We start from the raw sequence: 55,355 nt of genomic DNA on the forward strand, positions 1-55,355 counted from the left end.
TGTCAACGGCGGAGTAAAACCCGACCAAAGGGCGGCGCAAAAGTAGGCCACTTTGGGGTTGGGCGTGAAGGGCGCATAGAGCGCTGGCGGCCAGTCGACCGCGCTCCCCAAATAGCTGGCGGTTGACTGGCCGCCTTGGCCCGTGAGGGCCAAGTCATGGATTGTCGGTCAGGAGGTTTTGGTGGCTTTTCGCGCCTGGCTTTGGGCCAGGCGATAACTTTCGCCGTTCATCTCGAGGATGTTGACGTGGTGGGTCAGCCGGTCGAGGAGCGCCCCGGTCAGGCGCTCGGTTCCGAAGGTCTCCGTCCATTCATCGAAGGGCAAGTTGCTCGTGATCAGCGTAGCCCCGCGCTCGTAGCGCTGCGAGATCAATTCAAAGAGCAGCTCGGCCCCGGTTTTGGAGAGAGGGACGAAGCCCAATTCGTCGATGATCAGCAGCTTGGCGTTGGCCATCTGTTTTTGGACCCGCAGCAGGCGACGCTCGTCGCGCGCCTCCATCAGTTCGTTGACCAAGGCCGCGGCGGTGGTGAAGCTGACCGTCATCCCTTTCTGGCAAGCAGCGAGCCCCAGGCCGAGGGCGACGTGGGTTTTGCCGGTGCCGCTTGGGCCGAGGGCGATCACGTTCTCGCGCCGTTCGATCCAGTCGCAGCGCGCCAGTTCCAGCACCTGCATCTTGTTGAGCTTGGGGATTGCCTTGAAGTCGAAGCTGTCGAGGCTTTTGGTGGCCGGGAACTTGGCCGCCTTGATGCGGCGCTCGACCATCCGTCGCTCGCGATCGATCAGCTCCAGTTCGACCAGGCGCGTCAGGAACTGGACATGGTCCAAGCCCTCGGCGGCGCATTGGCGCGCCACCTTCTGATACTCACGCAGGAATGTCGGAAGCTTCAGCCTCTTGAGGTGATGCTCCAGCAGGATTTCGGGGGCATGGGTCATTCCGCAGCCTCCGACATCAGGGACATGTAGCTGGCCGCTGAGGTCGTCTCGACCCGCGCCCGTGGCAGGTAGGGGTACACGTCGAGGTCGAGCCGTGGTGGCCGCTTCTCGACCTGACACAGAACCAGATGCTTCACAGCATCAAAGCCGACCGCGCCCATCTTCAGGGCCTGCTTTACGGCGGCGTGTAGCTCCTCCATGCCGAAGGTCTCCAGAAGACGCAGCACCTGGACATACTCGCGGCGCCCTATCTTCAGCATGCGCGCTTCCATCAGGCGGCGCAGCGTGTCGAACTCTTTTGGCAAGTCCCACTCCGCAAGGGGCGCAGCCTGATCCAAAGCATTGATCTTGCGTTCGATCAGCGGGAGGTAGTGGATCGGATCGAACACCATGTCCTCGCGCGCGTAGCACCGCGGATGGCGTGCGATCACGTCCCCACGGCAGCCAATCACCACCTGATCGACATAGGCCCGCACCCACACATCCTGATGGCCATAGGCCACGGGGACCGAGTAATCGTTGGTGTTGTAGCGGACCAAAGACTGGGAGCTCACCCGGCCGCTGGCCTGTGCGCAGGCCTCAAAGGGGGCGGCTGGCAAGGGGCGCATCTCGGCCAGATCCCGCTGCAGGCGCGCGCCGATCATCTCCGTGTGCCCACGCAAGGTGTCGCCCTGACGGGCACGGCACTGCTCTTCAAGGTAGGCGTTGAAGCTCTCCCAATCCGGGAAGTGGGGGATCGGCACCATGTGGTTGCGGCGCACGTAGCCCACCATCCCCTCGACATTGCCCTTGTCATTCCCTTTGCCCGGCCGCCCGTAGCGGTCTCGGAACAGGTAGTGCGACAGCAATCCGCTGAACTGCGTCGCGCGGACCCGTGTCCCATCCGGCTGGATCTTCGAGACCAGGCAACGGTCGTTGTCATAGAGAACCGACAGAGGCACCCCGCCAAAGAAGGCAAAGGCATGCACATGCCCGTCCATCCAGGCCTCCGCCGTCGCCGCCGGATAGGCCCGCACGAAGTAGGCATCGCTGTGCGGCAAATCCAGGACGAAGAAGTGGGCCTTTTGTTCGACACCCCCGATCACAACCAACGCTTCGCCAAAATCGGCTTGCGCATGGCCCGGCGGATGCGCCAGCGGCACGAACATCTCACGGGTGCGTCGTTCACGCTGCCGAACGTAGTCCTTGATAATCGTATAGCCGCCGGTGAACTCGTGTTCCGCCTTGAGCCGCTCGTGGATCCGCTTCGCTGTGTGGCGCTGCTTGCGAGGCAACTTCTTGTCCTCTTCAAGCCAGCCGTCGATGATCTCGCTGAACCCATCAAGCTTGGGACGCTTGATCTCCTTCGTGCGCCGGTATCCCGGCGGCGATGAGAACGCCAACATCTTGCGAACGCTGTCGCGCGATATGTTGAAATGGCGCGCCAGATCCCGCTGGCTCATCCCCTCGCTGCGCGCCAGCCTGACCTTCAGATAAAGTTCCACGGTGTAAATCTCCTCGCCCTCCCTGCTGCCGCAAGAAGGGAAAAAGTGGACGACTTTTACGCCGCCCGCACCGCCAATACGACGGCGCTACCGTGGTCTAATTTTGCACCGCCGTTCTCAGATGTCACCACATGGGACCCGGAGCACGGCCAGATGACGACCGGTGTCGATACAACCGGCAACGTCGAGAGTTCCGACCGGCCCGAAGAGGCGACCGCCGCCCTGCTTGCCTGGGACCCGGTCAAACAGGAGCGGGTCTGGCGCGTCCAGGCCGACCGTATGGTGCCGGCCGGCGTCATGGCGACAGGCGGGGGGCTGGTCTTCCAGGGCGCGGTGGATGGCTATTTCAGCGCCTATGATGCGGCAACCGGCGAAGAGGTCTGGTCCTACGACATGAAGGCCCCTGCCGTTATTGCCCCTGTGACCTATGCCGTCGATGGCAAGCAATATGTCACCATCCTGACCGGCACGAGCGGCGTCCCGTCAGCCTGGGGCCATATGGTACAGAGCCTGGGGCTGGACTATCGCAGCATGGACCGCCGGGTCCTGACCTTCGCCCTCGATGGTGAGGCCACCCTGCCGCCGCGCACCGTGGTCGACCTGCAGAAGCCGGAAGACCCAGACTATGAGCCGAACCCAGAGCTCGAGCAACTTGGTGCCAAGCAATACGCCGGAATGTGCTCGGTCTGCCATGGCTATAACGCCGTCTCTGGCGGCCGCGCTCCGGACCTGCGCTACTCATCCATGATCGTGAATCCCGAGACGTTCAATGCCGTGGTGCGCGAGGGTGCGCTTCTTCCCGCTGGAATGCCGAAATTTGCGGCGCTGAGTGACAATGATCTCAACGCCTTGCGACAATACATCCGCGCTCAGGCCAAGGACCCGGAGCTCGATGAGGAGAAGAACATCACAGGCATGTCCATCGTCCGGTGAAGGTGCCCTAATCAACGGCGCTTATGCGCCTTGAACGCCTCAGGTCAGGCTGCCGGGCTTTGACAAATGTGCGCGTTCAGACGAAGTCGCGCGGAATGTGCCGGTCCCAGCTCTTGCAGGCGACCCGCTTGTCGCCTTCGAATGCATCGAGATCGGCCTGGATATGGAAGCCGGTTTCCGAGGCTGTGAGAACGGTACGCGTCTTGGTTCGAACGTGCCAGTCACCACGCTGAAGTGAGCGCACAGATGTCACCTCCCCGCGTAGTGAGGTGAAGTCATCAGCCTGTGAGGAATAGGTCTCTCGCGTGCTGTGACCGACCGTCAGGTCAATGGCCTCGATATGAAACACGCCGTGATCATTGGTCACTTCCAGCGTCGACTCGTCTTTTGCCAGATCCCGATGGACCAGCCAGTTATGATGGCCAGCCTCGACCACTTCGCGGGCCTCAGCCGTCGCCCCTATCGGCGGTCCGAAAGCCGGCAAATCCAAATCCTCCGGTCTTGGTTTCCGCGCGGGGAGAACAAAAGAACTGGCACCCGCAATGACCGTCAGCCGCGCCGGTTTCGGCGGCGCCCAGGCGAGCGGCCAGTAGGAGGTCGACAGGGAAAGCCGTATCCGATGGCCTTCCGGGAAAGCATGGGCGGCATCATTGAGTTTGACGCGAACACGATAGCGCTTGCCCGGCTCCAGCGGGGCAGGATGCTCGCTATCATCACGGTGGGTGAGATTGAGCAGGCCATAGGTGACGCGCGTCGCCTTGTCGTCTGGCGCGACATCGGACAGGCGCGCCGCCACCATTGCGACGGGCTGGTCACATGTCAGCTCCAGCTCGAGGAAAGGCGCGCCAAGGATTTCAAGCGGCGTGTCGAGCGGGTCTGACTCGAAGACGAGTGCCCCGCCATCCTCCTCGCGCTGATCATGCGCGAGGTCGGGTCCGGAAGCATAGGAACACCATTTGCCGGCAAACAGGCCGACCGTCAGCGGAGACTGAATCGTAAGCGCCGTTTCGACGAGGACGTCCACGTCTTCCGCGAGACGCCATGGCGTCAGCGTGTAACGCCGATCCTCGATATCGGGGGACGGCCATGAGGATTCGCCCACCCAACGGCCAGGCCGTATCGTGTAACTCGTGGTGGGCGGCACGCTGTCCTGCATCCAGGCGCGCAACATCGGCTCGTCCATCACCCCGGTCTCCACGCCCTTCAGCCACTTGTCCCACCAGCGCAGCGCTTCCTGCAGGAAGCCAATGGCGGGGCCGGGCTCCCCCAGATGAGGATATTTATGGCTCCAGGGCCCGATCAGCCCCTTACGCGGCCCCTCCAGATTGGCCAGCAGCCGAAAGACTGCATTGGAATAGCCGTCCGCCCAGCCACTGACGGCAAAGACCGGGCATTTCACAGCGGAGAAGTCCTCGCAGATCGAGCCATGTTTCCAGTAGGCGTCCCGGCGCTGATGGCGCAGCCACTGGCCAAGCCACAAGCCACTGCCCTCCAAACGCTGATGCCACATCTCGCGCCAACGCTCGCCTACGACGTCCGGATCGGGCGGCAGCGAATTGTAGGCAAACATCACCGCGGCCCAGGACAAATTATCGCCCAGCAGGCAGCCCCCCATATGGTGGATATCGTCTGCATAGCGGTCATCGGTCGAACAGACGGTGATAACAGCCTTGAGTTCGGGCGGTTGCAGGGCCGCGATCTGCAGTCCGTTGAAGCCACCCCAGGAAATCCCGATCATGCCAACATCGCCGCTACACCAGGGTTGGGCCGCCAGCCAGCGGATAACCTCGACCCCGTCCTCCAGCTCCTGCTGGAGGTATTCGTCGCGCAGGATGCCATCGGAATCGCCGCTGCCGCGCAGGTCCACCCGTACACAGGCATAGCCGTGGCCGGCAATATAAGGATGCATGATGGAGTCACGCAGGCGGGTGAAATCGCGCCGGCGGTAGGGAATATATTCCAGGATTGCCGGGACCGGCTTGTCTATGGCGTCGACCGGCCGCCAGATACGGGCAGCCAGCCGGGTCCCGTCGGAAAGTGGGATCCAGACCGTTTCATGGACCTCCACTTCGCGCGGGGTATCGGTAACCTCTTGCAATGCCGGGCTCATGGCAGGTCCGAGATCTTGATGTTCAGCGCGTCGACGATCTCATGATAGGTGTGCATCAAGGTATGATGGCTCTGTGCGCCGACAAAGATGTCGGCCAGTTCAGTGCTGTAACTGTCGCGCATGTGGGAGTCCTGCAGATGCATGCCTTCACTGACATGCGGACTGATCTCGCAGCCCGGAAACTGCCGCTCGATCTCGCTTACTTCCTCTGAGCCCGGCGCTCGGGTGACGAGACCGTCCCGGCCCCGGTCATAGTGGCGCAGCATGAACTTCGCGGCATGCCGGTACGCGCCCTCCCCCAGCGGGTATTCCGGTTTCCGCCCAAGCGCGACATCGACCATCACCTCCTTGTGCGGCACGCCTTCGACCTTCTCGAACATCGGGCTGTGAGACTTGGAAATGCGCGCATTGGTCTCCAGAAGCCAGATGTGGTCGGTGCGGCTATTCCAGTAGAACTCCATATTGAAGGGAGTGTTATCCAGGCCGACATGGGTGACGAGGCGCTTGGCGGCCTCGATCATTCGCTCGCGAACTGTCACAGGCAGGATCGATGGATATTCGTAACGCTCGAAGCTTGAGCGGTTGGGCCCGCGCACGGAGTCGACCGTGCCATACACTTCCGGCGTGCCCTGATAGACATAGCCCTCCAGCGTACACTGACGCCCCGCAGAGATGATGCTCTCCGCGATACACTTCCAGCCATCCATTCCCGCAAACTCGTCCGGAATCTCTGCATGCCCCATGATCTGGGTCATGCTTTTCGCAAAGATATGAATACCCTTGCGGTTTGCCTCCAGGGCGTGGCGATAGTCCTCGATATCGTTCACACGGAATCCCAAAAGCGAAGAATGGGCCTTCACCGGCTTGATCCAGAAGGGATAGGGTAAGGGCGGCTGATCAGCTGCCGCCTCATCGAAAGGGTCAACCAGCGCGAAGGATGGTACGCACTCCGGCAACACCTCTGCCTGTTTCTGACGCGCCCAGTATTTGTGCTCGCACTTGAGGACACTTTCCAGGCTCGGTCCCGGCAAGCCGTAGCGTTTCCGTATGATCGGCATCATCAGGACAGTGGGAAAATCCCAATAGCCGACAATTGCATCGACTGTGCCCGGAAAGGCGTCGAGCTGTTCGAAAGCGTGTTCGAGCAACGTCTCGGCATCCATATCCGGATCAAATGTAACGGAGTCATAGTCGAGAAGGCCGTGGAACTCATACGTCTCGGCATGATGGACCTTCTGCAACAGACGCAGATTGAACGGCTCCAGACCGATCACGAAGATGTTCTTTTTCATGCCTCTCCAGTCTTCCGGAAGCGCAGCCCCACATCAGAGGCTCTTCCATCGCAAAGTGTTTGGAGAGGAGTCGCACATGCGACAGCCTGCATGTTTGAGATCGCTCAAGAGCCAAGCGAGGCAGTGTGATTTATGGGGTGCTGCTTTGCCCTGTCATAAGGCCGCCCAGCTGATAGCGACCGACATTGATCGCCCAGTTCGTGCAGAGGGCGAAGACCACGAGACCGGCCAGCGCGAGGAAAAGGCGCCGCCCTCTGACCTCAGCGACCACGACTCCCGCAATGATCCCGATCAGGGAGGCCGACACATCGCTCATGCTCGCCGTACGCGAAGGAGAAAAAAGTTGCTGCATGGCCTCGATGCCCAGGGCCCCGAAGACCATGAAGGGCAGGAGAATGGCCGGGCGCGCCAGAAACGTCCTGGAGCGCAGGCACAGGAACGTCATCACGGCAAAGGCCAGTATGTGTTCGGTCTTGTCTCCAAACGGATGGGTCCAGCCTGGCACAAGCGCAAACGCCAAAACGATGAGCGCAACACCCGCCAGCCCTGCCAGACGAAAAAGGCTCGTCCGGCTTACAGACACTTGATGGCCGGCGACAGGCCGAGGGCCTTCAGGTCGGCTGTGATCTCGTCCTCATAAATCCGGTTCATGATGATGACGAGGTCCGGCTTGATCTCTGCGAGTTCGGCCGGCGGCACGATGCGCTGGCCGGTGCCCGGCATGTAATGATTGTGCCGGTTTGGATTGATGTCGGTAACGTGATCCACCTTGTCGCCAAGACCGAGCGACGTCAGGAAGGATACCGCCTTCGAGCCTGAGCCCCAGAGCAGGACGGTTTCGCCGCGAGCCTTGGCGGCGTCGACAACGCTCTGCCAGTCCTGCTTGGCTGCTTCGACCCGATCCGGGAAGGTAGCCACGAGGGATGCAATTTCGTCGAGGTCATCCTCGATATCGAGCGTCTCGCCACCAGACCCGGGCACGGCCTCGATCGTCAGATACTGGTCGTCATACTCCGTCGAGATATCCATTACGCGGAAATCGCAGCTGCGGAACAGCCGGCCCAGCGAGCCCGGCGTGAAATAGGAGCAGTGCTCGTAATAAATGTCCTCAAAGGCGCAATGGCGCAGGATGCGCAGCGATTCCGGGATCTGGAAGAAGACGGTCGTACCGCCCTCTTCGGTAAGGCCGTCGCGGATCTGCCGGATGAACTGGGCGGTATTGGTGATGTGCTCCAGCGTCATCTTGCAGCACAGGAAATCCGGTTCTGTCTCGCAATGGGCCGGGTCGAAATATTCCGGGATGAGCGTCACGCGCTCGGCACCAGCGACACCTTCAAGACGCTCAGGAATGGCGCTTGGATCGATCCCCGTTCCGGTATTCTCGCCGAGCTGCGAGAGCAGCACCAGGAATTCCCCCTTGCCGCACCCGATTTCCATGACGCGGCGCTCATGGATGTCGTGGCGCGCGATCAGGCGTTTGGCGAGATTGGTATGGAATTTCGAAAAGGTCGGCGAGAAGCCCTGCGTCTCTTCATACCGCCCGGAATATTCCGTCAGGGCCTGGGTGAAGGCGGCATTGAAGATGAAGCCGCACTCCGGACAATGGCACAGACGGATCTCGCCAGTCTTGCAGGCAAGTGCCTCCTCCTTCGTGGAGAAGAGGATGCAGGAATTGGTCGGCACATCATCGAGGGCGTAGAACAGATTGGTCTCGCCGGATCCACAGCTCGGGCAAGCAGCCTGGCTGGCCGTTTCGGAGATCTGTTGAAGCGGAGCAGTATCAGCAGCCACGGCGGGGTATCCTTCTAGACAATTCTTGGGGTCGGGACCGGAATAATGAACCGTCCACCAGCGGCCCGGTAGTCGGCCTGCTGCTCAAGGATCTCGTCAGCGAAATTCCAGGCCAGCATCAGCACGAAGTCGGGTTGCTCGGCGACCAGCGCTTCGGGCTCGCGGATCGGCAGGTGCGCGCCGGGCATCAGCCAGCCCTGCTTGTTGACGTTGCGGTCGACCACGAAATCAATCTGGCTGGCATCCAGGCCGCAGAAATTCAGCATGGTGGCCCCCTTCGCCGCCGCGCCATAGGCGGCAACCGAGTGACCCTTGGCCCGCAGGTCCTTGATCATGCCGGTGAGGTCGGTGCGAAGCTGCTCGACGCGTTTCGAAAACCCTTCGAAAAAGGCCGGGGTGTCGAGACCAATCGTTTTCTCCTCGGCAAGCATCGTCTTCACGCTGTCCTCGACCGCTTCGAAGGGCTGGACGAAGATGCGCAACGACCCGCCATGGATGGTCAATTGTTCGACCCGGTTCAGATAGAGCCCGTGGCGACGGAAGAGATTGTCGAGCGCCGTCAGCGAAAAGTAGCAGAGATGCTCGTGATAAATCGTGTCGAACTCGACATGCTCCATCAGCGGACGCAGATAGGGCATCTCGATGACGGCGACGCCATCCGGCTTGAGAATGGTGCGGATGCCCGCCACGAAGCCGTTCGTATCGGCAACGTGGGCGAGGACATTATTGCCGTGAACGATGTCGGCAGCGCCGTATTCCTCGACGACCTTGCTGGCCAGATCGCGAGTGAAGAAGTCGTTCAGCGTGCGCACACCGGCCTTTTCGGCCACCGCCGCCGGGCCATCGGCCGGGTCGATGCCGAGGACAGGCACGCCGGCCTCGACATAATTGCGCAGCAGATAGCCGTCATTACTGGCCAGCTCGACCACAAGACTGTCGGCGCCAAGCGGCTTTTCCTCGAGACGCGCCAGAACATTGGCATGCGAATGCGCCATCAGCGCCGGCAGGAAAGAGGAATAATAGGGATACTCATCAGCAAACAGGACTTCAGGGTCCACCGTCTCGGTGATCTGCACGAGCGAACAGTCCGGGCAGACAGCGACGACGAGCGGGAAGGTCAGTTCTTCCTTGCCCTTGTCGGAAGGACGAATGAGCCGGTCAGCCAGCGGCGTGACGCCAAGGTCCAGAAACGGCGTGAGTGCCTCGGAGCCGCAGGACCGGCACGTTGTTTCGGTTTTCGACAGCGTCTTCGGCTGCATCATCGTGTCTGCCATGTCGTCTCTCTCAGGCCGTTTCGAGCTGGCCAGCTGTCTTCAGTTCCCCGGTCAGGGTGCCTTCGGCGATGCGCCGCTTGATGTGCGCGATGCGCTTGAACCGCTCCCCCTCGAATTCATCGAGCGTTACTCCGGTTGCGCGATAGGCATCCAGAAGCTGCGCGACCCCTCGCCGGCAAGTCCATTGCGGCTTGAAGCCATGCAGCTTGCGCGCAATGTGGTTGCAGTCGACGCGATAATTGCGCTTGTCGGGCCCGGCATCCGAAGCGAAGCCAACCTTCGAGCCCGGCACCACATCGCGCACGATCTCGGCGATCTCGCGGATCTGGTAGTTCTCGGTTGTCTGGCCGACATTGAATGCTTCCAGATGGACATCTTCGCGGGGCGCCTCGATCGTCGCCATGTAGGCGCGCGCAATGTCCTCCACATGCACGATCGGACGCCAGGGCGATCCGTCGCTCTTGAGATGAACCTCCCCGGTGGTGAAGGCCCAGGCCGTGAGATTGTTCACCACCAGATCGAAGCGCAGGCGCGGCGAGACGCCATAGGCGGTCGAGGCGCGCAGGAAGGTGGGGCTGAACGTCTCGTCGGCAATATCGCGTACGGCCAGTTCCACCTCGACCTTGGAGGCCCCATACGGCGTAACGGGATTGAACTCGCCATCCTCGGCAATGAACTCGTCACTGGATGCGCCATAGTTCGAGCAGGACGAGGCGAACACAAAGCGGGGCACACCAGCAGCCTTGGCCAGTCTCGCCATCCGGATGGACGCGTCGGCATTGATCGTCTGCGTCAGCTCTGGGCGATAATCGCCGAGCGGGTCGTTCGACAGGCCGGCAAGATGGATGATCGCATCGAAACCACGAAGTCTTTCGGTGGCGTCGGGCGCGGCCACGAAGTCGCGGACATCCTGTTTCCAGGCGGGAATTTCCGCGATGTCGCCGATGAAGGTGCAGGCTGCGAAGAGATCGCTGTCTAGGCCGTGGACCTCATGCCCGCGCGCGAGCAGGAGAGGAGTCAGCACCGTTCCGATGTACCCCATATGGCCTGTAACCAGCACTTTCATTGCGTTCATCCTTCCATACTTTCCAGGGCGCTTTTCCAGCCGCCCAGAGATCATTGAGAATTTGCTTTTCGCGCATCGTATCCATGCACTGCCAGAAGGAGGTGTGCCGGTATGCCATGAGCTGGCCATCCGCCGCGAGACGCGAAAGCGGGGCCTGTTCAAACATCGTGTCGTCACCGTCGATATAGTCCATCACGCCCGGCTCAAGCACGAAGAAGGCGCCATTGATCCAGCCTTCGCCGATCTGGGGCTTTTCGGTGAAAGTGGTGATCATGTCGCCGTCGAAATTGAGGTGGCCATAGCGCGCCGGCGGGCGGACTGCCGTCAGCGTAGCCAGCTTGCCGTGCGAGCGGTGAAATTCGAGCAGCTTGCCGATATCGACATCGGCCACCCCGTCGCCCCACGTCACCAGCGCCGTTTCGTCACCCAGCCAGGGAGCAAGGCGCTTGATGCGGCCGCCTGTGCCGGTGCTGGCGCCGGTCTCCACGAGATCGACAGACCAGTCCTCGACGGAGGTGTCAGCATGCTGGGTCAGTTGGCCGGAGCGGGTCTGGATGGTCACCGAGCCGGCTATGCCGTGATAGTCACGGAACCAGCGCTTGATGTAATCGCCCTTGTAGCCCAGCGCGACGGCGAAATCCTTGATGCCGTAATGGGCGTAAATCTTCATGATGTGCCAGAGGATCGGCATGCCACCGATCTCGACCATCGGCTTGGGCCGGATATCGGTCTCTTCTGAAAGCCGCGAGCCAAGTCCGCCTGCGAGAATACCTACTTTCATGTCCCCAAAATCCTACTCTGCTCGTTAGCTCAATGGCTCGCCGTTTCCTGCTGCCGGTTCGACGACCCCTGATGTGGCCGCGAGAAGGCCGTTTTCAGGCCAACGGCCAGTTTCGGCGAGACCATGCTGGTCAATTCCAGGCCGTAACGCCCGAGCTCTCGAGGATGCAAACTGCGTGCCCAAAGCACCCGGCGCAGACGCCCCGGCGAGACAATGTCGCCATGGCGCCCGGCAATCTCGAAAAGGTGCCGCGCAAGATTGATGTGTTCGGCCGCCGCCAGGCGGCTGGCCTGGCCGTTTTGCCATTTGCTGCGTGCGACCTTGTCGTCAATATTGATGGAGCGGACCGGATGCTCCCGATTATAGAAAATCGCTTCTTCGACCCGCTTGTAGCCGCCAAAAATCGCCATTTCGGCAAGCAGGGCCCGGTCTGACCCATAATAGGACCGGTGCAGGGTCGAGCGCTCAAGCTGGTCACGCCGAAACACACCGAAAATCGGAAAACAGGTCCCGCTCATCGTGATCGCTTCCCGAAAACGCTGGGCCGGATCGTCAGAGAGAATAGACTGTGTTTCCAGACCTGTAGGTGGAATCTCATTGCCCTCCAGGTCGATACCTGTGGTCGAGGCAAAAGCCACAGCCAGAGAGGGATCGGCATCGAGTGTGGCAACGCAAGCTTCCAGGAAATTCGGGCTCAACCGGTCGTCATGCGCGCACCATTTGATATATTCGCCAGAGCCCAGTTCAAAGCCGCGATTATAGTTCGCGGCAGCGCCGATATTGCGCTCATTACGGACATAACGCACTCGCTCATCAGCGCTGGCGAAGCGTTCAACAATGGCACGTGTTTCATCGTCGGACGCATTGTCGGTGACGATCAGTTCAAAGTCGGTCCAAGTCTGTGCGAGGATGGATTCAATCGCCTCGGCAATGAAATTCGCCCCGTTATAGACGGGCATGGCAAGCGTGACGCGTGCGCTTGAAGATGTCATGATGTCCCTCTGTCTTCCCCTTACGGCTAACCCGACCGAAGCTGTGCTTCGTCACACCCAGACAATGACCGGTATGCTCAAACAGCAGTTCCCCAACTGCCGTCTTCCCTCATATTTTGCTACGTCCAACTCGGAGAGGAGTCCAGCAATTTCCTTGTACCGGAAGTGACAAATCCGCCCACTTCACCTCTCACGCGAAAGAGGCCGGAAAGCCCGCCCCGGCAGGGCAACGCCAGCGTTCGGCTTGAAAGACAAGGATATATCTGAGGTTACCGGAGCCCCACATTCCCGATAGAAACGCGCCCTCTTCGCCTCTCGGAAAAGTGAGCGCCATGGCGTCGCTCCAAAAATCAATAATGTCGTCAAAGCCATATGACCGAGCCGGCACAGCCGGGCAACGGAACGGGGGCGTGCCCCAGAAGAAGAAGGCTTCTTTCCCCCGCTTTCTGCCAGTCCGACAGCCGATCCTTAAGGCGCTCGGCAAGAGCGGGATCCAATCCGGCAAAAGGCTCATCGAGAATGAGAAGAGCGGGCCTGACGAGCAGGGCCCTGGCAATCCCGATCCGCCGGAGCTCCCCGCCGGAAAAGGGCTGGTCGGTTTCAGTAAAGAGACTGTCGAGCCCGCGTGGGCTGTCAGCGACAAACGTGTCGGCGCAAGCCGTAAAGAGGGCCGTCTCGATCTCCTCATCGCTTGCATCCGGCTTTGCCAGCAAGAACTGGTCGCGCAGGGTGCCCGGCAGAAAAGCCGGCAATTGCGGCGCATAGGCCATCTCAGCCAGGACGCTGGCAAGGCGCAGGCGTTCGGCCGGTACGCCTCCATAAGAAAGACGGCCGGACACCGTTGGATGAAGGCGCATCAGCGTTTCAGCCAGAGTTGACTTCCCGCCGCCAGAGGGCCCGACAAGCTGGATCACCTCGCCCGCATGGAGCGTGAAGGAGACAGGCCCGATCTGGGGAGCCTCGTCATCTGCCGAAGCCACGAGATCACCAGCCTCTATCGGAAAGAGGCTTTTCAGAACTTGCGCCTTACTTTTCGACGGGTTCCAGTCGGCTTCGGACCGCTCAAGGCGTTTCACGAGACGCTGGGCCGCCCGCGCCGATGTACTCGCCGCGTTCAGAATGGCGACCATGGCGGCGGTCGCATCCATGGCCGCGATCAGGGCAAGCGCGGCAGCGACGCTTAAGGCGAGGTCTGCCTCGCCCGTCGTGCCTCGCCAGACCAGGAATAGCGCGGTGAGCGCGCCTGCCATCCCGGTGAGGACGGAGAGGCGCTGGAAGGGCAGGTCTCCAGCCAGGCGCAGGTCGAGCCAGTCATCCAAGGTCGCACGCACCCCTTCACTGGCCCGCGAGAGCGCCCCCATGGTTTCCAGCTCGACGGCATTCTCGACAAGCCGCGCGGTTTCCTCGCGCGCGCCTTCAGCCTTCTCCGCAAGAATTTGAGCGTTACGTCTGCCTCGACGGGTCAATTGCCAGGGCAGCAGAAAGCCCACCAGCGCAAAGGCGGCAAGGGCGACGAACCCGCCAATCCCGTCTGCCGCAAAGGCAAAGCCAAGCGCAACCAGAACACTGGCGCCGAGCGCGGCAAGAGGGCTCAAAACCCGCAGAAAGCCCGCTTCGGCTGTACTGACATCGTCGATGATGGCGGAAAGATCCGAGGCTGGCAGCGGCGTAAAACCCCGCCGCCGGCCTGCCTCAGCTTCAAACAGGGCGGGCCTCAGGCGGGCCGAAAGCCCAAGCGTCGCATCATGGCCGATCAGCTGCTCGCCATACCTCGTCAGCACACGGGCAAAGGCAGACGCACGCACCCCAGCGCTCGGATACAGATGATTGAAGACGTATCCGCCGCCTGAGAGGCCCGCCAGGGCCGCGGCCGTGAGGAACCAGCCCGACAGGCCGAGCAGGACGATACCCGCCGCCCCGGCCGCAGCCGACAGGCCGAGCGCAGCGGCAAATCGCCCCTTGGCCGGAGACCCGAGCAGACGCCAAAGCTCAAACATGCGCCACCTCACCTGACCGTGGCTCCAGCGTGACGACCGCGTCTGCGCTCTCGACCAGTACCGGCGAATGGCTCGCGACGAGGATGGTTCGCCCGGGCGCAAGTGACCGGATGAGCGCGATCAGATCGGCCTCAGCGTCTGCGTCGAGATGGGCTGTCGGCTCGTCCAGCAGGATGAGCGGGGCATCCATTAGAACAGCCCGCGCAAGAGCGAGACGCTGGCGCTGTCCGCCCGAAAGGCCGCTCCCGAACCGGGCGAGTGGACGATCCAGTCCCCCCGCTCCTCCGCCAAGCCCGACGCGGGTCGCCGCAGCTTCGATCTCTTCGCGGGACGCCTGGGGCCGGGCAATGGCGATGTTCTCGGCAAGGGTGCCTTCCATGAGCCAGGGCGTCTGACGTGCATAAGCTGCAATCGGGGAAAGGCTTTCCCTTTTTGAAAGCGGCCTGCCATCCACGGTGATCGCACCAGCCACACATTGCGCGTGGCCAAGCAGGGCCAGCAGGCAGGTCGATTTTCCCGCGCCGGACGGGCCGGTGAGCGCGACAAGTTTTCCGGGATGCGCCTCGAAACTTAATCCCTGCAGTGCAGTGCTTCCGTCCGGCCAAGCCAGGCTCACCCCGTCAAACGCGATAACTGGAGCGGTCTCAGGCAGACGGCGCGGCGGCTCTGCGCGTGTAGACTGCGCATCCATCCAGCCAGACAGGAATTGCGCGGCTGCAGCGGCATCGGCGCGATCATGGTGCAAGCTCGACAGGCGCCGGATGGGGGCGAAGAATTCCGGGGCGAGCATGAGCGCGGCCAAGCCCTCGGTCAGGGTCAGTGTCTCCCCCGTCGCAAAAGGAAAGATACCGAGCAGTTTGAAGCCAACATAGACTGCGACAAGCGCAATCGAGATCGAGGCGAAAAATTCAAGCACGGCGGTCGACAGGAAAGCCACACGCAGGATGGCGAGCGTGCGCTGGCGGAGATCCTCGGCGCGCGCGGCAATGACGGCCGTTTCCCGCCCGATCGCGCGGAAGGCCCGGATGAGCCCCGCTTGCGCAGCACGTGCCTGGAAAACACCCGACAGGGTATCGAGCGCCCCCTGCTGCGCGCGGGCTTCCGCTGCCGTCCCGCTCGCCGTCAGCCAGATGAAGACCGGCAGTACCAGGACCGAGACCAGAAGCAAGGCAGCGGCGAGCCAGGACTGCATGGCAACGGCGACAAGAATGACAAGTGGCGCTGCTACGGAAAGACGGATCCCCGGCGCCCATCGCGCAGCGTGGCCTTCAAGCTGTGCGGTGCGGTCGATAATCTGCGATGTGCGTGCCCCCGCCGTCGCCCCAAGCAGTAGGCCCGCGCCAGAGTCCGAAATCTTGTCGAGAACTTCGCCGCGCGCCGCCGAGACCATTTTGCGGCCCGCCTCACTGAAGCGCCCTTCCGCCAGCCAGCCACAGACGGCTCGAACGAAAACGCCAATCGCTGCGATAATAAGCCCATGCGTGGCTCGCCCTCCTTCGGCAGCGGCCCCGACGCTTATGGCCACACCGAGCGAAATGGCGATCCAGCCCCCCACAGCGACGAGCTGAAAGGCAAGTCCGGTGATCATGTCGCCCCGCGCCGGCGCGCTCCAGCGTTTCAGCGCCTCCCGCCCCTGGGACTTCGCGGTTTTTTCGCTACCATCCGTCATGCGGCGCGTCTTATCCAAGTTAAGTGGTATCTCGTATGCGACTTTTTGTGCACTCGCACATAATTTAATCGAGGTTTACCGAAACACGCGACCCTTTGCGAACAAGGCTGACCCGGAGACTGCACATGCCTGACCTTCTCGTAGCGGACCTGTCGCGCTGGCAATTCGCGCTGACAGCCATGTATCACTTCCTGTTCGTGCCGTTGACCCTCGGCCTCTCCATGATCCTCGTCATCACCGAGGGCGCCTATGTGATGACGCGCAAGGAAGTCTGGAAGAAAATCACGAAATTCTGGGCGACGCTGTTCGGCATCAATTTCGTGCTCGGGGTCGCCACCGGGATCACCATGGAATTCCAGTTCGGGACGAACTGGGCTTATTATTCTCATTATGTCGGCGACATTTTCGGCGCGCCGCTCGCCATTGAAGGTCTCATGGCCTTTTTCCTGGAAGCCACCTTTGTCGGCCTGATGTTCTTTGGCTGGGACAAACTCTCCCGTCCGGCACACTGGATGGTGACCTGTTTTGTGGCCCTCGGTTCGAACCTGTCCGCGCTCTGGATCCTGATCGCCAATGGCTGGATGCAAAACCCGGTCGGCTCGGAATTCAATCCCGAGACGATGCGCATGGAAGTGACCAACTTCATGGAAGTGCTGTTTAATCCGGTCGCACAGGCGAAATTCGTTCATACCGTCTCGGCTGGCTACGTCACCGCAGCGGCTTTCGTGCTCGCCATCTCGGCCTGGTACCTCCTGCGCGGGCGCCATGTCGGTCTTGCCAAGCGCTCCATCATGGTCGCTTCGGCTTTCGGCGTGCTGTCGGCATCCTCCGTTATCGTGCTCGGGGATGAGAGCGGCTACGTCGCCGGCGAAAGCCAGAAGTTCAAACTCGCTGCCATCGAGGCGATGTGGGAAACCGAAGAAGCCCCGGCCTCTTTCACGGTTGTCGGGATTCCCGATCGCGAGGACCGGGAAACACACTTCGCGCTTGAAGTCCCTTATGTGCTTGGCCTCATCGCAACGCGCTCTCTGGACGAAGAGGTTTCCGGCATCAACGACCTCATCGCCGAAGCCCGCAAGCGGATCGTCAATGGCGTCGCCGCTTACGACGCCCTGCAGCGCATCCGCGCCAATCCCGAGGATGCCGCCGCCCAGGAAGCCTTCGCCGCGACACGGGAAGACCTGGGGCACGGCCTCCTGCTGATGCGGTATGTCGACGATCCCCGCCAGGCCACTGAAGACCAGATCAATGCCGCAGCTGACGATCTTGTGCCGAATGTGGCGCTGACCTTCTGGGGCTTCCGCTTCATGGTCGGGATCGGCTTTCTTTACCTCGCGATCTTCGCTGCCGGCTTCTACTTCATGAACCTGAAGCGGAACCTGCCGAGATGGTATCTGCACATCGCCGTCCTGGCCGCGCCCCTGCCCTGGCTCGCTGCCGAATTCGGTTGGCTCGTCGCTGAAGTGGGGCGCCAGCCCTGGATCATTGACGGCGTCCTGCCCACCCATCTCGGCGTCTCGAGCGTATCGGCCGGACACGTCATCACCACCATGGTCGGCTTCACCGCGCTTTATGGTGTGCTGCTCATCATCGAGATGCGGCTCATGCTCCGCGCGATCCGTCTCGGACCGAGTGGCGGCCCTGTCGTCCCGCTGGGGGGCGGCGGCATTTCCGATGCCATCGGCATCAGCCGCCCCGCCACACCGCATGCTGACCCCTACGACAAATAGGAACCGGACCGATGGAACTTTTTCTCGATTTTGCAACGCTCAAGGTCATCTGGTGGGGCCTGCTCGGCATCCTTCTGCTCGGCTTTGCCCTGACCGATGGCTACGATCTCGGCGTCGCATCGCTCCTGCCCTTCGTCGCCAGGAAAGATGAAGAACGCCGCCTCGTCATCAACTCGATCGGCCCTATGTGGGAAGGCCACCAGGTCTGGTTCATTCTGGGCGGCGGTGCCATCTTCGCCGCTTGGCCTCTGGTCTATGCGGTCAGCTTTTCCGGCTTCTACATTGCGATGTTTGTGGTGCTCGCGGCGCTGATCCTTCGCCCGGTCGGGTTCAAATATCGCTCGAAGCTCGAAAACCCCGCCTGGCGCTCGCGCTGGGACTGGGCGCTCTTCATTGGCGGATTTGTCCCGGCGCTGATCTTCGGGGTGGCCGTCGGAAACGCCATGCTCGGCATTCCCTTCAGCCTCGATGATACGATGCGCATGAGCTATGAGGGCGGGCTCATCACCGGCTTCCTCAACCTGCTCAGCCCCTTCGCCCTGCTGGCCGGCCTTGTTTCGGTAGCAATGCTCATCACCCACGGCGCTGGCTGGCTGGTAGTCAAGCTGGAGCTGGGCATAGTGCGCGACCGGGCTGCTTCGGTCGGTACCTATGCCGCGCTGGCGAGCTTCATCCTGTTCGCGCTCGGTGGCGTGCTGCTCCTTGTCATGGTCGATGGTTACCGGATGACAGGAAGTGTCGATGGGAACATGCTGCCCAACCCCCTGCGCAAAGAGGCCGAGATCGCGAATGGGGCCTGGCTTGCCAACTATGCCCGCTACCCGTGGATGATCATCGCTCCTGTGCTCGGCCTGGCGGGCTCGCTGATCGCCTTTGCCGGCTTTCGCAGGAAGAGCGCGCTTGCCATGGTCGGATCGGCAACAGCGATCACCGGGATCATTCTCTCGGTCGGCGCCTCGATGTTTCCGTTCATCCTGCCAAGCTCGATCGATCCTGCCTCCAGCCTGACCGTGTGGGACAGCTCATCCAGCCACTTCACGCTGTTCTTCATGCTGATCATGGCCGTCATCTTCGTTCCGATCATCCTGTTCTACACTGCCTGGGTCTACAAGGTGCTGTGGGGCCGGGTGACGACGGAAGAAGCCACTGGCGCCAAGGGCGAGCACGCCTATTAGGAAAGGAATTTTCGGATGTGGTATTTTGCCTGGATCCTCGGCCTCGGCCTGGCCCTCACCTTCGCCATTCTCAATGCGCTCTGGAATGAGTTCTCCGACGAGGCCATCGCCTGCGATGACGTCGACTGCGAACCGGAAACGTCCGAGGCTGAGTCAGTTCGCCATGGCTGAGGACAAACAGTCCCAAGGTGAGCCAACTGGCTCACTGCCCGAAAGCGTCGTCCATGCGCTTGGTCTTGCGCTGGAGGATGAGCGGCGCGCCTTCGAAACCTATTCGGCGATCCTCGACCGGTTCGAAGGCGCCCGCCCCTTTGCCAATATCGTCAACGCCGAAGCGCGTCATATCGCGGCGCTGCTGCGGATCTATGAGCGCTACGGGCTGACGCCGCCGACGGACGAAACCCTGCCTGAGGAAAGCGCTCTTACGGCACCGTTCGAAGCCCTGTGCGAGATCGGTGTGCAGGCGGAAATCGAGAATATCCGCCTGTTTGACGAGACACTGCTGCCTGCCGTGGCAGCGTATCCGGATATTGCCCATGTCTTCCAGCGGCTTCGGGACGCGTCGGCGCACAATCACCTTGCCGCTTTCCGGCGCTGCGCAGAGCGCGGTGCGCCGGGCCGCCGGCCTTGCGGGTCGCACCACTGAAAAGCGGTTTGAATGCCGTCAAGCCCCGGCAGGAACGCTTGGCCCCGGCGCAGACAGGCGCTCGAGCAGGGGCCCGGGATGGCGCACAAGGTCTGACAATCGGACTGTATCAAGCTCGGCAAAGAAGGCCTTCAGGCCCCGGCTGAATACGCCCGTCAGGCCGCACGCCCCGGCCAGGGGGCAGGTATTGGTCGAATCGTTGAAGCATTCGACAAATTCGCTGAGGTCCTCGGTGTGGCGAACAATCTCGCCGACCGTAATTGTCTCCGCACCCTTTGCCAGACGGATACCGCCAGCGCGCCCGCGTACATTTTCAAGATAGCCGAGCTGGCCAAGCTCGCGCGCAGCTTTCAGAAGGTGCGCACGAGAAATACCATGAGCATCGGCAACGTCCTGGACCCGAACCAACTGACCTCCATGCAAGGCGCAATACATCAGGATCCTGAGGGCGTAATTGGTATAGGCGGTCAGCCGCATTTGCGTTCACGTCCTCTGCGCAATCGCAGGCTTTCTGGTCCATTTCCAGCCTGTCCAGTGAAAGAAGTATCTCAAATAATACTTTTTTGATCACAAGAGCAAGACTTGCTTAGAGACGACAGCACTACATACTCAATTACCCGCGCCGGACGTTTTCCGGCGCGGGTCCATTAAGCCGTGAGGATGACCGCAGACAGCTAGTGAAGAAGCTGCGCGCGAATGGCTTCCAGCTCTTCGTCTGTAACCTCGACCTCCTCATGCAGGAAAGCCAGGACCGAACCATACTCCTCCTCCATATCCAACAGAGCCGTCTCAATATAAAGCGGGTCGGAACGCATCAGCGGAGCAACCATTTCCGGCGGCAACTTTGCCAGGAAGGCGTACGGGCTGTCCTCGTCGAGGGCGGCTTCGTCGCCGGCGAACTCTTCCATGTAATCGACATAGATCTCCGACAGAGCATAATCCGCAACGACGGTTTCACGCGGCACACCCAGCGCCGTGAGCAGGAGCGCGGCCCCGATACCGGTCCGGTCCTTGCCCGCTGAGCAATTGAAAGCCAGCGGCACTTCGCCGGCGGCGAGACGGTCGAACATCTCGCGATAGGCCGGCACCTGGTCCTGCGCGATGTCGGCATAGGCGCCCGCCATGGCCTGGCTGACCTTCTCTGGCGTAACCTCCGGATCCTGGAAGACCGTCATAAGGCTCATCGAGTCATCTTCTTCCGGGTCTGGAAAGGTCAGGTATTCGACCTGTCCGGCCTGCCAGTCGGTTGGCTCTTCGGCGCGCTCCCGGGCGGTGCGAAGATCGCAGATAACCTGAATGCCGAGACCCGAGAGATAGTCATAATCCTCATCGGTCAGCCCATCCATGACGCCCGAGCGATAGAGCTTGCCCCACTTCACCGTGCGGCCGTCTTCGGTCTTGTAGCCGCCAAGATCACGGAAGTTCCGCCCCCCTTCGAGCGGGAGCAGGCGCAGAGCCGTTCTGACGGCCTCGCCCTCCTCCGGCACGATCAGGAAGTAGTGACGTTCCTCCAGCGTGTCTGCCGCCCAGGTCACTGATGAGGCCGACAGGTCTTCGGCTATGATCTTGCCATTGCCGGGCATCGTCTCCTCATCCATGGCCACTTCAATCCGGGCCACTTCTCCCAAGGAGCTTGGCCAGCTGATCGAGTAGACCTTGCTCTCCATATCGAGGCTGACGGCGATGTCTGTTACGCCAGCGGCCTCTATCTTTCCGGCCTCGTCGGCTGAGGCGAGGCCGCAGGCCATGATCGCTGCGAGCGATACCGCCGACACGTGTTTCTGAATGGACATGGTTCTGTCTCCCTTTTTCTGGATTCTCAGTAGCCGACGCTCAGGCCGACCATGTAGGCGCGGCCGTAGGATTCGATCTGGTCGATCGTGCGAGCCGTCTCGATGTAGCGGCGGTCCTGGTAGTCGGTCAGGTTGTTGGCTTCGAAGAAGACGACCGTGCTCGCCCCGCCGAGTTCATAAGGCAGCTCATACTGCACCTTGGCGTCGAGCCGTTCAGTCTCGTCCCAGTACTGATTGAGGTTCGGGCCGCTTTCGGTCGTCGACAGCCAGGCATCGCGCCACTGATAGGAAAGGCGGGCCGACAGGCCGTACTTCTCGTAGAAGAGCGAGGCGTTGTAGATCAGGTCTGACGTCCCCGGGATCGGGGCGGTGGTCCCATTCGTCCCGACTTCAGGCGCAAAGAACTCGCTGTCGAGCAGCGTCAGATTGCCGGATACGCCGAAGCCATCGAAGGGAGAGGGCAAGAAGTTGGCCGCAGAATAGATGAGATTGAACTCGACGCCCGAGAGCTCACCATCCTCACCATTGAGGAAGGTATCGTAGGAGACCATCTCGCCCGGCGCGAAGACGCCCGGCGCATAGTCAGACCCGTCGACCATAGCGCCGCCCGGATAGATGACATTGTCGATCGTACGGTAGAAGGCCCCGACAGAGGCGATGCTGGCTTCGTCAAAATACCACTCCAGCGAGGCATCAAAGCCGTAGGACTCTTCAGCGTCGAGGTCTGGATTTCCCCCTGAAATGGACGGCGTTGTCGGATCAACCGATTGGGATGCCCGGGCCTCGCTATAGGTCGGCCGGCTGATGCCGCTTGTCGCCGACAGGCGAAGTTTCAGATCGTCCCGCAGGTCAAAATTGAAATGAACACTGGGCAGGAGATTGGTGTAGTCCTTGGACGCATTGATGCTCTGGGCGACACCATCGACGACCTGGTTGCCAATCGTTGAGAAGTCCGTCGATTCCAGCCGGACCCCATAGACGATATTGCCCCAGTCGAATGCGCTCGTCGCCATGGCATAGGCAGCAAGAATGTCTTCCTCGATGCTGACGATTTCTTCCGGCTGGAAGTCCGGCGTCGTCGAGAAAGAGGGATCGGCGGCCCGGAAGGCATCATAAAGGTCGCCGCGCAGGGCTTCATTCCGGTAATAGACACCGCCAATGGAATTGGTGAGATCCGCGTCCCAGCGCCCGTCTGTGGCGTAGGCATTCACATCAACCGGCAAGCCGACAGTTACCACCTGAGCATTGCCGCCGTCCGCCTCTCGCATGTCGTAACTGAACCCGGCCTTGAAGGTGGTGTCGAACCGGTCAAACGACCGCTCGATATCGATCATGGCCTTCGTCGAATCCGTTTCGAACTTGTTGTAGATGTCGATCAGCAGGCTGAGATTGGGTGACAGGCTGTTGATGTCGACTGGCGTACTCGTACCAGGGGCATACGGCGTAAGGATCGGATTATCGATATCGGAAATGTCGTAATCGGCCGAAATCGGAACGAAGTTCATCGTCTGTATCAGCGGCAGCTTCAGGAGGTTTTCCGTCTCGGTGTAGTTCACCCGCGGCGTAACCCTCCAGCCATCGGTGTCGAGATCGAGCCCGATTGTGTTGGTAAAGGTCGAAGTCTCATACCGGCCCTGCTCGAGCATCCGCGTGACCTCGACACCGTCGAGGCGGCCGGCCGAGCCAAGCGCCACCGGTGCGAAATCGAAATCGAACTGGTTGCGCTCCTCCTCGTCGGCGAACTCATAGAAGATGCTGGAGGCAAAGACCCTGTCGATAGGGCCATCGGCCGGGCGGTACTCCGCCTTGGCCCCATAGGACTGGTTCTCGCGATAGCCGCCATACTGGCGATAATCCAGGTTCTGGAGGCTATCGAGCGTACCGTCGCCATTGGTATCGACCGGCTCGAATTCGCGATTGTCGACATTCCGGTCGCGCTTGTCGAGCGTCCCGAAAGCAAGGACGCCGAACCGGTCATTCGACCAGGAGGCCCGTAAGGCATAGCGCTGGGTCTCGGCATCGTTGAGGTCCCGCTTGCCGGCCCCAGCCGTTGCGGAGAAGCCAAAGCCCTCCTTGGCGAAGGGGCTGAACGTCTTGATGTTGATATGGCCGAGCACAGGGGCACCGGGTGTGTCGGGCGTCACGGCCTTGTTGGCCTCGATCGAACTGGTGATGACCGCCGGGATGGAGTCGAACCGCGGAATGCGTCCATTTTCTGCACCGAGTACATCCACACCGTCGAAAGAAATGGTCGTGTAGCGGAAACGCCCGCCGCGGAAGTTGACGAAACGCGCTTCGCCCTGGTCGCCCTCGACGGCAAGGCCCGGCACGCGTGTAAGCGCTGCGGCCAGCGTCTGGTCGGGGAAACGTCCGATCGTGTCGGCCGCGATGATGTCGACAACATTGTCGGCATCCCGCTTCGCCTGGATGGCTGCCTGCTGGCTGTCACGGATCGGAGAGGCCGTGACCACCACGACCTCCTGACGCGCTTCGTCGCTCTCCTGTGCAAGCGCGGGGGCAGCAGCCATCAACGCGGCCCCGGCAAGCAGTGTGGTCTTGTATGAAGTGTTGAACATGCCTCGATCCCCTCTCGGTTAGCGAGGCGGCAAGTAGCAGTACTGAACATTTGTACCAAAACAAGATTCGATGAATTTTTCACGTCCATTTTGTGACGCACCGCAATAAAAATGTCAAAGATGCCTAATCCATTTTCCTTTTATAGGCGAAATTCACAAACGGTGCGCTGCGCAAATCCTTGAAGTGGAAACAGATTCCGGACAAAGTCTGAAAATCATATATTCAGACACAAGATTGTTTAAATGTACCAATCGACGCAACACCCCGACCCGGATGATGAAGGCCTCCTGCTTTCCCAGGCGATTGCGCAGATTGAGAGTTCTGGCCTTAAGGGGCTGAGCCTGCGCAGCCTCGCCCAAAGCGCAGGCATCAGCCCGTCGCTGCTGACCTATCGGTACGGGTCCCGGAACAAGCTTCTCGCGAAAGTCTTCGAATATGCGAAAGTGCGCGAGCAATCGAATTGGCAATGGCGGGAAGCAGCCCTTTCCGACCTCACCCTGTCTCGGCCCGACCTGACCTCGCTTGCCCTGACAATCGCTCAGGATGAGATCGCAAGTCAGACAAGGACAGCCCTGGTGGGCTGGATCGGCCAAACCACGGCAGAACGGGACACAGCCCTGAAATCGGTCATGTCCGACTGGCATGTGTTTGCCACGGACTTCTGGGCCGCCCGGTTCGCGGGCATCGGCCTCGACACCGCCCTCGCGCCATCTTTCGCCGGCGTGCTCAACGGAGCGGTCCGGATCGGCCTTCTGGCAGGGAGCGACCTGCGCATGAAGGCATGGATGAATGACATTCTCCTGCGCCTGTGCGACCGTATAAATCACAGGCCTCTGTCCACTCCGGGCGACAGTGCGGCCCGGGCCGCACTTGAGCACAGTGGCCTGGAGACCCAGGATGAGGAGCCAGAAGCCCGAACAGCAACACCCGACCGCATAATCGACGCGGCGGTTAAACTCATTCTCTCACACGGCCCCGACTCCCTCACCCACAGGCTGATAGCCAGGGAATCCGGCATTTCGCTGTCATCGATGACACATCATTTTGGCTCACTCGACGAAATCATGCTTCGCGCTTTCCAGCGCATTTACGACACAGTCACCAAAGAATCCTCGCACGCCCTCACAGCGCACAACTCGGTAACATCACTATGCGAGACCGTCCTTCCCGCCATATTCGGGCGTGTGCGCCGGCGCGGTTTCGGCGGCTTCGCCATGGACGAAGTCATCCTGTACACATCGAGACAAGCCAGCTCCGCTCCGCTGGCGGGCGGCCTGCTGGCCATGACGGGGCGCACTTCAACCGCACTGCTCCAATCAATTGACCCGGTTGGCAAGCGCGCAGACCGTCTGGACGGGCAGATCTTCCGTTTTGTCCTAACGGGGCTCTCGCAGCAATCGCTCAGCCTGCCGCTGGAACAGCGGGAACGATGGATGGTGGACCAGTGCAAGATCTTTCTGGCCGCTTATTGGCCGGAGACGTGAGTGCCGGCCCAATTACGTTGTCAGCTATACAGTTCTCTTCTATGGTCCGCCGCGAAAACAGAGCCATTCCGAAGAAAAAATGGCCGAACTAGGGGAAACCCCGGAAGACGCCATGCACGCAGACGATTAAGGTCCCATCCGACCTCGAGAGCGTAATGGTGCAAACACAAACGAAACGAATAAGATGCTCGGGCCTGCCGCGCGTATGCGAGATATCGGATATGCGCACTGGCAAGCTACGACTGGCGGGCCTTTTGCTGGTAGCCTTGCAGGTTAGCGCGTGCGCTATTGCGCCCGAGCCCCAGCCAAGACCAATGCCGGTGCCCGCCTCCTTTGCCCATGCCGCAGATGGCACGGAAGACCTGCCGAACCTCGACTGGAAGGCATATTATAGCCACCCTGCCCTCAAACGCTTGGCAGAGCTGGCGCTTGAGAACAGCCCGCAAGTCGACATTGCGCGAGAGCGCGTGGAGACGGCCCGGGCCCGCTACGCGCTAGTCAGTGCGGATCGCTATCCAACCGTCGGGGCCAGCGCGAGCGGAACTTCCCAGCGAACCGCCGACAGCCTGTCGCCTTTCGGCAGCGGGCAAAGCACCGAATATGGGCAGGTCGGCCTGGGTGCCTCGAGCTGGGAGATCGACGTGTGGGGGCGGCTGCGCAATCTGCGGGGCGCGGCTCTGGAAGAATACCTTGCCAGCGACGAAGCAAGACGAGGCGTCATGAATGGCCTGATCGGGGATACCATGCGCGCCTATATCACCATCCTCGAACTCAATGAGCGCATTGCCCTGGCCGAGAAGACGGTCGCCTCACGCACCGAATCCCATCGCATTCTCTCGCGGCGTGTCGATGTCGGCAGCGCCGCACCAATCGACCTCACTCTGGCAGAATCCCTTCTCTCCCAGGCCAGGACCGAGCTGAAAAGCCTGCAGCAGGCCCGCGACCTTGCGGGCAACGCGCTCACCCTGTTGATCGGGACATCTCCGCCGGAAGACCTTTTCGAAGCGCAGCTGGCCGACATCGCCATGGCCGAGACCGTCCCGGCGGGCCTCAGTTCGGATATCCTGCTGCAACGTCCGGACATCCGCGCCGCGGAGCACATGCTGAGCGCCCGCGAAGCCGACATTGCTGCGGCGAGGGCCGCCTATTTTCCAAGCGTCTCCCTGACCGGCCAGTTCGGCTTTGCCAGTACGGAATTGTCGAGCCTGTTCGAGTCGGGTTCACGGGCCTGGACCTTCACCCCGTCCGTCAATCTTCCAATCTTCGATGCAGGCCGGCGCGATGCGAACCTTGCCCTGACCCAATCGCAAGCCAGACAGGCGCTTGCAGAGTATGAATTAGAGATCCAGTCAGCTTTCCGCGAAGTTTCGGATGCCCTGGCCACGGCATATTGGCTCGATCAGCAGATCGATGAACAGATGCGCACGCTGAACGCACTGGAAGAGCGCGCCCGGCTGGCCAACCGGCGCTATGAGGCCGGCGCTGCGAACTATCTCGAAGTGCTCGATGCCGAGCGGGAGCGTTTCCGGGCCGAGCAGGCTCTCGTCGAGGCGCGCGCAGGGCTGATTGCGTCAAAAGTTGATATCTTCACCGCACTGGGGGGCGGTGTTCCCGGTTTTGAGACAAATGTAGATGAGGCGCCGACCGCTCGTGACTGATACTTCTCCCACTGAAAAGACGAGCTTCTGGAAGAAGAAGACGCTGGGTTTGCGCAACGGACGCATCGCCATGTTTACCGGCATCGCTTTGGCCATTGGTTTTCTGCTCTATGCCGGCCAGCTGACCGGACAGGACGATACCCCACCGGGCTTTCTGTCCGGCAATGGCCGGCTCGAAGCCACCGAAATCCGTGTGGCGCCGCGCATCCCTGGACGGTTGGAGGAAATCCTCGTCAAGGAAGGCGATTTTGTCGAAGCCGGCAGCATCGTCGCTCATATGGACACACGCACCCTCCAGGCCCAGCGCCTGGAAGCCGTCGCAATGCTGCGCCAGGCGGAAAATAATGTGGCGATTGCCGAAAGCCAGATTGCCCAGCGCCAGAGCGAACTGGCCGCCGCCCAAAGCGCTCTGGTACAGAGACGCGCCGAGGCGAAAGCGGCAAAGGCCCGGCTCGCCCGGACTGAGGAGCTTTCTCGAGATGGAGCAAGTTCGGCCCAGGAACTGGATGACGACCAGGCCCGCGCGGAAAGCGCAGAGGCCGCTGTCGCCGCAGCCGTCGCTCAGGTCAGTGCCGCCCGCACTCGCGTGGACACTTCGCGCACGGAAGTTATCTCCGCCAAGTCGAGTGTCGATGCCGCCAAAGCCACGATTGAACGCATTGCAGCCGAAATCGATGATTCCGCGCTCGATGTCCCGCGGTCCGGCCGAGTCCAGTATCTGGTCGCGCGGGAGGGCGAAGTCCTTGGCGCCGGCAGCGTCGTCCTGACCCTCGTCGACCTCAGCGATGTCTACATGACCTTCTTTGTCCCGGAAACGAAGGCCGGGCGGATCCCGATCGGCGCACCGGTCTATCTGGTTCTTGATGCGGCACCCCAGATCGCCGTCCCGGCAAGCGTTTCCTTTGTTTCGGATGTCGCACAGTTCACGCCAAAGACCGTCGAAACCCGCGAGGAACGCCAGAAACTCATGTTCCGGGTGCGGGCGCGCGTCGATCCGGCATTGCTGGAGCAGTATATTGAACAGGTCAAAACCGGGCTGCCCGGCGAAGCCTATCTGCGGCTCGATCCCTCCGCCTCATGGCCCGAGGACATGCCGCCCGTCATTCAAGCAGACTGATCCATGGATGACGCACGCCACTCCGAGCCGCCGCTTCTCGTAAAGGGCGAGAACCTGTCGCTGGTCTATGGCGACACGCATGCGCTCGACGGCGTAGATTTCCATGTACAGGAAGGTAGCATCATCGGCCTGATCGGTCCGGACGGGGTCGGCAAGTCGTCCCTGCTTGCGCTGGTGTCCGGAGCACGGCGCCTGCAGGATGGCACGCTGAACGTTCTCGGCGGGAACATGGCTGCTCCCGCACACCGCCGCCGGGTCTGTCCGCGCATCGCCTACATGCCCCAGGGGCTAGGCAAGAGCCTCTATATGGCGCTTGCGGTTGAAGAGAACCTCGCCTTTTTCGGACGGCTTTTCGGATATGACGGCGAGGTGCTGGAAGCGCGGATGGTCACCCTGCTCTCAGCGACGGGGCTCCTGCCTTTCCGCAAGCGTCCCGCCGGCAAGCTGTCGGGGGGCATGAAGCAGAAGCTTGGCCTGTGCTGTGCCCTGATCCATGAACCCGACCTGCTGGTCCTCGATGAGCCGACCACCGGCGTCGATCCCTTGTCGCGGCGCCAATTCTGGGAACTGATCGACACAATCCGCCAGAGCCGGCCCCAGATGAGCGTCGTGGTGGCGACGGCCTATATGGATGAAGCCGCCCAGTTTGACCGGGTCTGGGCCATGAATGCCGGGCGCATCATGGCTGAAGGCAGCCCCGCCGAACTGCTTGAACAGACAGGGACGCGGACAATGGAGGCCGCCTTCTCCCGCTTCCTGGCCAGTCAGGATGACCTGGCCGCCTCAGAGCTTGAAATTCCGCCCTATGAGGAAGCATCCCAACCGATTGCCATCCAGGCGGAAAACCTCAGCAAGAGGTTCGGCGACTTTACCGCAGTCGACAGTGTCAGCTTCGAGATCCATCAGGGCGAAATCTTCGGCTTTCTCGGCTCGAACGGCTGCGGCAAGTCCACGACGATGAAGGTCCTGACGGGCCTGCTCGAAGCCAGCGAGGGCAAGGCCGAGCTTTTCGGGAAGCCCGTTGAGGCCAGCACCGTCGAGAGCCGGATGCGCGTGGGTTACATGTCCCAGCACTTCTCGCTCTATGGGGAGTTGACGGTTCGCCAGAACCTCGACCTGCATGCCCACCTCTACAGGATTCCGCACGATCAGGTGAACGCACGCATCGATGCCCTGCTTGACCAGTTCGGGCTGAGGGAAGAAGCCGATGAGCGGCCTGCAAGCCTGCCACTCGGGGTGAAGCAACGCTTGTCGCTCGCGGTGGCCATGCTGCACGACCCCGATCTCCTGATCCTGGATGAGCCGACCTCGGGCGTCGATCCGATCGCGCGCGATGCCTTCTGGCGCATCCTGATCGATCTCTCCCGCAACAAGGGCGTGACGATCTTCATATCCACCCACTTCATGAATGAAGGCGCGCGCTGCGACCGCATCTCCTTCATGCATGCCGGCAGGGTCCTCGTGAGCGGCAAACCGGCCGATATTGCCACGGACCTCGGCGGTGGTTCGCTGGAAAAGGCTTCCATCTCCCTTCTTGAGGAAGCCTCAAAGGAGACCAGCACCGCCACCTCAGCGGAAGAGATTGCAAGCCAGTTTGCGCAAGCCCCGGATGAGACCAAGCCCCAGACGTCACGGTTCTTCTCGCCGCGCCGGATGATGAGCTATGCGCGCCTTGAGGCCCAGGAAATCGCCAACGATCCGATCCGGTCTGTCATGGCCCTGGTTGGCAGCCTGATCCTGCTGTTTGTCATGGGCTTCGGCATCAGCATGGATGTGGATGGCCTGAGCTATGCCGTGCTGGACTCAGACCAGACCAGCCTTAGCAGCGACTACCAGACCAATCTCGCCGGGTCCGCCTATTTCGTCGAGCATCCGGCGATCCTCGATTATGAGGACATGGACCAGCGCATGCGCACGGGCGAACTGGCCGTCGCCATCGAGATCCCATCCGGATTTTCCGAAAAGCTTGAGCGCGGGCGGGGCGCCGAAATCGGAGTCTGGATCGACGGCTCCCAGCCGATGCGGGCCGAAACGGTTCTGGGCTATGTGAACGCGGTTCACGCCGACTGGCTCCAGAACCTCATCCGCACGCGGCTTGGCGGGGCAATGGAGACAAGTGCCGTCAATGTGGAAACCCGGTTCCGCTACAATCCCGACGTTAAAAGCCTTGTCGCCATGGTCCCGGCCGTGATCCCCATTCTGCTGCTGATGATCCCGGCCATCCTGTCGTCGTTGAGCATTGTCCGCGAAAAGGAACTGGGCTCGATCACGAATTTCTATGTCACGCCGACACGCCGGTCTGAATTCCTGATGGGCAAACAGATGCCCTATATCGTCCTTGGCTGGCTGAACTTCGTGATCCTCTGGCTTGCCGCCGTGACCATTTTCGGCCTCCGTTTCGAGGGCAATTTTCTGGCGATCAATATCGGCGCGCTGCTCTATGTGACATGCTCAACGGGGCTCGGGCTTCTCATCTCGACTTTTCTCCGCAGCCAGATCGCAGCGATCATCGGCACAGCGATCCTGACCCTGCTGCCAGCGGTCCAATTTTCCGGCCTGACCGACCCGGTCAGTTCGCTTCAGGGCGCCGGACGGGTTATCGGGGAAATCTATCCCACCAGCCACTTCCTCTCCATTGCTCGCGGGACCTTTTCCAAGGCACTGGGCTTTACCGACCTGCAGCAGGAATTCATCACGCTCATCATCATGGCGCCCCTGATCACCCTGATCAGCGTGCTTCTACTGCGCAAGCAGGAGACCTGAGCGATGCGCCTGCGAAACATCCTTCATTTGGGCATCAAGGAACTGCGCAGCCTGCTGCTGGACCCTTTCCTCGCCGGCTTCATCGTCTTTGCTTTCACGTTCAGTATCTGGACCGCCGCCACCGCAATGCCGGACACGGTCCAGAATGCGGTTCTGGCGGTCGTCGATGAAGACCAGTCGCCTTTGTCCCAACGCCTGTCACTGCTCTTTCAGGAGCCTTATTTTGCCCCGCCGATAGAGATTTCCAGAACCGAAATGGATCCCGGGCTCGATGCAGGGGACTATACATTCGCGCTCTATATCCCATCCGAGTTCCAGAGCGATTTGCTGGCCGGGCGCAGACCAACGATCCAGCTTGCCGTCGATGCCACACGCATGAGCCAGGCCTTTGAGGGCAGTGGCTATATCCAGTCGATCATTTCCGCCGAAGTCAGCAACTATCTGGGGCGGGGCCATGAAGCAGACGCTTTGCCGGTCGACCTTGTCATTCGCTCAAAATTCAATCAGGCGCTGGACGGCGGTTGGTTCGGGGCGATCGTGGAAATCATCAATAATGTCACCATGATTGCCGTCATCCTTACCGGCGCCGCCCTTATCCGCGAACGCGAGCACGGCACGGTCGAGCACCTTCTGGTGATGCCTGTGACGTCGCTGGAAATCATGCTGAGCAAGGTCTGGTCGATGGGCCTGGTCGTTCTGGCAGCCTCTCTCTTTTCCTTATGGGTCGTTGTCCAGATGTTGCTCCAGGTGCCGATACACGGCTCAACCCTGCTGTTTGCTCTCGGGGCCGCGCTGCACCTTTTCTCCGTCACCTCCATGGCGATTTTCATGGCCACCGTCGCGCGGACGATGCCTCAATTCGGTCTGCTGATGATCCTGGTCATCATGCCGCTCGACATGCTGTCCGGCGGGATGACGCCCCGCGAAAACATGCCCGAATTTGTCCAGACCATCATGCTGGCGGCGCCTACAACGCACTTCGTCTCCCTGTCTCAGGGCGTCCTTTTCCGCGGCGCGGGGCTGGAGATCGTCTGGCCACAGCTACTGGCCCTTACCGTAATCGGCAGCGTTTTCTTCGTCATTGCCCATAGCCGCTTCAAGAAAACGCTCGGCTCCATGGCCTGACAGGTAGTGGTCAGTGGGAGAGACGTGCGCCCATGTCTTTCAAGAACGGGTTCTTGATAAATCCAGCGCGCTCCTCACATACACCTTATACCCCTAGGGGGTATCTATCTTTTTAGATAGGCGAGGCCAAAACCGTCGCTCGCAAAGCACGTTACGCGGAAGGACCAATCGATGCAGGACCCGACATCCCCCCCCCACGATCACGACCATCATGCCTGCCATCACCACGACGCCGCCCCGGAGGCTCCCGATGCGGCCTATGATCATGTACCGGATGGTTATACCGGTACGGTCTGGACCTGCCCGATGCACCCGCAGGTGCGCGAGACCTCAAACACAGGCTGTCCGATTTGCGGCATGGCGCTGGAACCTGAGACGGTAACCGCCGAGCAGGATACATCCGAACTCGACGACATGACGCGGCGGTTCCTCATTTCCCTGGTCTTTTCCGTGCCGCTGCTTGTCCTGACCATGGGCGAGATGATCCCCAGCAGCCCGCTCAAGGCCATAACGGGCGCCGCCTGGGGCAACTGGCTGCAGGCCGCGCTCGCCGCGCCGGTTGTGCTCTGGGCCGGACTGCCATTCTTCGAACGTGGCTGGCAGTCGGTCAAACGCGGCAGTCTCAACATGTTCACCCTGATCGCCATGGGCGTCGGTGTGGCCTTCATCTACTCCCTGGTTGCGACGCTCGTGCCCGGCATCTTCCCGGAGAATTTTCGCGGTGAAGGCGGGCATGTCGGTGTCTATTTCGAGGCGTCCGCCGTCATCGTGACTCTGGTCCTGCTCGGCCAGGTCCTCGAATTGCGCGCCCGGAACGCAACCTCCGGGGCCATCCGTGCCCTGCTGCAACTCGCGCCGCCAACGGCCCGCCGCATCAATGCGGACGGCAGCGAGGCCGATGTCGATCTTGCCGAGGTAAAGACGGGCGACAAGCTGCGTGTACGGCCCGGTGAAAAGATCCCCGTCGACGGCGATGTCCTGGAAGGCCACTCCTCGGTCGATGAATCCATGGTCACGGGCGAACCCGTACCTGTCGAAAAGAGCAATGGCGACCCTGTTACGGGCGGCACGGTGAACGGCACAGGAACACTGGTCATGACAGCCACGCGGGTCGGTGAGGACACGCTGCTGTCTCAGATCGTCCAGATGGTGGCCGCCGCACAGCGCTCGCGTGCCCCCATTCAGCGCCTCGCCGATATCGTGTCCTCAGTCTTTGTCCCGACCGTGATCGGTGCAGCGATCCTGACCTTCATCATCTGGGCGATCTTCGGACCAGACCCGGCAATGAGCTTCGCGATTGTAAATGCCGTCTCCGTCCTGATTATCGCCTGCCCGTGCGCCCTGGGGCTCGCCACGCCAATGTCGATCATGGTCGGCACGGGCAAGGGCGCCGCCAACGGCATCCTGATCAAGAATGCTGAAGCGCTGGAAACCTTCGAAAAGGTCGACACCATTGTGGTGGACAAGACCGGCACCCTGACCGCAGGCCAGCCCGAACTGGTCATGGTCGAGCCTGCCGAAGACTGGAGCGAGGAAGAGCTTCTCAGCCTGGTCTCAGCGGTCGAAGCGGCTAGTGAACACCCCCTCGCCGAAGCTGTCGTTCGCGGCGCAGAGGCACGCGGCATCAAGCCGACCCAGGCCTCGGACTTCGAATCCGTCATCGGCGAAGGGGCACAGGCTCGCGTCGATGGGAGGACGGTCGCCATCGGCAATGCGAAAATGATGACACGGATCGGAGCGAACTCAGACAGACTGGCCGGACGCGCCAATACATCGCGCGGCGAAGGCCAGACAGTCATGTTCGTTGCGGTTGATGCAAAGCCTGCCGGCCTGATCGGCGTGGCCGACCCGATCAAGGAAACAACGCCGGAAGCCATCCACCGCCTGCACGAGGACGGCCTGACGGTCGTGATGCTGACCGGCGACAGCGAGGCAACGGCAAAAGCCGTGGCGGCGAAAGTCGGCATCGACCGGGTGCACGCGGATGTTTCCCCCGAAGACAAGCACCGCATCATTTCGCAGCTTCAGGAAAGCGGCGCGCGTGTGGCGATGTGCGGCGACGGTATCAATGACGCCCCCGCCCTTGCCCAGGCCGATGTCGGCATTGCGATGGGCACCGGCACCGATGTCGCTATGGAAAGCGCCGGTGTAACCCTGGTCAAAGGCGACCTTCTCGGGGTGGCGAAGGCTCGCGAACTCAGCCGAGCTACGATGAACAATATTCGCCAAAACCTGTTTTTCGCTTTTATTTACAACTCCCTCGGCGTGCCGCTTGCCGCCGGCATTCTCTATCCGTTTGCCGGCCTGCTTCTCAGCCCTATGATTGCAGCAGCGGCGATGAGCCTGAGTTCGGTCTCCGTCATCGGGAACGCCCTGCGCCTGAGAACGCTGAAACTTTAATCGAGGAAAACCATCATGTCGAAACTCACGTCTCTCAGCGCTCTCGGTGCACTTGCCCTGGCTACGCTGATCTCCGGCTGGCTCGTCCTTGCCATGCCCGGACGCGCGGAGGCGCAGACCGTTACGGTCCACAAGACACCCTGGTGTGGCTGCTGCTCGGCCTGGGCCAGCCATCTTCGTAAGGAAGGCTTCGATATCGTGATCCGCGAGCAGGAAGACCTGGCCCCTGTTCGCGCCCGCCTTGGCGTGCCGGATGCGCTTCGCAGCTGCCACACGGGCGAAGTCGATGGCTATGCCATTGAGGGCCACGTTCCTGCGCGGGAAATCCGCAAGCTGCTGGATGAGCGTCCGGACGCACACGGCCTTTCCGTTCCCGGTATGCCGATCGGATCGCCGGGTATGGAAGCCGGTGGCCGGGTCGACGCTTATCAAGTGCTGCTGATTGGCGAGGATGGCCACGAAACGTATGCAAGCTATCCTGACATTAGCGCTCAAACCTCGGAGGAATAAAGGATACCCCCGACATGAAGCCGGACACCCGAAAGTCTGCTGTCAGCCGCCTGGCACGTATCGAAGGCCAGGTGCGCGGTATTTCCAAAATGGTCCAGGAAGACCGGTATTGCATCGACGTCGTGCGGCAGGTGCAGGCGGTGAAAGCCGCCTTGTCCGGGCTCGAACAGCTTATCCTGGATGATCACATCGAGACCTGCGTCGATCATGCCCTCACTGGCGACAGCCTCGAGGACAGACGCGAGAAGGTCGACGAGCTTGTCGCCGTCCTCGGCAAGCGCAGGAAGTAACCGCCCTCTGGCCACAACTACCCCTGCGTGGAGCTTGGTCATCGGCGCTCCGGATTCGTGCAAGCATACTTCCCGGTCGGGACATTCCTTGCCAACGCTTGTTTTTGACGGATTAATGTACTCAGCCTCGGACAAATCAAAGCAGGCTGATAAACGTGTCGGGAAAGTCCTCAAGCCCTCTTTCGCAAGTGGAACATCTGTTCGCGCGGAGCAATACCGCAGCGACTTTTGACAAACTCTACCGCGATTACTGGGGTGAGCTCTGCGCGCGCTTGTACAGGACTTTCGGCAAGGGGCCGCCCGATCCGGAAGATGCCGCGCAGGCCGCCTTTGTCCGCTTTGCCGCCCTTGATGACCCGAACCGGGTCCGCGATCCGCGAGCCTTCCTGCTCACCACGGCGCGAAACTTCATCCTCGATCAGAAACGTAGCCAGAATCGAAGCTCGTCGCGCTTCACCATCGGCTCGCAGTCTCCCGCTGAAATAGAAATTGACGACCTCACACCTGAACGGGTCATCCTCGGGCGGGAGCAATTGGAAATTGTAGAGCAGGTCGTCGCCACGCTCACCCAGAAACAGAAAATCGTGCTCAATTTGAGCCGGATCAAGGGCTACACCTATACGGAGATCTGTAATGAGACAGGTTGGTCTTATGGTGACGTTTATCGGCAAACCAGCATAGCACTTGCAAAGCTCGCTGAAGCGCTCGATAGAGGAGACCGTCAGCGCTGACTTAAGGTTGAGGAGCTGGAATGAAATCGCCCGGAGAGGCAAAGCGGGAGACAATGGCTCGGGAATGGGCCGTCGCATTGAATTCCGGCGAGATGGATCTCGCCGGTCACAATGCGTTTGAAGCCTGGCTCAATGAGGACCAGAAGAACCTGCATGCCTTCGAGAAGTATGCGGCGATCCTCCAGACTCTTGAAGGATCCCCCGAACTCTCGAAAGCCGATAGCCCTCCGGCGCATGTTGCGCAACATGGCTGGTGGCGCGGTGCGGCCGCAGCGGCGGCGTCCTTAATTGTTGTTGCCTGTGCCGCCTTTCTGTTCTTCGGGACCGATACCCCTGCTGCAAAGCCCCCTCCGATCCAGACGGCAGCCGCAGAAATCCGCACGCTGACCCTGCCGGATGGCAGCGTCGCGACGCTTGGCGGCCGCTCCCGGATCGAGACCCATTATGAGGCCGACGCCCGCCGGGTCACCCTTCTTGAGGGGGATGCCTATTTCGACGTTGTGCCGGACAAGTCCCGACCGTTCTATGTCGATGCCGGCACACGTGTCGTGCGCGTCGTCGGGACGGAATTCTCGGTAAGCCGGGATAGCGCGGCCGTCCGGATCGCGGTTGCCGAAGGCAAGGTCGAGGTCTTCGATCCGGAGCTCAATGATGTTCCCGTCGAAGCCTTGCTGCCGGGCGACAAGATAGAGATCCTCAGTAAAAAAGGCATCACGCGCTCGACGGTGGAGCCGGCCTCGGTCGGACGCTGGCGGCAGGGCTGGCTGTCCTTCAGGGACGCCTCGCTTGGGGAAATCGCCGAGAGCATCGAACGATATTCCAATACGCGTTTGCGGTTTGCCTCAACGGATCTGGAAGAAACACGGGTGACCGCCTCCTTCGGAGTCGATGACATCGAACAGTTTCTTGCCGCCCTTGAGGGCTCTCATGACATCGCCTGGTCGCGCGCCGACAATGGCGACATCCTGATAAGGAAAGCCGGGTGAGGCCGCGCCTCCCAGCCTCCCTTAGCACCAGCTTTCACCCCCGTCTTATCCTCCGCCTCCAAATTAATTTGGATAATTTGGGACGGCCAATCGTCACCTCATTTAGAAGCGCCTCGCCACGCGGGTGGAGCGCCTCTTCGCAAATGCGATGTCTTAAATGAGGGGAATAATGACCATGAGTTCGATCAGGCCATTCGTTTACAAGGCTGCACTGAAAGCTGCAGCATCTGCACTGCTACTTGGCGCACCCGCACTCGCGCAGGATGCCAGCATAGCCCGCTTCGATATTGAATCGCAGCCTCTGCAGAATGCGCTCATCAGCTATTCCGAACAGTCGCGCACGGCGATCGTCGTTCCGGCCGACCTGGTCGCCGGCAAAGCCGGAAACGCGGTTGAAGGCGAAATGTCGGCAGACGATGCGCTTGAAATCCTCCTCCGGGGAACCGGGCTTTCACCGGAGCGCAATGAAAATGGCGCCCTGACGATTGCCGTCGAAACTGCCTCAGAGGAGGCATCGAAGACTGAGGCCCCTTTACAATTCGCTCAGGCAACGTCGAGTGAGCCTGAGCCGGCCCCCGTCGAGACCGAGCCCGCAGCAGACAACGAGGTGGACGAAGACTCCCCGCTGACCATGGACCAGATGGTCGTGACCGGTTTCCGCGGACGGCCGCGCTCGGTGACGGAAAGCCCGATCCCGATCGATGTCTTCGATGCCGAGCAGCTTGAATCGCTGCCGCAGACCGGTCTGTTCGAGTCGCTGCGCTTCCTCGTGCCATCGCTGAACCTTCCGCAGCGCGCCGGTGGCGGTACAGCGACCTTCATATCCTCGGCGGGCCTGCGCGGCCTTAACCCGGACCAGACACTGATCCTGGTGAATGGCAAACGCCGGCACAAGACGGCGCTCATCAATACCAGCACGGGCCTGTTCAGCGGCTCGGCCGGCGTCGATCTCAACATGATCCCGTCTTCGGCCATTGCCCGGATCGAGGTGCTGCGGGACGGCGCGGCCGCCCAGTACGGCTCGGACGCCATTGCCGGTGTCATCAACATCATCCTCAAGGATGCCCCGGAAGGCGGCCAGGCCAATATCAGCCATGGCGAGAACTTCGACCGCAATGATGGCGAGTTCTCGAACTTCTCCATCAACAATGGCTTCGCACTCGGTGAAAACGGGTTTGCGAACCTCTCCTTCGGTGTCCGGGATTCAGGCTGGTCCAACCGGGCCCGGCCTGTGCCCATGCCGGGCGAACCCGGTGGGCTCAACCTGTTCCCGCTGCTGGACGACGGAAGCTTCGACCCGCGTGAAGCCACCATCGACCGGATGATCACCACCAATTACGGTAACTTCCCGCAAACGACCTACAGTTTCGGGGCCAATCTCGGCTATGATTTCGGCAGTGTCGAAGCCTATAGCTTTGCGACCTATTCCGAGCGCGAAAGCACGCTGGACTTCACCTACCGGATCCCGCGTGACCCCCGCAACAATATGGGCGTCTATGCCTTCGGCTACCGCCCGCGCGAAGTGATCAACGAAGACGATTTCGACATCGTCGCCGGCCTGCGCACATCCGCCCTCGGCTTCGACTGGGATCTCTCGGCCGGCCACGGGTTCAACGACACGAAGTGGGAAAACACGCGCGGCCTGAATGCCAGCCTCGGCCTGGAGAGCCCGACCTCCTTCTATCTCGGTGCCATGAATGCCAGCGAGACCACGGCCCAGATCGACGCGACCCGCCTGCTCGACGTTCCGGTGGGCGAGATGCAGGTTTCCTTCGGCGCGCAATATCGTGAGGAAACCTTCGAGATTGAACGTGGCGAGCCAGCCTCCTTTGCGGACGGCAACAATGGCGCCCCTCCTGGCGCACAGGGCTTCCCCGGCTTTGCCCCCGAAGCGGAGAATGACGTCTCCCGCGAGAACAAGAACGCTTACCTCGAACTCTCTTGGGAGCCGACGGAGAAGCTGCTTCTGGCTGGTGCGGTACGCTATGAAAGCTTCAGCGACTCAGCGGGCGAGGAGACCATTGGCAAGATCAATGGCCGCTACGAGTTCAACGATGCGTTTGCGGTACGGGCTTCCTTCAATACCGGCTTCCGCGCCCCGAGCATCCAGCAGCTGGGCTTCAAGGGCAGCCGTGGCCAGTTCGCCGACCTCGACAATGACGGCGTCGCCGAGACGATCGTGCTGCGCCAGACGTTGCCTGCAACCGATGCGGCGGCCCAGGCTCTGGGGGCCGAGCCGCTGACGCCTGAAAAGTCCGAGAACTTCAGTGTCGGTTTCACCTTCACACCGGGCTACAATTTCACTCTGACCGTCGACGCCTATCAGATCGACATCGAGGACCGCATCGCGCTCTCGACCCAGTTCAACCGCGGCGATGCGCGCCCGGCACAGGGCGGTGGGACGATCGGCGACGGAATCTCGGCCCTGCTGGATGCAGCCGGCTTTGACGAATCGCTCGGCGGTGCGAACTACTTCACCAACGCCATCGACACCCGCAGCCGCGGCGTCGATGTGGTCGCGACCTGGGCGACCGACCTGTCCTTCGGCACGCTCGATCTGAGCGCGGCCTATAACTACAATGACGACAGCGTCGAGCATGTGGACGACAACCCGGAAGAACTCTCCGGCCTCATCCTCGCGGATGGCAGTCCGATCGTTCAGTTCGACCGGTCCCGCCTTGGCACCTATACCGAGGCCATCCCGGCCGACAAGCTGAGCCTCAATGCCGGCCTTGAGAGCGGCCCGTTCCGTTTCACCACGCGGGCAACCCGGTTTGGCGAGTTTACCAATGTCGCCACGTCTTCGGCCAATGACACCGAGAATGAGCGTAAGTGGATCGTCGATCTGGAAGCCGGCTACGTCTTCGACAACGGCATCGAACTCTATGCCGGCGCAAACAATGTGTTCAACACCTATCCGGACGAAGTTCGCGATGCCAGCATCTACGGCAACGGGTTTTACGACACGATCTCGCCTTACGGCTTCACCGGTGGAAACTGGTACGTCCGGGCCGGATACAAATGGTAATCAGCCAAAAGGAAACTCGAATGCTGTCAACGAACAAGGGGAGAGCGCTCAGCGCTCTCCTGCTCGCTTCTGTCTCACTTGCCGCCTGCACGTCGCCCGCGCCGACACGCCTGGATGCAACGCCTTCGCCCGCACCGGCTGAACAGACCGAAAAGGTCGAAACGACCAGTGAAATCCTGTGGGACAGCTATGGCGTCCCGCATATCTATGGCGAAACTGAAGAAGACGTCTTCTACGGCTATGGCTGGGCCCAGACCCACAGTCACGGCAACCTCCTCCTGCGCCTTTATGGCGAAGCCCGCGGCAAGGGATCGGAATATTGGGGGGCTGACTATGAAGACACTTCAACCTGGTTGATTGCCAATTCCGTGCCCCAGCGCGCCCAGGAATGGTATGACCGCCAGACCCCGCAATTCCAAGCCAATCTCGACGCCTTCGCCGAAGGCATCAATGATTATGTGGCCGAAAACCCGGGTGCGATTGACGACGAGGTCGAGGTCGTCCTGCCGATCACCGGCGTGGACGTCGTTGCCCATGCCCACCGTCTGATGAACTACATCTATGTGGCCTCGCCCTCGCGCACCATCGGGCCATCGGCCCCGCCGGCACCGGCAGGCTCCAACACATGGGCAGTGGCCCCGTCCAAGTCTGAAAGCGGCAACTCGCTGCTGCTGCAGAACCCGCACCTGCCTTGGGCGAGCGGCTTCTTCACCTATTACGAAGCCCACCTGAACGGCCCGGACTTCGAGATGTATGGCGCGACCCAGGTCGGCCTGCCCGTGATCCGCTTTGCCTTCAACCAGCGCATGGGGATCTCCAATACGGTGAACGGCACCCTCGGGGCGACCTCCTACCTGCTGACCCTTGATGGCGACGGTTACGTCTTTGACGGGGAGACGCTGCCCTTCAAGACGCGGGACGTCACCTACAAGGTCCGCCAGGAAGACGGCTCCGTGGTCGAAAAGACGATGCACCTGCGCGAGTCGGTCCATGGGCCGGTCTTCGAGCGGGCAGACGGCGAAACCATCGCCCTTCGCGTGGCCGGGCTCGACCGGCCGGGCATGTTGCAGCAGTACTTCGACATGCTGAGGTCCGACAGCTACGAGGAATTCAAGGAGGTCATGGCGCGTCTACAGGTGCCGACCTTCAACATCACCTATGCCGACAAGGAAGGTCACATCCAGTATACGAGCAACGGCATCCTGCCGAAGCACGAGACGGGTGACCTTGAGTTCTGGGAAGGCCTCGTACCGGGCGACACGTCGGAATATGTCTGGGACGAAATCCATCCGCTCTCGGACCTGCCGATTGTCGCCGATCCGCCGAGCGGTTTTGTCCAGAACTCGAATGATGCCCCGTGGCTGGCGACCTATCCGCCTGTCTACGAGCCGGAGGATTTCCCGCCTTACGTGGCTGAGCTCGGACCGATGTCGCTGCGGGCACAGAACTCCGTCAGCATGATGGTCAATGAGGAGAAGGTCAGCTTCGAGGAATTCGTGACGCTGAAGAAGTCCTCCTATGCCACTGCGGCCGATCGGGTCCTGCCCGATCTCATCGAAGCTGCGAAGGACGATCCGGACCCGGAGATCCAGGAAGCACTCACGCTTCTCCAGAACTGGGACAAGGAATTCGACCAGGATGCACGCGGCGCGCTTCTGTTCGAGGAGTTCATGCTGCCCTTCATGGCGAAACCGAACTCCTTCCCGTTTGCTGGCCAGCAGAACTACGAGACGGCGTGGTCGCTCGATACACCGCTGTCGACGCCTGAAGGTGTGAAGGATCCGGAAGCCGCTCTCGACATGCTGCGCGGCGCCATCGATAGCACCAAGGAGAAGTATGGCTCGATCGATGCCGAATATGGCGACTTCTCGCGCTATCAGATCGGTGAGAGGGACATTGCGGGCCTTGGCGGCTACGGCAATCTCGGCGCGTTCAATGTGATCACCTGGTTCGATCCCGACGGCGACAATATCCGCACGCCGGCCCATGGCGAAACCTGGATTGCGATGATCGAGTTCTCAGACCCGATCAAGGCTTACGGTCTGATGACCTATGGCAATTCGCGCCAGCCGGGTACGACCCACTATGACGATCAGGTCCAGATGCTTGCCGACGGTGAATACCGCAAGCTCTGGCTCGAACGCGATGAGGTCGAGGCCAATCTCGAGCGCCGGGTTGCGCTTGACTATCAAGACGATGAATCTTCGGAGCCGTAAACATGAAACGCATTGTAATGACGTCGTTGGCTGTCCTGGCCGGCGCCTGTGCGGCTGCGCCGCTGTCGGAGGCCGATCCGGCGCCCTTCACCCCGGTTCAGGCCGAAGCGTTCGCCGTGAAAGGCTCGCTCTCCAATGCCTGGGGCGATATTGACGGGGACGGCGATCTCGATTTCGCCGTCTCCATAAAGGGCGGCGAGGTAAAGCTCTACGAGAACCGGGACAACACTTTCGTCAGCGTCGGCACGGCCTGGGGCCTGCCGACAGAAGGCGATGAAATCCGCGGTCTCTCCTGGGGCGATTATGACGGCGACGGTGACCTCGACCTGCTTGGCGGGTCGAACGTCTCGCCCTATCCGAGCCGGTCCTATGTCTGGCGCAATGAGGGCGGCAGCTTCACCGAAGTTGCCGAGGAGATCGGCCTGACCATCCCGGCCCGCTGGTCGCGCCAATCCAACTGGATCGATTTCGACAGCGATGGCGATCTCGACCTCTATGGCGCCAACCGGTCCGGTATCAACTGGCTTTGGCGCAATGAGGGCGGGACATTCACCCAGATGGGCTTTCGCGAAAGCCCGGCCGATCCGCGCCGCACGGTCGGGGCCTGCTGGTTCGACATGGACAGTGACGGGGATCTCGACCTCTTTCTGGCCAACCAGAATGGCGACAGCGATGCCATGTGGCGCAATGATGGTGGCTCCTTCACCGATGTCGCGCCCGAGCTTGGCATGGACCAGACGCTCCGTGGCTTGATGGATGGCGGGGTCGGCTGCACGGTCGGCGACTATGACAATGACGGGGACTTCGACCTCTATGTTGCCGCCTATGGTGACAATTTGCTCTACCGCAATGACGGGGAAAACTGGACCGATGTGGCCTCTGAAATGGGAGTAACAGGCCAGCACAGCACCGTTGGGGCCGCCTTTGGCGACTTCGACAATGACGGGCTGCTGGACCTCTTCGTCGTCGGCTATGAGCATGGCGAGGCCGGACAGGTCCCGATGGACATCCTGTACAGGAATACCGGCACGGGCTTCGAGCCTGTCTCGGACCCGTCCGTGGAGCTTAATGCCGGCGATCATGGCGTTCAGTGGATCGACTATGACGAGGACGGCGATATCGATCTGTCTCTGACCGATGGCTACGGCCCGGAAGGCGGCCACCCGCTGTTCCGCAACGAGCTTTCGGAAGAGGCCCGGGCGCGCAGCCTTTCGGTCCTTGTGCTCGATGAGGATGGGCTGTTCACCACCCCGGGCGCCGAAGTCCGCGTCTATGATGAGGATGGAGAGTTGCTGGCCTCGCGCATGGTCACGACCGGCGGTGGCTACAACACCCAGAGCGCGCTGCCGGTCTATTTCGGCCTGCCCTCGAAGGCGCCGGTCGATGTGGAAGTGACCTTCATGAGCCCGGATGGCCCGAAAGTCCGCCGGCTTGAAGACGTCTCGACCGGCAAGGCCATCACTGTGCGCGGTCTGAAAGGCGAAGTCTCCGGCTAGCCCAACTTTCGCAACCATAAAAACGATTGAGCGGATGAGGCATCCTCATCCGCTCTTTCATTTCAGGACAAACCACAGATCAGGTCTGCGGTTTGAGCACCACAAGGGCATCGAGGGCTGCGCCGCCTTCGGGATAAAGCCGGAACGGGTTGATCTCGACCTCGGCGACCTCGGGATGTTCTGCCAGGAATTTTCCCAAGGCTTCGATTGTCCTGGCCGCCGTCTCAAGATCGGCCTCGGGCTGCCCCCGGAACCCCGCAAACAATTTGGCCATATGCAGGCCTTTGAGCATGTCGAGCGCTTCGGCTTGATCGATCGGCCCGACCCGGACGGTTACGTCTTCCAGCGCTTCGGCCAGAACGCCGCCCATGCCGACAAGCAGGACAGGCCCCCAGGACGGGTCATTGGTGCCGCCAATGATGATCTCAAGGCCTTCCGGCGCCATAGCTTCAACCAGGTACTGGCGCTCGACCTCGATCGGAATGGCATCAATGGCCACCAGGGCACGCTCCATGTCCGCAGCGGTTTTCACGCCGAGATGCACACCACCGACATCGGTCTTGTGCATCACGCCCTCGGCAACGATCTTGACCACGACAGGCCCGCCCAGTGCCCCAAAGGCGGCCAGCGCGTCCTCATGGTTCGCACAGATGCGCCGCTCGGGCACCGCAACACCATAATCAGCGAGCAGCGTTTTCGAGGCATCTTCATCCGGATTGGCCGTAAGCGGCGGCTTAGGCTGGCCAATGGCAGGCGGCGCCCGCTTTGCCAGGCGCCACTGGTGGGCCGCATCCTCGGCCAGGATACGCGCCGCCAGCACCAGACGCGCCGGGCTCGTAACGAGCTTAATCCCCTGCTTGGCAAGGCCTTCACGCTGCCCAGCCACATCGTCGGCCATGCCAAGACTTCCGAAGACGACCGGAACCGAGGCCTTCTTGACCACCTCTGCCGGGTCGAGCACGGCAGGCTCGACCAGCCCCCAGATCAAGAGGAGGTCGATAGCTGGATCGTTGGAGACCGCCGCGACCACATCGGAAAAGGTTTCTCCGGGCCGGCCGGTATCGACAGGGTTCTTCACGAAAGTCATCGGCGGCAAGAGCTGGGCCAGCGCCTCTTCCGTGGCTGGCCCCAATTCTGGCACGCTCAGACCGGCCGTCTTGATGCCATCGACAATCAGCAGGCCTGGGCCCGCCTGCCCCGTGATGAGGCCAATGCCGGGATCAGGCATAGCCGGAAGGCGCGTCGTCGACAGGATTGCAGCCGCTTGAGCGAGCTCTTCCAGCGTATCGACAACAACGACGCCAGCCTGGCGAAGGGCGGCGACTGTCCGGTCACGTGCGCCGAGCAGGTTGCCGGTATGAGACTGGGCGAATTCGCCAATGTCTGCCCGGCCGGCGACGACCGCGCAGACGGGCTTTTCCGGCGTGATCCGCCGCAGAGTTTCCAGCAGATCCCTTCCGTCCGCCACGCCTTCGAGGTGGAGCGCAATGGCATGCGTCTCCGGATCGTCTGCAAGTTGCTCCAACACATCGCTGACGCCGACGTCTGCAGCGTTGCCGATACCCGTGGCCAGCGATACGCCTTCTCCCAGCGCCCCGAGCAGGAAGCTGAGCGAGATGTTCACCCCGCCGGACTGGGCCACCACGGCGACACGCCCGGCCCCGATCTCCTCGCAGTGGTGCACAAAACTCGCCGAGCAGTGCTCCCGCGGATTGATGAAGCCGGACGTATTCGGACCGAGCAGGCGTGTCCCCGTGCGGGCGCAGATATCGGCCAGCTCGTCCTGCAACTGCCGGCCGGCTTCACCGGTTTCGCTGAACCCGCCGGAGATGATGAACGTCCCGCCGACACCGGCATCGGCAGCCGCCTGAACGAGTCCCGGGCAGGCCTTTGCGGGAACGGCTAGGATCGCGAGATCCACCACACCCGGCAGGGACGCGATATCGGGGTAGCATGGCACCCCGTTGATCTCGCTTTCCTTCGGGTTGATCGCATACAGCTCCCCCTTGAACCCCGACAGGGTGTTCAAGGCGTGGTAACCGGCCTTGGACGGGTCCTTCGATGCGCCTACGACGGCAATCGAACGAGGGAAGAGCAACCGCCGCAGGTTTGCGCGGCGGACACTCCTCAAGTCCGCAGTATCGTTCATGGCTTGCGTGTCTGCAGTTGCCGTCATTCGGATGACGCCAGAACTTCCGGGTGGAGCTTTTCGTAGGCTTCAGCGAGCTTCGGGTCGCGGCGTCTCACTTCGGCGTGATCCACGCGGCCGGTGCGGGTCATGTAGCTGTAGCAGAATTCGATGGGCTCCATCTTCTTCATCAGATCGTCCATCTCCTCGTACCAGCGCAGGCTGACATTCGCGGCATCGAAGATCTTGCGCATGGGCGGCTCGCGCAGCTCACGGAAGCGTTGCAGGCCGGCCTGGACGTCATTGTTCTTCTCCGACAGGCCGCGGGCCAGGGCGATGGCATCTTCCATCCCCAGTCGCGTTCCCGACCCGATGGAGAAGTGTGCCGTGCGCAGGGCGTCACCGATCAGGACGACGTTGTCGAAATGCCACTGATCGTTCCAGATCTCGGGGAACTGGCGCCAATAGGAATTGTTCGACAGGATCGGGTGGCCATCGAGGTCGTTGGCAAAGACCTCCTCGCAGTAGCGGATGGTGTCTTCCGGGCTCATATCCTCGAAGCCAGCCCGATTCCAGGTGTCTTCTTCCACCTCGACCAGGAAGGTGCTCATATTCGGGGTATAGCGATAATGGTGGGCACAGAAGACGCCCTTGTCCGTCTCGCGGAAAGTCAGCGTCAGCGTGTCGAACGCCTTGCTTGTGCCGTACCAGATGAAGCGGTTCGGGCGCCAGTTGATGCTGGTCTTGAACTTGTCCTGGTTCTCATCGCGCACCCAGGAGAAGGCCCCGTTGGCGGCGACGATCAGGTCAGCCTCGCCCACCTGGTCAAGCGAGGTGATCTCGGTTTCGAATTTAATTTCCACACCGAGCTTCTCGACATGATCATACAGCACGGTCAGCATTTCGAGGCGGCCGCAGGAGGTGAAGCCGTTCCCGGAAATCGGAAACTTCTGGTCGTTCACCGCAATGGTGAGATCTTTCCAGGCTTCCATCTCGGGCCGAAGCAACTCGAACATCTCCTCATCATCGGCTTTGAGGAAGTCCAGCGCGCGATCCGAGAAGACCACACCGAAGCCCCAGGTCGCATCGCGATAGCCGCGCTCATAGACGACGATATCGTGATCGGGGTTTTTGCGCTTCATCAGCGAGGCGAAATAAAGCCCCGCCGGTCCGGCTCCGATAATCCTGATTTTCATGACAAGACCTTTCTTTCGATTATTCGCTGACCATCATGGGGAAGGACGCCTATGCCTCTTCCGTCACCATGGCTCTCAGCTCCTTTTTTAGAACCTTACCCACAGGGCTCAGGGGCAGCTGCTCCTGCACCTCAAGGCGCTCGGGGAACTTGAAGCTCGCAATGCCCTGCTGCTTCAGGAATGAAACGAGTTCTTCGAGTGTGAGCGTTTCATCGTCTTTCAACTGGACGAAGGCGCACCCCTTTTCCCCGAACTCCGGATCCGGCATCGCGACCACGGCGGCGAGTTCGACCTTCGGATGCTCGAGGATAATGCTTTCGATCTCGTCGCAGCTGATCTTCTCACCGCCGCGGTTGATCAGGTCCTGCTTGCGCCCGTCACAATAGACATACCGGCCTTCCTTCCGCACGGCATCGCCCATCCGGTAGAAGCCATCAGCGGTAAAGGCGGTCTCGTTCTTTTCGGGGGCGTTAAAATAGCCACAAATCGTATAGGGGCCACGTACGACCAGTTCACCGGTTTCGCCATCTGGCAGTTCCTGGCCATCCTCGCCCAGAACCTTGATCTCGTCAGCTTCGCAAACCGGCGCGCCGGAGCTTTCCAGGATGAGCTCTTCCGGGTCGTCGAGACGGGTCATGTTAACCAGCCCTTCAGCGGTGCCGTAAATCTCCTGTGGGGTACAGCCCAGGCTCGACTGCAACCGTCGGCGCAGCTCGGGGGCAAGCTTGGCCCCGCCATTCTGGATGACGCGCAGCGAGGAAAGATCAAAGCGCGCGATCTCGTCCCGGCTGGCCAGCCACCGCGTGATGAGCGGGACGGCCGCAGCGATGACGGTCACGCCATGCTTCTCCACCAGGGAAAAGACGGCTTCTGTCTTGAGGTCCTGCGACACGACCACCGTGCCACCGTAGTAGAAGACCCCCAATATGCCCGGTGAGGCCAGATTGTAGTTGTGGCCCAAGGGCAGAATGGCGAGGAAGACAGTCTCCGGTCCAAAGCCGGCAACTTCGCCGCAGAGTTTCGCGTTCAGGACATAGTCATTGTGTGTGCGGGGGATCAGCTTCGAGAGGCTTGTCGTCCCACCCGATAGCAGCATGGTCGCCACACTATCCGGCGGGGTCTGGTATTGGCTGGCACACTTGGTCAGCTCCTCCTCGGATAACTCTGCCTGCAGCATGTCATGGAGCGAAATCTGACCTGCCAGCGGTTCGCCCAGAATGAAGACGTGCTTGAGAGAAGGCACCGCAGACCGGACGGCCTCAGCCATCGGGCGGAAGTCGAATTTGCGGTAGATGTCGGTGGTAATGAGTGCCCGTGCATTCGCTGTGCTGACGAAATGCTCCACCTCCCTCTGACGGTGAGCCGGCAGCGCCATGACCGGGATCGCACCCGTCCTGACCAGAGCGAGATAGACCAGCACGAACTCAATCGTGTTCGGCAGCTGCACGACCACACGGTCTTCCGGCTCGATGCCGGAAAGGACGAATTGGGCGGCAAGCTGCTCGACCCGCTGTTTCAGCTCGCCATAGGAAAGAGCCCGGTCGCCATCAATAACAGCGGTGCGGTCAGGAAATGCGTCGCAACGCTGGAACACCACATCGGTGACGGTAAGGTCTTCCCAGTAACCTTCCCGCCTGTAACGCTCTGCCGCTTCAGCCGGCCAGGGGATAAAGCCCTCAATCATTTTCGCACCTCTCAACTCTGGGGTCGATTACCTGCTCTTCGGGCAGTCTTCAGAACTCTTCGTAGAAACCGAGCTTCTGCTGCATCGGGGCATCATCGACGACGAAGAGATAAGCCGGCTCGCTGGTGCTCGAATTCGCAATCTGAACGTTTGCGTGGGTCGGCACGGCCATGGTGTCGGATTCGTCCCAGTCGAGTTCGGCCCCATCGATGAGCGCCGTGCCCTTGCCGGATTGCACGTGCAGCACAGCAGAGGCCGACCGCCGGGTCAGTGTCCGCTCTTCGCCGGGGCGCAGCATGATGGCCGAGAAGCCGAGGATCGGCAGGCACGGCTGTCCGGTCGTCGGATTGACGTAGGCCAGTTGAACCAGTTCGTCCTTGTCGACGACGCTTGCATAGTCTTGCAGCGCGACACTCACATCCCGCCACGGGAAACGAAGCAGGGGATAATCGCTGCCGCCGCGCTTGCGGATGACCGATGACGGGACCAGACCCGCTTTCGTATATGTTGTCTGGGACGCGTCGGGCCGGTTCGAAACCGGCTGGCTTTCGCCCTCGATGCAATAGGATGCCTCCAACGCATAAACCAGCGGCAGGTCGAGCGCATCGAGCCACACCACCGGGCCGTGCCCCGTATGGACGTGCTCGTGCCACAGGCCGGAGGGCGTGAGGATCAGGTCGCCCTTCTCCATCGGGCAAACCTCGCCATTCACGATGGTCTTTGCGCCTTCGCCTTCCACCACAAAGCGGACGGCACTCGGACTGTGTTTATGGTTGGGGGCAGTCTCTCCAGGCAGGATGAGCTGCATGCCGATATAGATCGACGGGGTCGCCTGCATGCTTTCCAGGCCGATGCCCGGATTGGACAGGACAAGCACCCGGCGTTCGGCCTTTTCGATCGGCGTCAGGTCTCCGGCGCGCAGGAGATTGTCCCGGATATCCTTGTAACGCCAATTCACAGGAACAGTCCGCCTGGACGGTATCCCATAAGGCAGGACCTGGCGCAGGCTTGGCCACAGGGGCACCAGATTGCGATCGGCCAAGCCTTTCACATACTCCTTGGGCAGCCCTTCAAGTGTTCCGAGTTCCGACATTTCGACCTCCAATATCGTTGACGCTGCAGGCCGTCAGACACCTGGCGAACGCGACGAGCGGCCTTCTGTATGTCACGGACAAAAAGGCCATTTGTCATTTGTGCAATTGGTTGCATAAATGACAAATGGCGCTCAATACGGGGTTTCCCGTAGTGTCGCCTCAAACCGGAAAAGGACGTAAAGAAGGCGCGGCCAGCGCCCACGAAAACGCCGCCCCGGCTTATATTGCCCGAGGCGGCGTATCAGCTTTTCTGAGATTTCCGAGGGCTGCAGCCCGCCTAGAAATCGACCGTAGCGCGAACGCCATAGGTAAGCGGCGGATTGATCGACGATTCATAGAATGTCGGGAAATCGGGCCCGCCAAAACCGTTCACGGCATCAGCGATCCCGCCTTGATAGACAGCTTCATCCGTCAGGTTCCGCCCGTACAGGGTGAGCGACCACGGGCTGTCTGCCGGAGTGTAGGTCAGGTCGGCATTGAAGACCGTATAGCCGTCGGTTTTCGAAACCGGAACATAGAAGTCCGATGACAGATACCGGGACGTGGCCCATGTCGCGTTGACGTTCGCCCTGAGGTCGCCGGCGCTGCCGAGATCGAAAACATGCTCATAATTGGCCGTGCCGGACCATTCGGGTGTGCGTTGCAACGGCGCGCCAGAACAGTCGACAGGCAAGACGGAATTGCCGGCCTCATTCGTCATCACCCCGCCCACATCGCACAACGGACCCGTGCGCAAGAGCCCCGCCAGGTCGGCGGGGAAGTCGATCATGAACTCGTCATAGCGGGCCCGGGTGTAGTTGACCGCAAAGCCGAGGGTATCGTCGGGCGACGCTTTCCACACCACGTCGATACTGCCGCCTCTCGGGGCGGCCTTACCAGCATTGCGCGTGACATAGGCAACCGCTCCCAGGTCTGTATAGCCGACGGCGGTGACCTGCTGGTCTTCATATTCCCAGTAGAAGGCTTCGATGTTGACCTGAAGCGTGTTGTCAAAGAAGCGGTTGCGGAGCCCGAATTCCAGGGCGTGCAGCGTCTCAGGATCAAAGCTGTTAGTCTCGCCCTCATCGGGCGCATAGAAAAAGCCACCAGACTTGTAGCCTTTGGACGCGGTAAGATAGAGGAACGACTGGTCTGAGACGTCGAATTCCAGGCCGGCTTTCCAGGTTACATCATCAAATTCCAGCTTGCCGCTTTGAATGTAAGGCGACCCGGGGGCCGGGATGACAGCCGTATCCGTGACACTTCCGCCTTTCCTGATCTCGTCCTGTGTATACCGCAAGCCGCCGATCACCCGGAACCGGTCTGTCAGGCTGTAGGTCGCCTCACCAAACACGGCCTGGCTTTCATTCTTCGACTTAATCTCGTTGAGCACGTTGAAATTGGTGATGAAGTTGGGCTCTGCCAGAGCACGGACGTCCCACCAGAAATACGTGTTCTCCTTATAATAGTACGCTCCAAGCACCCATTTGAGCCTGTCGGTCTGATTGCTCAGCCGGGCTTCGAAAGTCGTTTGCTCATGCGTCTGGGGATCGGTCGTCGCCCGCAGGCCGAAATTATAGGTCCGGTGATCGAGTTTGATGTCCCGATAACCTGGTATGAGCGTCAGGGTCGCGAAGTCCCCGAGTTCGATATTGGCTTCGGCCATGATGTCCCATTGGTCCAGGTCCATATAGCTGTCGGAGAGGAAGGGGACGTGAAGTCCGAAGTTCGCGGACGTGATGGCCTCGTTGTTGATGGGGTGTGACAGCGCATCCCACTCGTCGGTGCCTGGCTGCCGCGGGAACAGAACGGCTCCGCCGCCTTTCCCGCCCGTATGGGAATAGTCGCCCATGACCCGGAGATTGAAGACTTCGTTGGGCTGCCAGAGAGCCTGCAGGCGAGCCGACTGCCTCACATCATCATCGGTGCCATCGGAGAGGTAGCCGTCCCGGTCCACCAGGTTGAACGCGCCCCGTATGGCGAGTGTGTTCGAGAGCGGGATGTTGAGCGCCCCTGTCAGGCGCTTGTTGTCGAAATTGCCGTATTCACCGGTCAGGTAGCCTTCGAATTCCTGGCTCGGGCGCTTGGTAATCAGGTTCACGGCCCCGCCGGTCGCGTTCCGGCCATACAGTGTGCCTTGCGGCCCCTTCAGGATTTCGACCCGCTCAAGGTCATAGAAGTTCTGACTGACACCGAGCGCCTGACCGGTCACGACACCATCTACCGAGTAGGACACGGCGGTTGGCGCCAGACCGTTTGCGGTATTGTCGCCCGCACCCCGAATAATGGTCTGCGGGTACACGCCGTTCTGGGCGACCGTTATCGACGGTGTCAGTTTGGTAAGATCGGCAGGTTCGGTCACGCCGCGGCGTTCCAGCTGATCTTCGCCCAATACCTCGATCGACAGCGCGGCCTTTTGCACGCTCTCTGCGCGCCTCTGCGCCGTGACGACGACAGTATCTAGCCTGCCTTCATTGTCTGATGTTTCCTGAGCAGCGGCCCACGGCCCTGCCATGCCTCCAAGGATCGCCAGCACTGCCACTGACGACCGGAACTTCACGTTGCTGGTCATGTATTCCTCCCATTTAAATTGTCAGCACGCCCATTTTTTCTGTGTTTCGGGCACACCTCTCCTCATTCAGTCGATCGCAATCTCCTGCATCCCTTGGATTCTGAATTGTCTTCTGGTCTTCGCGCGGCGTGTTCTCTCACCACGCGGCTGAACAGTCTTGCTGCGCCCCGGCCCCGGTGTGTTCTGGCACCAAGCCGTTTGCAGCCATGCGCATCATCTTGGCCCACTCACAGAGACCGGCGTTCAGGCCTTCCGCCCCCACCCCGGCGTTCTCGCTCCATCAGTCAGGCAAGATGTTCTTGTTGAACCGAAGCAGGTTCATCGGATCCCACTTCTTTTTCGCCGCCTGCAGGCGCTTGAACTTTTCGGGGGCCCCATAGAGCTCCCGCAGCCAGGCAGGCCCACGGTCGGTGGTGAGGTTGATATAGCCGTTCTTGCGCATGTAAGGGGCCATGGCCTCGGCAATGCCGTCCGCCCAGCCTTCGAAGCGCTGGGCGTCTTCCGGCTTGTCCCAGGCCGTGATGATTTCGGAGAGGAAAACAGCGCCTTCGCGGGAGAAAGCAACATAGTCCTCGCTGAAATCCTCGCTGATCGCCCCGCCAAAAACGGCGAAGGTCTGCGCCGTTGAGACGCCCGGCGATTCATAATCGAGCCGTGGAGCCGACTCCGCCCTTTCGATGACCATGTCGAGCAATGCCTCCGGCAGATCCGGAAGATAGCCGCCACGGGTATGATAGGAGCGCCCCCAGGGTGCGATGACATCGAGCATGGAGTTGGCGTCCGCCCATTCCATCGGAACGACCTGGACCGCCGCCGGGCTTCCCAGCGATGTCAGGCTCTCAAGGGTCTCATTGGCGCCCTCCATCTTGCCGCTATAGACGACAAAGAGGGTCAGCACCGGCTTGCCATGATATTCGGCCGGGATTTCCGGATCCGGCGGGGCATCCGCGATGGCAATGATGACCCCCAGATCGCGGCTCATTGTCTTGGCTTTTTCGCGCAAGGCGTTCACCACCGGTTTGATCTGTTCCGGCGGGAAGGTGATTGTGCCAGCCATGACTTCAGGGCCGACCGGGTGCCCCCTGTACTCAAAGGCCGTCACGACCCCGAAATTGCCGCCCCCACCGCGAAGGGCCCAGAACAGGTCCGGGTTTTCACTCTCGCTGGCAACGATCTTCCGGCCATCGATCGTCACGACATCACAGCTCTCCAGATTGTCCACAGTCGCCCCGTAGCGCCGCATCAGCATGCCGATACCGCCGCCAAGCGTCAGGCCGGCAACGCCGGTGAGGCTGTTGGTACCCGACGGCACCACCAGCCCATGCTTTTGGCCGGCCCGGTCAATATCTCCAAGCAGGGTGCCCGCACCGACTTTTATAAGGCCCTTCTCCTTGTCGACCGTGATGTCCTTCATCTGGCTCAGATCAAGGACGATCGCGCCATCCGGCATGGCTTCGCCATCAATCCCGTGCCCACCACTGCGTATTGCAATCGGGGTCCTGGTTTCCGTGGCAAACTTCATGACCGCGACAACATCGTCATCATTACGAGCGCGAGCGATCAGCTGCGGCGTGTTTTCCTTCGCGCGCATGTTGAAGAGTTCACGCGCTTCGGAAAAGCCATCTTCTCCGGGCCGGAGAATGTCTCCGTCGAAAATTGACGAAAAATGCTCTGCACCGAGTTGAGTTGTCTGCATCAGTAGCTCCCCGTAAACGGCCTTGTCCAAACCGACCTTTGTTTGAATATTAAACAAACTTTTGCCCGAGTGCAATCGTAAGAATTTTTAACATTAATTGGATGCACCTCAGCGCCCAAGCTGGCGGAACGGTGGCGCACAGGTGCATTCGCCGTGTGGAACAGCTTCGATCCTGGTTCAGATTTTTTGATATTTGCCCGCACGGGCCAGCCGGCACACGGCTTAACCTTTCAACCGGTCAGCCAGCTGATAATGCATGATCTTGCCGCTGGGGGTTTTCGGCAGCTCATCGACAAAATGAATCTTGCGCGGACATTTGTAAGCCGCGAGCCTTTCGCGCACGAAAGCAATCAGCGCCGCCTCCGTCACGGCCTGGCCCGCCCGCAGGGAGACAAAGGCATGGACGGTTTCGCCGCGATACTCGTCCGGCGCACCGACAATGGCGGCTTCGCGCACGGCTTCGTGGCGGTAGAGCACATCCTCGACCTCACGCGGCCAGACCTTGAAGCCCGACGCGCTGATCATGTTTTTCTTGCGGTCGACCAGATAGAACCAGCCAGCTTCGTCCATCAGGCCAATGTCGCCGGTATGCATCCACCCGTCGGCGAGCGTCTCGGCCGTCTCTTCCGGTTTGCGCCAGTAGCCGGTCATGACCTGCGGGCCGCGCACAAGGAGTTCCCCAGGCTCTCTGAGCCCGCATGGCTTGCCATCCTTGTCGACAATGCGCGCATCCACCCCACAGACCGGCACGCCAATCGCAAGCGCACCGGTTTCGGGATCGACCGGAATATCGGCCTCGAAGGGGGCAAGGTGGGTCTGTGCGGTCGTCTCGGTCATGCCGAAACTTGTATGCAGGCGATGGCCCAGCTCCTCCTCGAAGCGAGTTGCCAGACTCGGCGAGATCGGGGCCCCACCGGAATAGATGCTGTGAAAGCTGTCAAAGTCTGCAGGCGACACGC

The 55,355-nt window shown here is 61.0% G+C and carries 40 protein-coding genes; 18 read left to right on the forward strand and 22 right to left on the reverse strand.

The genetic code is table 11. The features are described 5' to 3' along the window. Nucleotides 1-168: 168 nt before the first annotated feature. Together istB and istA are read right to left on the reverse strand one after the other, a co-directional pair. Entirely contained in the window at nt 169-933 is a 765-nt protein-coding gene (gene istB, locus B8784_RS17060) for an IS21-like element helper ATPase IstB (RefSeq protein ID WP_084396756.1), read from the reverse strand. Then, a complete protein-coding gene (gene istA / locus B8784_RS17065) occupies nt 930-2,417 on the reverse strand; it encodes an IS21 family transposase (protein ID WP_169712612.1) in 1,488 nt (495 codons plus the stop codon). The genes istB and istA overlap by 4 nt, the downstream gene beginning before the upstream one ends. Nucleotides 2,418-2,462: 45 nt before the next feature. Here istA and B8784_RS17070 point away from each other — a divergent pair, with 45 nt between their 5' ends. Further along, complete coding sequence (locus B8784_RS17070; RefSeq protein ID WP_158085729.1) at nt 2,463-3,350, forward strand: c-type cytochrome; 888 nt, start codon at nt 2,463-2,465, stop codon at nt 3,348-3,350. Between the two features lie 76 nt (nt 3,351-3,426). Here the strand turns inward: B8784_RS17070 and B8784_RS17075 are convergent, their stop codons facing one another. The 10 genes from B8784_RS17075 to cydD form a co-directional block, all read right to left on the reverse strand. Further along, nucleotides 3,427-5,448: a CocE/NonD family hydrolase gene (locus tag B8784_RS17075; RefSeq protein WP_407646492.1), complete on the reverse strand. Its 2,022-nt coding sequence runs from the start codon at nt 5,446-5,448 to the stop codon at nt 3,427-3,429. An 8-nt stretch (nt 5,449-5,456) separates the two neighbouring features. Then, on the reverse strand, nt 5,457-6,752 hold the full coding sequence (locus B8784_RS17080) for an ATP-grasp domain-containing protein (RefSeq protein WP_084399100.1): 1,296 nt from the start codon (nt 6,750-6,752) through the stop codon (nt 5,457-5,459). 130 nt (nt 6,753-6,882) lie between these two features. Then, nucleotides 6,883-7,257 (reverse strand): VanZ family protein, encoded by a 375-nt coding sequence (locus B8784_RS17085; RefSeq protein ID WP_143435608.1) that lies wholly within the window; start codon nt 7,255-7,257, stop codon nt 6,883-6,885. A gap of 68 nt (nt 7,258-7,325) precedes the next feature. Next, on the reverse strand, nt 7,326-8,543 hold the full coding sequence (locus tag B8784_RS17090) for a class I SAM-dependent methyltransferase (RefSeq protein WP_084399102.1): 1,218 nt from the start codon (nt 8,541-8,543) through the stop codon (nt 7,326-7,328). Between the two features lie 14 nt (nt 8,544-8,557). Continuing rightward, a complete protein-coding gene (locus B8784_RS17095) occupies nt 8,558-9,805 on the reverse strand; it encodes a class I SAM-dependent methyltransferase (protein WP_407646493.1) in 1,248 nt (415 codons plus the stop codon). Between the two features lie 22 nt (nt 9,806-9,827). Next, the gene (locus B8784_RS17100) at nt 9,828-10,883 is read right to left on the reverse strand and encodes an NAD-dependent epimerase/dehydratase family protein (protein WP_084399104.1); all 1,056 of its coding nucleotides are present in this window, start codon (nt 10,881-10,883) and stop codon (nt 9,828-9,830) included. Next, nucleotides 10,807-11,664: a glucose-1-phosphate cytidylyltransferase gene (rfbF, locus tag B8784_RS17105; protein WP_084399105.1), complete on the reverse strand. Its 858-nt coding sequence runs from the start codon at nt 11,662-11,664 to the stop codon at nt 10,807-10,809. Before rfbF ends, B8784_RS17100 begins: the two co-directional genes overlap by 77 nt. Before the next feature lie 29 nt (nt 11,665-11,693). Continuing rightward, nucleotides 11,694-12,656 (reverse strand): glycosyltransferase family 2 protein, encoded by a 963-nt coding sequence (locus B8784_RS17110; protein WP_084399106.1) that lies wholly within the window; start codon nt 12,654-12,656, stop codon nt 11,694-11,696. A gap of 362 nt (nt 12,657-13,018) precedes the next feature. After that, nucleotides 13,019-14,653, reverse strand: a complete 1,635-nt coding sequence (locus B8784_RS17115) for an amino acid ABC transporter ATP-binding/permease protein (protein WP_084399107.1) — start codon at nt 14,651-14,653, stop codon at nt 13,019-13,021. Next, on the reverse strand, nt 14,646-16,322 hold the full coding sequence (gene cydD, locus B8784_RS17120) for a thiol reductant ABC exporter subunit CydD (protein WP_143435609.1): 1,677 nt from the start codon (nt 16,320-16,322) through the stop codon (nt 14,646-14,648). Before cydD ends, B8784_RS17115 begins: the two co-directional genes overlap by 8 nt. Nucleotides 16,323-16,447: 125 nt before the next feature. Here cydD and B8784_RS17125 point away from each other — a divergent pair, with 125 nt between their 5' ends. Genes B8784_RS17125 through B8784_RS17140 form a run of 4 tightly spaced genes read left to right on the forward strand, consistent with a single transcriptional unit; the run spans nt 16,448 to nt 19,873 of the window. Beyond that, complete coding sequence (locus B8784_RS17125; protein WP_084399109.1) at nt 16,448-18,052, forward strand: cytochrome ubiquinol oxidase subunit I; 1,605 nt, start codon at nt 16,448-16,450, stop codon at nt 18,050-18,052. An 11-nt stretch (nt 18,053-18,063) separates the two neighbouring features. Beyond that, nucleotides 18,064-19,227, forward strand: coding sequence for a cytochrome d ubiquinol oxidase subunit II (cydB, locus tag B8784_RS17130; RefSeq protein WP_084399110.1), 1,164 nt, complete (start codon nt 18,064-18,066; stop codon nt 19,225-19,227). Between the two features lie 15 nt (nt 19,228-19,242). Beyond that, on the forward strand, nt 19,243-19,398 hold the full coding sequence (gene cydX, locus B8784_RS22255) for a cytochrome bd-I oxidase subunit CydX (RefSeq protein WP_084399111.1): 156 nt from the start codon (nt 19,243-19,245) through the stop codon (nt 19,396-19,398). Beyond that, nucleotides 19,391-19,873 (forward strand): ferritin-like domain-containing protein, encoded by a 483-nt coding sequence (locus B8784_RS17140; protein ID WP_158085730.1) that lies wholly within the window; start codon nt 19,391-19,393, stop codon nt 19,871-19,873. The genes cydX and B8784_RS17140 overlap by 8 nt, the downstream gene beginning before the upstream one ends. An 18-nt stretch (nt 19,874-19,891) precedes the next feature. Here B8784_RS17140 and B8784_RS17145 read toward each other — a convergent pair whose 3' ends face one another. The 3 genes from B8784_RS17145 to B8784_RS17155 form a co-directional block, all read right to left on the reverse strand. Then, nucleotides 19,892-20,350: an Rrf2 family transcriptional regulator gene (locus B8784_RS17145; RefSeq protein WP_084399112.1), complete on the reverse strand. Its 459-nt coding sequence runs from the start codon at nt 20,348-20,350 to the stop codon at nt 19,892-19,894. A 197-nt stretch (nt 20,351-20,547) separates the two neighbouring features. Further along, on the reverse strand, nt 20,548-21,666 hold the full coding sequence (locus B8784_RS17150) for a tyrosine-protein phosphatase (RefSeq protein WP_084399113.1): 1,119 nt from the start codon (nt 21,664-21,666) through the stop codon (nt 20,548-20,550). A gap of 26 nt (nt 21,667-21,692) precedes the next feature. Beyond that, complete coding sequence (locus B8784_RS17155) at nt 21,693-24,242, reverse strand: TonB-dependent receptor (RefSeq protein ID WP_084399114.1); 2,550 nt, start codon at nt 24,240-24,242, stop codon at nt 21,693-21,695. Nucleotides 24,243-24,485: 243 nt separating this feature from the next. Here B8784_RS17155 and B8784_RS17160 point away from each other — a divergent pair, with 243 nt between their 5' ends. From B8784_RS17160 to B8784_RS17220, 13 genes are all read left to right on the forward strand, one after another. Further along, nucleotides 24,486-25,727: a TetR family transcriptional regulator gene (locus B8784_RS17160; RefSeq protein WP_084399115.1), complete on the forward strand. Its 1,242-nt coding sequence runs from the start codon at nt 24,486-24,488 to the stop codon at nt 25,725-25,727. Between the two features lie 221 nt (nt 25,728-25,948). Further along, a complete protein-coding gene (locus B8784_RS17165; protein WP_267889994.1) occupies nt 25,949-27,385 on the forward strand; it encodes an efflux transporter outer membrane subunit in 1,437 nt (478 codons plus the stop codon). A 70-nt stretch (nt 27,386-27,455) separates the two neighbouring features. Further along, nucleotides 27,456-28,502 (forward strand): HlyD family secretion protein, encoded by a 1,047-nt coding sequence (locus B8784_RS17170; protein WP_084399132.1) that lies wholly within the window; start codon nt 27,456-27,458, stop codon nt 28,500-28,502. A gap of 3 nt (nt 28,503-28,505) precedes the next feature. Next, the gene (gene rbbA / locus B8784_RS17175; protein WP_084399117.1) at nt 28,506-31,265 is read left to right on the forward strand and encodes a ribosome-associated ATPase/putative transporter RbbA; all 2,760 of its coding nucleotides are present in this window, start codon (nt 28,506-28,508) and stop codon (nt 31,263-31,265) included. Between the two features lie 3 nt (nt 31,266-31,268). Next, nucleotides 31,269-32,390, forward strand: coding sequence for an ABC transporter permease (locus tag B8784_RS17180; protein WP_084399118.1), 1,122 nt, complete (start codon nt 31,269-31,271; stop codon nt 32,388-32,390). A gap of 171 nt (nt 32,391-32,561) precedes the next feature. Continuing rightward, a complete protein-coding gene (locus tag B8784_RS17185; protein ID WP_084399119.1) occupies nt 32,562-34,790 on the forward strand; it encodes a copper-transporting P-type ATPase in 2,229 nt (742 codons plus the stop codon). A 15-nt stretch (nt 34,791-34,805) separates the two neighbouring features. Next, on the forward strand, nt 34,806-35,300 hold the full coding sequence (locus tag B8784_RS17190) for a DUF411 domain-containing protein (protein ID WP_084399120.1): 495 nt from the start codon (nt 34,806-34,808) through the stop codon (nt 35,298-35,300). A gap of 14 nt (nt 35,301-35,314) precedes the next feature. After that, nucleotides 35,315-35,590 carry a metal-sensitive transcriptional regulator gene (locus tag B8784_RS17195; RefSeq protein ID WP_084399121.1) on the forward strand — a complete coding sequence of 92 codons (276 nt, stop codon included), beginning with the start codon at nt 35,315-35,317 and terminating at the stop codon, nt 35,588-35,590. Between the two features lie 155 nt (nt 35,591-35,745). Continuing rightward, nucleotides 35,746-36,321 (forward strand): RNA polymerase sigma factor, encoded by a 576-nt coding sequence (locus tag B8784_RS17200; RefSeq protein WP_158085732.1) that lies wholly within the window; start codon nt 35,746-35,748, stop codon nt 36,319-36,321. Nucleotides 36,322-36,341: 20 nt separating this feature from the next. Beyond that, nucleotides 36,342-37,307, forward strand: a complete 966-nt coding sequence (locus tag B8784_RS17205; RefSeq protein WP_084399123.1) for a FecR family protein — start codon at nt 36,342-36,344, stop codon at nt 37,305-37,307. A 175-nt stretch (nt 37,308-37,482) separates the two neighbouring features. After that, a complete protein-coding gene (locus B8784_RS17210; RefSeq protein ID WP_233356214.1) occupies nt 37,483-40,335 on the forward strand; it encodes a TonB-dependent receptor in 2,853 nt (950 codons plus the stop codon). A 20-nt stretch (nt 40,336-40,355) separates the two neighbouring features. Beyond that, nucleotides 40,356-42,551 carry a penicillin acylase family protein gene (locus tag B8784_RS17215; RefSeq protein WP_084399124.1) on the forward strand — a complete coding sequence of 732 codons (2,196 nt, stop codon included), beginning with the start codon at nt 40,356-40,358 and terminating at the stop codon, nt 42,549-42,551. Between the two features lie 2 nt (nt 42,552-42,553). Next, entirely contained in the window at nt 42,554-44,047 is a 1,494-nt protein-coding gene (locus B8784_RS17220; RefSeq protein ID WP_084399125.1) for a CRTAC1 family protein, read from the forward strand. Between the two features lie 79 nt (nt 44,048-44,126). On the opposite strand, the gene B8784_RS17225 is transcribed toward B8784_RS17220, so the two are convergent. The 7 genes from B8784_RS17225 to B8784_RS17255 all read right to left on the reverse strand — a co-directional run. Continuing rightward, nucleotides 44,127-46,223, reverse strand: coding sequence for an acetate--CoA ligase family protein (locus B8784_RS17225; RefSeq protein ID WP_084399126.1), 2,097 nt, complete (start codon nt 46,221-46,223; stop codon nt 44,127-44,129). Next, on the reverse strand, nt 46,220-47,371 hold the full coding sequence (locus B8784_RS17230; protein ID WP_084399127.1) for an FAD-dependent monooxygenase: 1,152 nt from the start codon (nt 47,369-47,371) through the stop codon (nt 46,220-46,222). The genes B8784_RS17225 and B8784_RS17230 overlap by 4 nt, the downstream gene beginning before the upstream one ends. Before the next feature lie 49 nt (nt 47,372-47,420). Continuing rightward, the gene (locus B8784_RS17235; RefSeq protein ID WP_084399128.1) at nt 47,421-49,055 is read right to left on the reverse strand and encodes a (2,3-dihydroxybenzoyl)adenylate synthase; all 1,635 of its coding nucleotides are present in this window, start codon (nt 49,053-49,055) and stop codon (nt 47,421-47,423) included. 49 nt (nt 49,056-49,104) lie between these two features. Then, nucleotides 49,105-50,148 carry a cupin domain-containing protein gene (locus tag B8784_RS17240; protein ID WP_084399134.1) on the reverse strand — a complete coding sequence of 348 codons (1,044 nt, stop codon included), beginning with the start codon at nt 50,146-50,148 and terminating at the stop codon, nt 49,105-49,107. Nucleotides 50,149-50,426: 278 nt separating this feature from the next. Further along, nucleotides 50,427-52,700 carry a TonB-dependent receptor gene (locus tag B8784_RS17245; protein ID WP_084399129.1) on the reverse strand — a complete coding sequence of 758 codons (2,274 nt, stop codon included), beginning with the start codon at nt 52,698-52,700 and terminating at the stop codon, nt 50,427-50,429. 280 nt (nt 52,701-52,980) lie between these two features. Then, nucleotides 52,981-54,396, reverse strand: a complete 1,416-nt coding sequence (locus B8784_RS17250; protein ID WP_084399135.1) for an FAD-binding oxidoreductase — start codon at nt 54,394-54,396, stop codon at nt 52,981-52,983. A 222-nt stretch (nt 54,397-54,618) separates the two neighbouring features. Further along, nucleotides 54,619-55,355, reverse strand: a 737-nt coding sequence (locus B8784_RS17255) for a class I adenylate-forming enzyme family protein (protein ID WP_143435610.1), incomplete at its 5' end; no start/stop codon positions are given.

It is taken from the genome of Henriciella aquimarina (assembly GCF_002088975.1).
Lineage (GTDB): Bacteria > Pseudomonadota > Alphaproteobacteria > Caulobacterales > Hyphomonadaceae > Henriciella > Henriciella aquimarina.

Excerpts from the sequence above, each read along its gene's own strand:
- B8784_RS17125 (WP_084399109.1), top strand. The coding sequence starts at position 16,448 with ATGCCTGACCTTCTCGTAGCGGACCTGTCGCGCTGGCAATTCGCGCTG.
- rfbF (WP_084399105.1), bottom strand. The coding sequence starts at position 11,664 with ATGAAAGTAGGTATTCTCGCAGGCGGACTTGGCTCGCGGCTTTCAGAA.
- B8784_RS17210 (WP_233356214.1), top strand. The coding sequence starts at position 37,483 with ATGAGTTCGATCAGGCCATTCGTTTACAAGGCTGCACTGAAAGCTGCA.
- B8784_RS17160 (WP_084399115.1), top strand. The coding sequence starts at position 24,486 with ATGTACCAATCGACGCAACACCCCGACCCGGATGATGAAGGCCTCCTG.
- rbbA (WP_084399117.1), top strand. The coding sequence starts at position 28,506 with ATGGATGACGCACGCCACTCCGAGCCGCCGCTTCTCGTAAAGGGCGAG.
- B8784_RS17185 (WP_084399119.1), top strand. The coding sequence starts at position 32,562 with ATGCAGGACCCGACATCCCCCCCCCACGATCACGACCATCATGCCTGC.
- B8784_RS17180 (WP_084399118.1), top strand. The coding sequence starts at position 31,269 with ATGCGCCTGCGAAACATCCTTCATTTGGGCATCAAGGAACTGCGCAGC.
- B8784_RS17155 (WP_084399114.1), bottom strand. The coding sequence starts at position 24,242 with ATGTTCAACACTTCATACAAGACCACACTGCTTGCCGGGGCCGCGTTG.
- B8784_RS17110 (WP_084399106.1), bottom strand. The coding sequence starts at position 12,656 with ATGACATCTTCAAGCGCACGCGTCACGCTTGCCATGCCCGTCTATAAC.
- B8784_RS17150 (WP_084399113.1), bottom strand. The coding sequence starts at position 21,666 with ATGTCCATTCAGAAACACGTGTCGGCGGTATCGCTCGCAGCGATCATG.
- B8784_RS17245 (WP_084399129.1), bottom strand. The coding sequence starts at position 52,700 with ATGACCAGCAACGTGAAGTTCCGGTCGTCAGTGGCAGTGCTGGCGATC.
- B8784_RS17225 (WP_084399126.1), bottom strand. The coding sequence starts at position 46,223 with ATGACGGCAACTGCAGACACGCAAGCCATGAACGATACTGCGGACTTG.
- B8784_RS17140 (WP_158085730.1), top strand. The coding sequence starts at position 19,391 with ATGGCTGAGGACAAACAGTCCCAAGGTGAGCCAACTGGCTCACTGCCC.
- cydB (WP_084399110.1), top strand. The coding sequence starts at position 18,064 with ATGGAACTTTTTCTCGATTTTGCAACGCTCAAGGTCATCTGGTGGGGC.
- istB (WP_084396756.1), bottom strand. The coding sequence starts at position 933 with ATGACCCATGCCCCCGAAATCCTGCTGGAGCATCACCTCAAGAGGCTG.
- B8784_RS17230 (WP_084399127.1), bottom strand. The coding sequence starts at position 47,371 with ATGAAAATCAGGATTATCGGAGCCGGACCGGCGGGGCTTTATTTCGCC.
- B8784_RS17100 (WP_084399104.1), bottom strand. The coding sequence starts at position 10,883 with ATGAAAGTGCTGGTTACAGGCCATATGGGGTACATCGGAACGGTGCTG.
- B8784_RS17190 (WP_084399120.1), top strand. The coding sequence starts at position 34,806 with ATGTCGAAACTCACGTCTCTCAGCGCTCTCGGTGCACTTGCCCTGGCT.
- B8784_RS17250 (WP_084399135.1), bottom strand. The coding sequence starts at position 54,396 with ATGCAGACAACTCAACTCGGTGCAGAGCATTTTTCGTCAATTTTCGAC.
- B8784_RS17220 (WP_084399125.1), top strand. The coding sequence starts at position 42,554 with ATGAAACGCATTGTAATGACGTCGTTGGCTGTCCTGGCCGGCGCCTGT.
- B8784_RS17145 (WP_084399112.1), bottom strand. The coding sequence starts at position 20,350 with ATGCGGCTGACCGCCTATACCAATTACGCCCTCAGGATCCTGATGTAT.
- B8784_RS17235 (WP_084399128.1), bottom strand. The coding sequence starts at position 49,055 with ATGATTGAGGGCTTTATCCCCTGGCCGGCTGAAGCGGCAGAGCGTTAC.
- B8784_RS17170 (WP_084399132.1), top strand. The coding sequence starts at position 27,456 with ATGTTTACCGGCATCGCTTTGGCCATTGGTTTTCTGCTCTATGCCGGC.
- B8784_RS17195 (WP_084399121.1), top strand. The coding sequence starts at position 35,315 with ATGAAGCCGGACACCCGAAAGTCTGCTGTCAGCCGCCTGGCACGTATC.
- cydD (WP_143435609.1), bottom strand. The coding sequence starts at position 16,322 with ATGACGGATGGTAGCGAAAAAACCGCGAAGTCCCAGGGGCGGGAGGCG.
- B8784_RS17095 (WP_407646493.1), bottom strand. The coding sequence starts at position 9,805 with ATGATGCAGCCGAAGACGCTGTCGAAAACCGAAACAACGTGCCGGTCC.
- B8784_RS17165 (WP_267889994.1), top strand. The coding sequence starts at position 25,949 with ATGCGCACTGGCAAGCTACGACTGGCGGGCCTTTTGCTGGTAGCCTTG.
- B8784_RS17205 (WP_084399123.1), top strand. The coding sequence starts at position 36,342 with ATGAAATCGCCCGGAGAGGCAAAGCGGGAGACAATGGCTCGGGAATGG.
- B8784_RS17115 (WP_084399107.1), bottom strand. The coding sequence starts at position 14,653 with ATGTTTGAGCTTTGGCGTCTGCTCGGGTCTCCGGCCAAGGGGCGATTT.
- B8784_RS17080 (WP_084399100.1), bottom strand. The coding sequence starts at position 6,752 with ATGAAAAAGAACATCTTCGTGATCGGTCTGGAGCCGTTCAATCTGCGT.
- B8784_RS17240 (WP_084399134.1), bottom strand. The coding sequence starts at position 50,148 with ATGTCGGAACTCGGAACACTTGAAGGGCTGCCCAAGGAGTATGTGAAA.
- cydX (WP_084399111.1), top strand. The coding sequence starts at position 19,243 with ATGTGGTATTTTGCCTGGATCCTCGGCCTCGGCCTGGCCCTCACCTTC.
- B8784_RS17215 (WP_084399124.1), top strand. The coding sequence starts at position 40,356 with ATGCTGTCAACGAACAAGGGGAGAGCGCTCAGCGCTCTCCTGCTCGCT.